The organism is Pseudomonas triclosanedens (genome assembly GCF_026686735.1).
Classification (GTDB): Bacteria; Pseudomonadota; Gammaproteobacteria; order Pseudomonadales; family Pseudomonadaceae; genus Pseudomonas; species Pseudomonas triclosanedens.
Genome location: NZ_CP113432.1, coordinates 2,108,457 through 2,162,361, shown reverse-complemented (window position 1 = coordinate 2,162,361; position 53,905 = coordinate 2,108,457). Strand labels below are relative to the sequence as shown.

The window sequence follows — 53,905 nt, the reverse complement described above, 5'->3', positions numbered from 1 at the left end:
CTGCGGATCGACGCCCTGATAACGAATACGCCGATGGCGATTCACCGCACCGCGTAAACCGGGCACTGACAGACAGCCCTCCCAGCCCTCTTCCAGCTCATCGTCCAGCGGTGTGATCAGCGGATTGAGCAGGATCGTCGGCGGCACCGCCGGAGCGTCCGGGTAGCGCTCACTGCGCTCGAAGCCGAAGATCACCAGTTGCAGGTCGACGCCGATCTGCGGCGCGGCCAGGCCGACACCGCCGACATGGCGCATGGTTTCGAACATGTCGTCGATCAGCCCGCGCAGCTCGGCGCTGCCGAACATCGACGCAGGCACCGGCGGCGCTACGCGCAGCAGGCGCTCATCGCCCATCTTGAGAATCTCGCGGATCATGGCGCTCTCCTGCCAGTGGAAGAGCCGCATCCTCGTCCAGTGCCTTGCGCGACGCAAGCGCCGCCGGCATATGCGGGCGTCGGGCAGGCCGTCGCCCCGGCCATTCGCTCCGCGCCCAGATGCTAGACTGGATGCTAGCGATCTGCCTCGAACGGCAGCGATTCATAGATCAATTTCGGCAATTCCTGCCGAAAGCGTCTTGGGGGGATTCCAGGGGGCGGGAGGTTGGTCATGAACAGACATTACTACATCAGCGACAACCTGGATGAGCTGGAACGAGTCGAGAACGAGCTTCATGAAAGCGGCATCGGCATGGAGCAGATGCACGTGCTGAGCGACCAGGACGCCGAACTGGATGAGCATCGGCTGCATGAAGTGCCATCCCTACTGAAGAAGGACGTGGTGCACTGGGGCAAGCTCGGGCTACTGTTCGGCGCCTCGCTGGCCGTGCTGGTGCTGCTGGTCGGTTATCTGAGCGGCTGGACGCAGACGGCGGCTGGCTGGATTCCGATGCTGTTCCTCGCAGCGGTACTGCTGTGCTTCAGCCTCTGGGAGGGCAGCTTCGTCGGCCTGCAACGCCCCAGCGGTGATGTCCGCCGCTTCGAGCCCAGCCTGCACGCCGGGCGCCATGTGTTCTTCGTCGATGTGAAGCCCGAGCAGGAGCCGGTACTGGACATGGTGGTGCGCCACCATCCGCGCCTGGAGATTGCCGGATTCGGCGCGGCTACGCCGGGTTGGCTGTTGTCCGTCGAGCAGGCCTGGAACCGCTTCCGCCACATGATGTGATGCGGCCGGCGGCAAGCGTCTGGCGCGGTGCTCCGGTACCGCGCGCAGGCAGCCTGTGCGCCCGCGAAAGCTATCGGGGTGGCCGTTGATGCAGGTCAGCCGGAAGCTCGGCGCAGGATTCGAGACTAGGGGCAAGCGAGCGGAACCGAAACAGGCTACGGTCTCTTCACCGCGCCGCCGCCATCGCTCGCCAGGAGATAGCAATGACCACGCCAGCCCAGGTCACCATTCATTCCAGCCAGGGCCTCGACCGGCAGCAATACGTCATCCGCCTCAGCTACCAGGTGGAAAACCCGGCCAGCCGCGATGCGCTGGTGAAATTCGAACTCGACGGCGAAATCGACGGTCAGCCGTTCCAGGATGGCTTCGACCTGCCCGGCGATATCGCGTTCAACTTCGCCAGCAGCGCCACTCGCGTGCTGCGCCGGCACGGTCTGCGCGTTTGCCAGGGACCGGTGCTGCGCTTTCGCAAGGAGCATGACCGCGTCTTCGACGACCTGCGCCGCAAACTCGGCGCCGAGCCGGGCAAGCCGGTGGACCTGCAGCGCATGAGCTCGCTGGCGCCGGCCCAGCCACGCTGTGCAGTGGCCGAGTCGATCGTGCGCCAGCGCGGTTAGCGGTCGGTCAGCTCGATGCGGTCGTCATGGATGACGATCAGTCCCTGCTTGAACAGGCCGCCGATGGCTTTCTTGAAGTTGCCCTTGCTGACGCCGAACTGGCGGCTGATCAGTTCCGGCGGGCTTTTGTCGCTGAGCGCCAGCATGCCGCCAGCCTCGCGCAGTGCGGCGAGTACCCGTTCGCCAAGCGCATCCCCGGCACCAGCGCCTACCGGTTGCAGGCTCAGGCTGATCTTGCCGTCGGCACGCAGTTCCTTGATGTAGCCCTGCTCGCGCATGCCATTGCGCAGGAACTTGAAGATTTCGTTCTTGTGAATCAGGCCCCAGTGCTTGCCGTCGATGATCGCCTTGTAGCCGAGGTCGGTGCGCTCGACCACCAGCAGGTCGACGGCCTGGCCAACGCGGTAGTTGGCCGGCGTGTTGTCCAGATAGCGGTCCAGGCGCGCAGTGGCGGTGATGCGGCGGGTGCGGTCGTCGAGGTAGACGTATACCACGCAGTAATCGCCGACCTGCAGCGGGCGCTTCTCCTCGGAGTGCGGCAGCAGCAGGTCCTTGGGCAGGCCCCAGTCGAGGAACAGACCGACGCGGTTGACCTCCACCACCTTGAGACTGGCGAAGCCGCCGACCTGCACCTTGGGCTTGAGGGTGGTGGCGATGACGCGGTCTTCGCTGTCGAGGTAGAGGAACACGTTCAGCCAGTCGCCCGCTTCGGTCGGTTCGTTCTTGGGTACATAGCGCTTGGGCAGCAGGATTTCGCCACGGTCGCCACCGTCCAGGTAGAGACCGAAATCGGTGTGCTTGACCACCTGCAATGAGTTGAACCGACCTATGACTGCCATGACGCTTACCTCGATAACGGGGCGCGCATTCTACGCGCAATGGAAGCGGATTGCCGGATAACTGTAGGCGCAACCGGTGATTGCCTGTCGAGCTGCCGACAAGCATTGCAGCGTACTCAGAGGTCCTGGGCCTGGCCGAACTGCAGCTCCGCCAGCCGCGCATACAGCGGACTGTCGACCACCAACTCGGCGTGCCGCCCCAGCGCCACCAGCCGGCCATGCTCGATCACCGCGATGCGATCGGCATTGAGCACAGTGGCCAGCCGGTGGGCGATCACCAGGGTGGTACGCCCGCTCATCAGGCCAGGCAGAGCCTGCTGGATCAGGTGCTCGCTTTCCGCATCCAGGGCGCTGGTGGCTTCGTCCAGCAGCAGGATGGGCGCATCCACCAGCAGCGCGCGGGCAATCGCCAGACGCTGCCGCTGCCCACCTGAGAGGCCCACGCCACTCTCGCCCAGATGGGTTCGATAACCCTGCGGCAGGCGCAAGATGAATTCGTGCGCGTGAGCGGCGCGGGCGGCAGCCTCCACCTCTGCATCAGTGGCGTCCGGACGGCCATAGCGGATGTTCTCCTCGACGCTGCTGAAGAACAGCGCCGGGTTCTGCGACACCAGAGCGAAGCTGCGCCGCAGGTCGGCGGGATCGAGCAGGGCGATAGGCTGACCATCAATGCGGATCAGTCCCTGCTGCGGGTCATAGAAGCGCAGCAACAGGTCGAACAGCGTCGACTTGCCGGCACCGGAAGGGCCGACCAGCGCCAGGGTCTCGCCGGCCTCCACGCGCAGGTCGATACCGTCGATGGCCCATTGCCCGGGACGCGAGGGATAGGCGAAGCGCACTCCCTCCAGCTCGATGCTGCCACCCACGCGCTCCGGCAGCTTCGCCAGGCCGCAGGCGGGAGGCTGGATGTCACTGCGCGCCTGCAACAGCTCGGCGATGCGCTCTGCCGCGCCGGCGGCGCGCTGCAACTCGCCGATCACTTCGCTGAGGGTACCGAATGCCATCCCGACGATAAGGCTGTAGAAGACGAAGGCGGCCAGCTCGCCAGCGGTGATGCGCCCGGCGATCACGTCCATGCCGCCGACCCAGAGCATCACGCCCACCGCGCCCAGCACCAGCAGGATTACCACGCTGACCAGCCAGGAGCGCTGGGTGATGCGTCGGCGCGCAGTGTCGAAAGCCTGCTCCACGGTCGCCCCGAAACGCTGGCGATCCTGGGCTTGGTGGTTGTAGGCCTGCACGGTCTTGATCTGCCCAAGGGTCTCGCCGACGTAGCTGCCGACATCGGCGACGCGGTCCTGGCTAAGCCGCGACAGGCTGCGCACGCGGCGGCCGAACAGCAGGATCGGCGCAATCACCAGCGGTAGCGAGGCAACCACGATGCTGGTCAGCTTGGCGTTGGTGACAAACATCAACCCCACCCCGCCGATCAGCATCAGCGTGTTGCGCAGCGCCATCGACAGCGAGGAGCCGATCACCGTCTGCAACAGCGTGGTGTCGGCGGTAAGGCGCGACTGGATTTCCGAAGCACGGTTGTTCTCGTAGAAGCCGGGGTGCAGTTCGATCAGGTGATCGAAAACGCGCTGGCGAATATCGGCGACGAAGCGCTCGCCGATCCATGACACCAGGTAGAAACGCACGAAGGTACCCACTGCCAGCCCCGCCACCAGCACGAAGAAAACGCCGATGGCACGGTCGAGCAGATGCACGGACTGGGTAACGAAGCCCTGGTCCACCAGCATGCGGATACCCTGGCCCAGCGACAGTGTGATGGCGGCGGTGAACAGCAACGCCACGAGCGCGCCGAGGGCACGCCAGCGGTAGGGCGCGAGGAACGAACGGGCCAGGCGCAGCGCGTTGCGCTGGCGGGATGACAACAGGGGCATGGACGACTCGGCGCTCACGGCAAGGCCCCCGAGGTTAGCACTGCGGGCCTCATGCAGGCGACGCCACGCGCGGCGTGGGACCGTTCGTGCCAATACATCCCCGAAGGACGCCCATTTCCTGTACAATGGGCGGCCATTCGCGAAGACAAGGTATGGCAGACATGACGACCAAACCCTCCACCCGCCAGAAAGCCGCCCCCAAGGCACCCGCCGCTACCGCGACCAGCGAAGCCCTCGAAGCTCAGGTGGCCGCTTTCCTGAAGTCCGGCGGTGAAATCCAGCAGATCGCCAAGGGCGTCACCGGTCAGAACTACGGCGCACCGAGCCGCCACATCAGCCTCGGCAAGAAGTAATACCCTCGCGGCAAGCCTGCCGTCCCCCGGCAGGCTGCCCGCTCCCCGCTCCAATCGATCCCCTCCGCAAAACCGAACAACATTTATTGCCTCTTCGCCTTGCACTCGGGCAGAGTCCGCCGATAGTTAGGACTGGGCCGTTCCGGCCGCCTCTGCAAGGAGCTCACGATGCTGCCCCCCCAACCGGAAAAGCTGCTGTCCCGCAATCTGCTGGATGTGCTGATCCGTGCCGGCCTTATTCTGCTGCTGGCACTCTTCTGCTTCAGGATCTTCCACCCCTTCCTCGACCTCATGCTCTGGTCGGTGATCCTCGGCATCACGCTCTACCCACTGCATCAGATGCTCAGCCGCGCCTTCGGCGAACGGCCCAACAGCGCCGCCATGCTGATCGTGCTGGTCGGGCTGGTCCTGCTGCTGGTGCCGGTGGTGGTGCTCGGGCTGTCGATCGCCGACTCGGTACGCGACGTGGTGACCGGCATCCAGAACCGCACCCTGCGGGTTCCGCTGCCGCCGGATTCAGTGGCGGCCTGGCCGGTGGTCGGCCAGTACATCTTCGCCTTCTGGAACCGCGTCGCCACTGACTTCATGGGCGTGGTGCACCAGGTCGCGCCACATCTGCAGGGCTTCGCCAAGGGACTGCTGGCACAGGCCGCCGGCGTCGGCATGTCGCTGATGCAGTTCCTCGCCGCATTCGTCATCGCCGGGGTCATCATGGCCTACGGCAAACAGGGCACGACCACGGCGCAGGACATTGCCATCCGCATCTCCGGCCCCGAACGCGGCCCGGGCCTGGCGCAATTGTGCACCGCGACCATCCGCACGGTGGCACAGGGCGTGGTGGGCGTGGCCTTCATCCAGATGCTGTGGCTGGGCATCGGCTTCATCGTCATGGGCATCCCCGGAGCAGGCCTGCTGGCCCTGGGTGTCCTGCTGCTGGGCATCACACAGTTGCCGGTGGTGCTGGTCACCATTCCGGCGATCATCTATGTGTTCGCCACCAACGACTCGCTGCTGGTCTCCATCCTGTTCACCGTGTGGACGGTGGCGGGCGGGTTGTCCGACAACGTGCTCAAGCCGCTGATGTTCGGCCGCGGGGTCAAGGTGCCGATGCCGGTGATTCTGATCGGTGCCCTGGGCGGCATGCTCAGCAACGGCATCATCGGCCTGTTCGTCGGCCCGGTGGTGCTGGCGCTCGGCTACGAACTTTTCATGTCCTGGGTGCGCGAGCGCGAAGCGCCAGCCGCCGCGCCTGACGAGCCGTCATCCCCTTGACGCCCAATGCCCGTGGCGCAGGTCACGGGCCATCTCCGCTGCCCCGGTCCGCACCTCGGCGCATGCCGCTGATCGCCGGACAGCCAGGCGGCTGCGACCTGCTCCGCGACGCCCCTCACAGCAGCGCCACCATCTCTTTCAACGTCACAGCCCAGGTGCCCTTCGGGTTGAGGTAGCGATAGCCGAAGCGCGAACCGTTGGCCTCGGTCGTCAGTATCGCGTTCCAGGCCAGGCCCCGCTGCAGGTCGTGCGCAGGGTCGAGCAGGAAGAACGCGGTATCGCTCATCCCCACTGCCAAGCCCCAATGGCGGATATCGCTGCCCTTGCGGCCATGAAAACCCAGCACCACAGGGATGTTGCCTTCCAGGTGGCGGCGCGTCAGCTCGACCATCCGCGCGCCGCTGCCACGTTCGACGCGATACTCCTTGTCGCTGATCACCCCCAGCAAGTCCAGCAGGTCTTCACCCGTGGTGCCGACGCGGATCAGCGTCTCGTGCCGGTTCAGGGCCTCCATCAGCCGGCCATAACGGGTTCGCGAATCCACCGGCGCCAGCCCTTTCGCCTGGCGGCGTCCCAACTGGTTGCGAGCGAGCATCGCCATCACCAGGCAGTAGGGGCCGCAGGCACCGTCCATGTCGCCCTGGCGCAGATGCACCTTGTCGCCGCGCCTGTTGAGCAACCCGCCAGTGCCGTATTCGTCCAGGTCCCAGTCCAGGCCATCGATCAGGGTGATACGCATCGCGTGTCCTCGTTGCTCCGTTTGAAGGTCTGACCGGCAGCGGCACGGATCATTCCGGCGGCTTACGGTTACAATGGCGATCCTTTCGCTGCCCGGTCCACCGTCATGTCCGAACCCATCCGTCTGTCCAAGCGCCTCGCCGAGCTGCTGCCATGCTCGCGCCGCGAGGCCGAGCTTTACATCGAGGGCGGCTGGGTGACAGTGGATGGCATGCCGGTGGAAGAACCGCAATTCAAGGTCGAAGCGCAACGCATCGAGCTGCTGCCCGGCGCCGTTCCCGAGCCGCTGCCGCCGATGACGCTGCTGCTGAACAAGCCGGTCGGCTGCAGCGTCGAGGAGGCCCTCGCCCTGCTGAACGCCGAGCATCGCTGGAGCGACGATCCATGCCAGCAGCGTGTGTTGCGCAAGCACTTTCGCCAACAGCGCCCTACCACGCCGCTGGAAGACGGCGCCAGTGGCCTGCTGGTGTTCACCCAGAACTATGGCGTGACCCGCAAACTGATGGATGACGCCGCGCGAGTCGAACACGAGTACGTGGTCGAAGTCAGCGGCGGGCTGGACGCCAATGCGTTGAAAAAGATGACTCAGGGCCTGCCACTCAAGGCCAGTTGGCAGAGCGAGAACCGCCTGCGTATCGCCGGCAAGCAGGTGCGCCCCGGCCTGATCGGCAAACTGTGCCGGGACGCCGGGCTGCGCGTCGACTCGATTCGCCGCATCCGCCTGGGCGGTGTGGCGATGGCCAAGCTGCCGCTCGGCCAGTGGCGCTACCTGCAACCCGGCGAGCGCTTCTGACGGTCTATCCGACCTTGGTGCAAGGCTCCCCGCATCCGGCGAGGAGCCGCTCTGGTCCGGGGCGTCCAGCCGCTATCGATGGCGTCGATAGTGAACAGCAGGCACTTTCAGTTCTCTTCGCCGGCCACGCCCGGCATCTTCGACCCATCAATCGCAGGCACAAGATTCGCCAGCCCATCTTCCGGGCCGCCGGGGCGAACCAGCAAGCCGCGAAAGTCGCCCACGGATCGAAAGAGGATTGGATCATGCAAGTCATACTCGACTTCCTGCTGCTGGTAGGCTCTCTTGCGGAACTGCTGCTCTACGTCGCCCTGGCCAGCGTGGCGCTGGCCGCCTTGCTGATGCTCAGCGCCGTGGCGGTGCTGACGCTGCGCTCTCCCGGCCAGCCGATCCGCATTCCCGAACGCCGCCGGCCGTCCCTGCGCAAGCCGCACGCCGCAGCGGCCAGCGAACCGGCATTGGCCAAAACCGCGTGAGTCAGCCCTCGGCCAAGCGCCGACACCGCCCGCGCAGCGCCGGCAGGGAGCGGGTTCAGTTGTGGCCGATGCCCTGGTCTTCCAGGTGGTCCGCCTCGAACAGCGTTTCCAGTTCATTGCGCGCTTCGCGGGCGGTCTGGATCACTGCCTTCTCGTCGTCGTAGACCCGGTACTGGGCCATCAGCACCGCTTCGTCGTGACGCTTGAAGCGGCGGATGCGGGCAGCCGCCTGCTCTTCGTTCAGCCCCAGGCCGCAGAGCAGCGTGCGGCTCATTTCCAGGCTGGAATGGAAGGTCTCGCGCACCGGCGTCGCGTCGGCGTCGAGCAGGTGATAGACGTGCTGGCGGTTGCGTGCCCGGCCAATGACCTTGATGTGCGGATACAACTTGCGCGCCAGCCGCGCGGTCTCGATGTTGGTCTGCGGATCATCGGTGGCGACTACGAAGAATTCGGCCTTCTCCACCTGCGCGGCACGGAGGATTTCCGGCCGCAGCGGGTCGCCATAGAAGATCGGAATATTGCCGTAGCTGCGCGTCAACTCAATGGTATCCACCGAGGTATCCAGCGCCACGAATGGCACACGCTGGGCACGCATGATACGGGCGACCACCTGCCCCATCCGGCCCATGCCAGCGATCACCACCCGCGGAGCGTCGTCCGGCATCTGCCGGTACTCGGCCGGCGGCTCGCGCAATGCGGTGGGCTTGGGCTTGATGCTGCGAGCCAGCATCAGCACCAGCAGCGGTGTCATCGCCATCGAAAGGGTGATACCCAGCACCAGCAGCGCATGCAGATCGGCATCCATCAGGCCCTGAGCCAGGGCCAGCTTGAACACCACGAAAGCGAATTCGCCGCCCGCCCCGAGCAGCACCCCCAGGCGAATCGCCGACACCTTGTCCAGGCCACCGGCCAGGCGGCCGATGAGGAACAGCACCGGCAATTTGATTCCCACCAGCAACAGGGTCAGGCCGATCACCCTCGCCGGCTCGCTGCGCAGCAGGCCAAGGTCGGCACTCATACCCACGCTGATGAAGAACAGGCCCAGCAGCAGGCCCTTGAACGGTTCGATCTGCGCTTCGAGCTCGTGGCGGTATTCGGAATCTGCCAGCAGCAAGCCGGCGAGGAACGCGCCAAGCCCCATCGATACGCCCGCCTCCTCCATCAGCCAGGCGGTACCCACCACTACCAGCAGCGCGGTGGCGGTCGACAGGTCGGCCTGGCCAGTGCGGGCGACCGAACGAAACACCGGGCGCAACAGGAAGCGCCCGCCGATCACCACTACGGCGATGCTGCCAACCACTTCCATGACGTGGGCGATATCGCCGCCGGGCGCGGTTGAGTCGGCACGCGCACCGAGCAGTGGGATCATGGCGATCAGCGGAATCGCCGCGATGTCCTGGAACAGCAGGATGGCGAAGGCCAGGCGGCCGTATTGGCTGTTGAGTTCCTTGCGCTCGGCGAGGATCTGCAGGCCGAAGGCGGTGGACGACAGCGCCAGGCCGCCGCCGATCACAACGGAGGTATTCACCGGCAGGTCGAACGCCAGTACCCCTAGGCTACCCAGGGCAAGGGCCGTGAGCAGTACCTGGGCCAGCCCCACGCCGAACACCTGCTTGCGCATCACCCACAGGCGCTTGGGCGAGAGTTCCAGGCCGATGATGAAGAGCAGCAGCACCACGCCCAGTTCGGACAGACTGGCGACGCTTTCCGGGTTGTCGATCAGCCCCAGCAGCGATGGGCCGATGAACACACCGGCCAGCAGGTAGCCGAGTACCGCGCCGAGCTGCATGCGCTTGGCCAGCGGCACCATGAAGACCGCCGCGAGCAGGAATACCACGGTCGACTGAAGGTAATTCGTCCCATGTTCCATGTATCAAGACTCCTTGGAAGGTTTGGGGCGAAGCGAACATCCACCCATTTCGTTCATTTCAGGCATCCAGAACCACGCCTTCGGCAAGCAGGTGCCGCTGGAATTGCCCGGCCAGAGCCTCGACCTGCAGCCACGGCCGCTCGTGACGCTCTTCGAGCGCCACATGGGCTTGCGCCCGGCAGCGCATGCCGAGCCCGCAGCGCTGATAGAACACGTTGACCACGTCGACCATCGGCTCCCGCTGGTTGTCCATCAGGATCGCGCCGTGGGCGAGCACCACGTAGCGCCCATCGCTCGGCCGGCGACGCCAGCGCTGCGCGGTGCCTACCAGCTTGCGACCGCCGAGATTGACGTTGTAGCGTCCATCGCAGAAGGCTCCCTCGACCTCACCCAGGCCCGGCTCCAGCCCCAGCGCCGCCAGCCAGTCGCAGAGCGGCTGGCAAAGGCGCTGGTAAGCGGTCTCGATACGGGTCTGCTCGTTGTCCGCCACGGGCACCGCGTAGACCAGGGCAACGTTGAGCACCGCGGGCGACTGCGGCACCGGCTCGCCGCCGGTATCGCGCAGGGCAACCGGCCAGCCGAGTTCGGCGCAGGCTCGCTCGGCTTCGGCGAAACCGTCCAGGCGGCTCAGCCGACGCGGCATCACCAATGCCTGCCGAAGCGGTTGCCAGAACAGGAGCCCGCTATCCCGGGTGGCGCAAAAAGCCTCGTCCAGCAAGGCGCGCTCGGCATCCAGGCCATCATCCACCGTCAGGCGTTGCACTCTGTTCATGACTTGTTCCTTCAGCACGCAGGGGGGCGGACTATGCCCGCAGAAGCCTTTTCCGACAATGATCCAAGATGGGAAGTTGCCGGCTATAGCAATTTCTCGAAGGTAGATTCAGACAGCACTCCCGGCTGCGTGGGTCACTTCGTTCTCGCCTGCCACGACACCAGCATCGCGGCTGTCTATTCTCCAATTGCCCGGCATTGCTCAGGAGGGGCAGAGTTCGTGTCCAGGACGCTGCAGCAGCGAGTACAGCACGCCATCGCGATCAACGACGCGCTGGCCCTGCCAATCGCCCGGGAAAACCTGCGGCGGCTATATTTCCTGGCCGCCCTCGCGGTGCCGTTCGATCTGATCCATATCCTGGTCTTCTGGCTCAACCTCCAGGGTTCCAGCCCCGAGTTCGATGGCTGGCGGGTGGATATCATCCGGGTCCACGCCACTGTCGCCGGGCTGCTGGGCGGCCTGGGCATCCTCGCCTGGCTCATCTCTCGGCCACGGCGCAACGCTCCGTTGTGGTTCATGAATCTCCTGACCCTGCTGGGCAGCGCCATCCTGCTGGGTTTCGGCATTGCGATCACCGGTGTCGACCAGCAGGTGGCCAGCAGCATCACTCCACTCCTGATGGCGTCGGTGGCCACTGCTCTGATCATTCTGTTGCGGCCTCGACATGCCATCACGCTCTACATCATCGCCCTGGCAGTGTTCGAAGGGACGATGATGCTGACCCAGGCCACGCCACAGCTACGCCTATCCAACCAGATGGGCGGCCTGACCATCTGCGGCATCGGCCTGCTGCTGTCGCTGATCCTCTGGCACGGCCATGTGCGCAACTTGCGCCAGCGGGCATTCCTTCGCCAGCAACGGAGGGAACTGGAGGAAAAGAACCGGCAACTGGAATACCTCGCCGGCCACGATCCGCTGACCGGGCTGTTCAACCGCCGGCAGTTCGACCAACTGGTAACGATGGAACTGTCCCGCGCGGCCCGCCAGGCGGCACCGGTCAGCCTGCTCATGGTGGACCTGGATCATTTCAAGTTCATCAACGACCGCTACGGGCATCCTCTGGGCGACGAGGTGATTCGCCATGCCGCCAACCTGCTGCGCAACCACACCCGCACTGGAGACAGCGTAGCGCGCCTGGGCGGCGAGGAATTCCTGCTGTTGCTGCCGGACACTGGGCAGGCCCAGGCGCGAACCATCGCCGAGAAGATCCGCATGCTGCTGGAAGACACGCCGCTGCCCCTGAAAGATGGCCTGCTTTACCTGACGGCCAGCTTCGGCATCGCCAGCCTCCAAGCCGGCATGCCGGGCACCTATGAAGCACTGTATGCCGCGGCGGACAAGGCGCTGTACCGGGCCAAGGCCAGCGGACGCAACCGCGTGGAAGCGATAGAAGTGGGGGCGCAGATGGGAACGTTCGACTGCAGCCTGCCTCGAACGCGACGCTCCATCAGCCGCAGGATGGCTGATACCGGGCCGATTACGGCGCGCTGTACTTGCGCGTCAGCCCTGGCGGCACCCCGCTGCTGTCGGTTTCGGTCCACGGCCCTTGTGGGCCGACGCTCCAGAACCAGCCGTTGTCCCAGTGGTAATAGGTCCGCTGGCGGTAATAGGTGTCTTTCTGCCCCTGCATCACATAGACGCCCAGGCTGCCATCCCAACGGCCATTGCCGCCGGGCGGCGGAGCGAATTGCGGCGGACGCCTGGAGGTGGGCTGCGGTACGCTCGGCTGCGGAGTGATCGGTGAGGAGGACGACTTAACTGGCGGCCTGGTAGTGCCGGGGTGGGTCGAGGGCGGCGTCTGGACCGGCGGTTGCTCCGGCTGCTGCGGCTGCACCACGCAACCACCCAGTACCAGCAAGGCGCTCAGCGCCAGCAGTCTGCCCTTCATCACACCACCCTCCCCTCGATTCAGCGTTGATCCGGACCGTCGATGGTCACTGCCTGTTCGCCGGCCTGGGCAGTAGACAGCGGTTTGCTGCGTCCGATCCATTCCCCAGCGGTGGCATTGCCCGCGCGCGATACGCGGGCGACCAGTTGCACCTCGGGAAACGCCGAGAGCTTGAGCTGCGGCATCATCGCATCAGCATCGCTCAGGGCGACTTCGGCAGGCAGGTCGGACACTTTCAGGCGCTTCACCGCCAGCGGCATCGGCGGTCCGCTCACGGCGCGGGCAAATACGAACACGCTGTCATCCGGCTTCACCTGGCCCTTCACGGCAGCGGTCAGGTCGACCTTCACCTTCAGGGTCACTCCGTCAGTGGCGGCTGCAACCGGCGCCTCGGGCGGAGTCTGGCCCTTCTCGAGCATGCGCTGGCGGGCACGCTCGATGCCGCCGGCGATGGCGTCGCGGGAAGGATCATCCTGCGGCAGCACTGCGACCAGGCGGCCCCAGTAGTCAATGGCGTCGGCGAACTTCTCGTCCTCGAAGGCGGCAATGCCGAGCAGCCCCAGGGTCGTGACTTCCTGCGGATCCTTCTTCAGCGCTTCATTGGCCAGGGCGCGCACCTGCGAACTCAGCGACTTGTCACCGGCAAAATACAGCGCCTGCGCCCACTGGCCGAGCACTTCCGGCTGGCGGTCGGACAGACGCGCGGCCTGCTCGAAGGCCCTGGCGGCATCGGCGGCGCGGTTCTGGGTCATGTAGGTGCGGCCGAGGAAGTACCAGCCTTCGGCGGAGTCCGGCTGTGCCTGCACGGCACGCTCCAGGCGCGAGGTCATTTCTTCCATCGAATGCGGGGCCTGGGCGAACTCGCGGGACAAGGCCACCTTGTCGCTGGCACCCCAGTGCAGGTACAGGCCGAGCGCGAGGAACGGCAGCACCAGCGCGACCAGCAGCGGCGCGGCGCGGCCCAGGCGGGAACGACGGTCTTCGCCGGTTCCGTCGGTATCGGCCAGCAGTTCGCGAGCTGCCTCGGCGCGGCCCGCTTCGAGCTGGGCATCGTCGAGGGTGCCGGCATCACGCTGGGCGGTGAGTTCGGCCAGGCGCTCCTGGTAAAGGGCGACGTTGAGGGCGGTCCGGTCTTCCTCGGCCTGGGCGCGGCGTCCACGCAGCAGAGGAATCAGGAGGAATGCCAGGGCAGCCAGCAACAGCAGGCCGGCAGCGAGCCAGAAATCGATCATTTGTCTTGGTTATCCAGCAATTGGTCGAGACGCGCCTGCTCCTCGGCGGACAGCGTGGTGGAGGTGGCCGCGGCCGGGCGCCGACGGCGCACGACGATGGTGCCGATCACGATGATGCCCAGGCCCAGCAATGCCGCCGGGCCGAACCAGAGCAGCCAGGTGCGCTCGTTGATTTCGGGCTTGTAGCGCACGAACTCGCCGTAGCGATCGACCATGTAGTCGACGATCTGCTGGTTGCTCTTGCCCTGCTGCAACTGGCTGTAGATCTGCTTGCGCAGGTCTGCAGCGATGGGCGCGTTGGAATCGGCGATGTCCTGGTTCTGGCACTTCGGGCAGCGCAGTTCGGTGGTCAGGTCGCGGAATCGCTGGCGTTCGGCCTCATCGGCGAACTCATAGGTATCGATGGCCGCACGGGCAACACCGCTCAGAGCCAGCCCCAGCGCGGCGATGGCGAGATAGCGCTTCATTTGCCCCCCGCCTCGTCAACCAGCCCCTGGTAGATCGGCGCGAGCTGTTCGCGCCAGACTTTCTCGTCAACGGCGCCGACCAGCTTGTGCCGGATGATGCCGTCCTTGTCGATGATGTAGGTCTCGGGCGCGCCATACACCCCCAGGTCGACGCCCAGGGTGCCCTGCGCGTCGGCGATGTTCAGCAGATAGGGGTTGTGCAGTTCCTTGAGCCACTTCTGCGCAGCGGCGGCGTCGTCCTTGTAGTTGACGCCGTAGATCACCACGCCCTTGGCGGCCAAGTCGGTGAGCACCGGGTGCTCGAAGCGGCAGGTCGGGCACCAGGTGCCCCAGACATTGACCAGCGCCGGGCGCCCCTTCAGATCGGCCTCGGTGTAGGTTTTGCCTGGTTCGGTGACGCTGGGCAGCGAGAACGCCGGGAACGGCTTGCCGATCAGTGCCGACGGCAGCTCGCTGGGGTCCAGCCACAGGCCACGGAAAAGGAACACCGCGACGACCAGGAAGATCGCCAATGGCAACAGCAGGATCGCACGCTTCACGCTCAGGCTCCCTGTCCAGCGAGGCCCAGGGCCTCACGTACACGCGTTTTCACTTTCACCCGGTAGCGACGATCAAGCGCCGCCAGCACGCCGCCCAGCGCCATCATCAGGCCCCCGAGCCAGATGAAGCGAACGAACGGCTTGATGTGCACCCGCACTGCCCAGGCGTTGTTTTCCAGCGGCTCGCCCAGGGCAACGTAGAGGTCGCGGGTCAGGCTGCCGTGGATGCCGGCCTCGGTCATCATCGAGTTCTGCACGCTGTACAGGCGTTTCTCGGGGTGCAACACCGCAACTTCGGAACCATTGCGGGTCACGCGCACGGTGCCCTTGTCGGAGGTGAAGTTCGGCCCTTCGAAGTGATGGGTGCCTTCGAAGCGGAACTGGTAGCCAGCCAACTCGACCATCTCGCCCGGCTCCATGCGCAGGTCACGCTGGGCGCTGAACTGACTGGTGAGCACCACGCCGATGGCGCAGATGGCTATACCGAAGTGCGCCAGTTGCATGCCCCAGTAGCTGCGATTGAGGCTGGCAGCACCAGCGATCACACCCTTGTGGCGGACCTTGTCGAAGAAGTCGCGCACGCCGGCCAGCACTACCCAGGCAGCCAGCAGGAACACCGCGAGCACTTCCCAGTGCAACTCGCCATAGAGGAAGCTGCCGGCCACACCGAGCACCAGGGTGCCGATCAGCACGGGCGTCAGCATGCCGCGCAGCCAGCGGGTCGGGGTGTCCTTCCAGCGCACCAGCACACCGACCGCCAGGGCCAGCATGAGGATCGCCATCAGCGGCACGAACAGTGCGTTGAAGTACGGCGGGCCGACCGACAGCTTGGCACCGCTGATAGCATCGAGCACCAGCGGGTAGAGGGTGCCGAGCAGGATCATCGAGGCGGTCACCACAAGGATCAGGTTGTTCAGCAGCAGCAGGGTCTCGCGGGACCACAGGGCGAAGCCGACCTGGCTCTTGACCACCGGCGCGCGTAGAGCGAACAGTGTCAGCGAGCCGCCGACCACCACCAGCAGGAAAGCCAGGATGAACACGCCGCGCTCGGGATCGGAGGCGAATGCGTGCACCGAGGTCAGCACACCGGAACGGACCAGGAAGGTGCCCAGCAGGCTCAGGGAGAAGGCCGCGATGGCCAGCAGCACGGTCCAGCTCTTGAACACCCCACGCTTTTCGGTCACCGCCAGCGAGTGGATCAGCGCAGTACCCACCAGCCAGGGCATGAAGGAGGCGTTTTCCACCGGGTCCCAGAACCACCAGCCGCCCCAGCCCAGTTCGTAGTAGGCCCACCAGGAGCCGAGCACGATGCCAATGCCGAGGAAAGTCCAGGCCACCAGGGTCCAGGGCCGCGACCAGCGCGCCCAGGCCGCGTCAAGGCGACCGCCGAGCAGCGCCGCGATGGCGAAGGCGAAGGCGACCGAGAAGCCCACATAACCCATGTAGAGCATCGGCGGGTGGAAGATCAGGCCGGGATCCTGCAACAGCGGGTTGAGATCGTTGCCGTCCGACGGCACCTGCGGCAGCAGGCGGCTGAAGGGGTTGGAGGTAATGATCAGGAACAGCAGGAAACCGGTGCTGATCATGCCCATCACGGCCAGCACGCGGGCCAGCATCACTTCCGGCAACTGGCGGGAGAACACCGAAACAGCGAAGGTCCATCCGCCGAGGATCAGTGCCCACAACAGCAGCGAACCCTCGTGGGCGCCCCATACCGCGCTGAACTTGTAGAACCACGGCAGCGCGCTGTTGGAGTTGCTGGCCACGTAGGCCACGGAGAAGTCGTCGTGGAGGAAGGCCCAGGTCAGGCAACCGAAGGAGAACGCCAGGAAGGCGAACTGCCCCCAGGCAGCCGGACGCGCCAGGCTCATCCATTGACGATCGCCGCGCCAGGCGCCGACCAGTGGGAAGAAAGACATCACCAGCGCCATGCACAGCGCCAGGATCAGCGCCAAGTGGCCGAGTTCAGGAACCATCTCAGTTGCTCCCCTGCGCAGCACCGCCACCCGCCTGGGTGGCCTCGTAATGCTCCAGCTTGCCGCTGTCCTTCAACGCTTTGGTGACTTCCGGCGGCATGTATTTCTCATCGTGCTTGGCCAGCACTTCGTCGGCGGTCAGCACGCCATTGGCGTCGATCTTGCCGAGGGCCACGATGCCCTGCCCTTCGCGGAACAGGTCCGGCAGGATGCCACGGTATTTCACCGTGACTTCCTTGGCGAAGTCGGTGACCACGAATTCGACGTCCAGGGAGTCCGCCGAGCGCTTCAGCGAGCCCTTCTCCACCATGCCGCCAGCACGGATGCGCGTATCGTGCGGAGCCTCGCCGTTGGCGATCTGGGTCGGGGTGTAGAACAGGTTGATGTTCTGCTGCAAGGCCGACAGCGCCAGGCTGACGGCGACGCCAACGCCGGCGACGATGGCGAGGACAATGTACAGGCGCTTCTTGCGGACCGGATTCACTTGTTGGCCTCCCGGCGCAGACGACGCGCCTCTTCTTGCAGGTAACGACGGCGCGCCAGCATGGGCGAGACGACATTGATCGCCAACACCGCCAGACTGATGGCGTAGGCCGACCATACATAGGGACCGTGGTGGCCCATAGCGAGGAAATCGCCGAACGACTGGAAACTCATATCGCGCGCTCCACTTCCGCCTTGACCCACGCCGTGCGGGACTCACGCTTGAGCACTTCCAGACGCATCCGCATCAGCAGCACCACGGCGAAGAAACAGTAGAAGCCAGCAACCATCAGCAGCAGCGGAATCCACATTTCCGGCGGCATCGGCGGCTTCTCGGTAAGCGTGAAGGTGGCAGGCTGGTGCAGAGTGTTCCACCAGTCCACCGAGTACTTGATGATCGGGATGTTCACTACGCCGACGATTGCCAGCACCGCACAGGCCTTGGCCGCGCTGTCGCGGTTGGTGATGGCCTGGCCGAGGGCGATGACGCCGAAGTAAAGGAACAGCAGGATCAGCATCGAGGTAAGGCGCGCATCCCAGACCCACCAGGCGCCCCAGGTCGGCTTGCCCCAGATGGCGCCGGTCACCAGCGCCACGAAGGTCATCCAGGCGCCAATCGGCGCGGCGCATTGCACGGCGACGTCGGCGATCTTCATTTTCCAGATCAGGCCGATGGCGCCGGCTACCGCCAGCATCACGTAGCAGGACTGCGCGAGAAACGCCGCCGGGACGTGGATATAGATGATGCGGAAGCTGTTGCCCTGCTGATAATCCGGCGGCGCGAAGGCCAGGCCCCAGACGATACCGACGCTCATCAGCAGCACCGCGGCAACGGCGAACCAGGGTAGCCAGCGTCCGCTGATCTCGTAGAACCACTTGGGCGACCCAAGCTTGTGAAACCAAGTCCAGTTCATCATCAGGCTCTGTAATTCAGGGCTCTAGTTTCCGCCGCCAGTCCCTTCCAGGGCCGGCGATCGTTCGTTCACTCGCCGACGCTGATCTTCAGCCCGGCGGCGATGGCAAAGGGCGTCAGCGTCAATGCTAACGCCGTCAGGCTGGCCAGCCACAACAGGTGCCCGGCGGTCGGCAAACCCTGCAGGGAAGCCTGCAAGGCACCGCTGCCCAGGATCAGCACCGGTATGTACAGCGGCAGGATCAGCAGCGCCAGCAGCAGGCCACCACGCTTGAGCCCTACCGTCAGCGCCGCGCCAACTGCACCCAGGAGGCTCAAGACCGGCGTACCCAGCAGCAAGGACAGCAACAGGTCAGGCAGGCAGCGCGCCGGCAGACCCAGCATGAGGGCGAACAACGGCGACAAAAGCACAAGCGCCAGCCCGGAAATCAGCCAGTGTGCCAGCACTTTGGCCAGTACCAGAAGTGGCAGAGGGTGCGGCGAAAGGACCCACTGTTCCAGCGAGCCATCTTCGAAATCGCTGCGGAACAGGCCATCCAGCGAGAGCAGCACCGCCAGCAGCGCCGCGACCCAGACCAACCCGGGCGAGAGGTTCTTGAGCATTTCCGACTCGGGGCCGACCGCCAGCGGGAACAGCGCGATGACGATGGCGAAGAACACCAGGGGGTTGGCCAGCTCCGCAGGACGGCGGAACAGCAGGCGGGTCTCGCGGGCGAGCAGCAGGGTGAAGACGTTGCTCATCGCGCCGCCACCTCTCTCGCGTGCTGCCCCAGGTCGAGAGCGCGGTAGCCGGCGGGCATGCGCTCCAGCGTATGGTGAGTGGTCAGCACGACCAGCCCCCCCCGCTCACAGTGCCCGGCAAGGTGCTCTTCCAACTGCGCCACGCCCTGCTTGTCGAGCGCGGTGAATGGCTCATCGAGAATCCACAGCGGCGGCGCCTCCAGGTACAGGCGCGCCAACGCCACACGGCGCTGCTGGCCGGCGGACAGGGTGTGGCAGGGAACATCCTCGAAGCCGCGCAGGCCGACGGCGGCGAGGGCCTGCCAGATGGCGTCGCGGCTGGCCGGCTGGTGCAGCGCGCAGAGCCAGGCGAGATTTTCCTCGGCGGTCAGCAGCCCCTTGATGCCGGCGGCATGGCCAATCCACAGCAGCAGGCGGGCCAGCTCGCCCCGTTGTTCATGCAATGGCCGGCCATCGAGCAGCACCTCACCGGCGGTGGGCTGCATCAGCCCGCTGAGCAGGCGCAGCAGGCTGGTCTTTCCGCTACCGTTGGGGCCGACGATCTGCAACATCTCGCCAGCGCCAAGGCGCAGGTCGAGACGCTCGAACAGCATGCGCCAGTCCCGCTCGCATGCGAGCGCCACGGTTTCGAGAAGTGGACGGGTCAAAGGCATCGGCAACCATCAGGCAGAAAACGAATCCGGCAATACCGTCCGGGCCGCCAACCACGGCCACGGGCGGCGCATTATACACAGCCGCTCCTACCGCCGACGTCAGGTTTTACGACAGGGTGTAACGTGACCTCAGGCGCTGCGGCGACTATGCGGCCCGGAGTGGTCGTCCGGGTGCTCGTCTTCTCTGCGAGCGCGACGGGTATGAATGGTGCTGATGGGGAATGCCCCCTGCTTCAGGGGAATCAGGCCGTGGGTATGGCGCGAGATGTACGCGTGCCCTGCCGGCACGTCGGCGTTGACGAAGGCCGCGGCACCGATGGATACGTTGTCGCCGATCTGCAGGCCGTCGCCAATGATGCAGGCGTTGGCGCCGACGCTGACGTTGTCACCGATCACGATGGGCCTGCTGCCGTCGTTCTTCTGGCCGATGGTGGTGTTCTGGAAAATACTGAAGTTCTTGCCGATCACAGCCTTGCGGGTAATGACGATGCCCACCAGGTGCGGGATGTAGAGACCCTCGCCGATCGGAATGGTGACCGGGATCTCTATGCCGAAGCGCTCGGCCAGCCGGTCGCCCATGCGCAGGGCGCGCTGTTGCCAGAATCGGCTGGGCTTGGAGTACAGGTATTGGGCCAGACGGAACCAGAACATGAAGCGGTAGCGCGAACGCTGCCGGTAGCGTCGGAACAGGCGAGTCCAACTGAAGCGGCGCTCCTCGCCACCCAGCATTTCGATTCTCCAGAGACGCTTCAATTCTGCAAATGTCATCACCGCACACCACCCGTCGAAGCCTGCGGTCCATGCGGCAATCAAAATGCAATATTACGTTGCAGCCTATCGCAACTCAAAACAAAGCAGCCTTCAACAATAGGCAACAATCGTTTCCAGCCGCGAATTTTCGCATTCATCGCAAGCCTGGCCATCACTTTAACGTCGGCCAGCTTAATCCAGCCTTAACAGCCTGCGGCTTGTTGCCACATTATCCGTCAGTTCCAGCCTCGAATATTTTCGATAAGCAACCGCCGGGCGGATCTAAAGTGCGGCGGCGCCCCGCCGATACAGTGAGCACCCTTCTACTTCAACCGCACCAGCAGGTTTCCGATGCCGAGCGAAATTGGCGCTTCCCGCCCGCTCCCGCCCACTCCGCCAGCGCGCAGCGCACCCAGCTCGGCTGAGCTGACGCTGAAGCTCGCACAGAGCCTGGGCGACCTGCTGCCTCCCGGAGAGAAGGCCCAGGCCGAAGTGGTAGCGGTACGCGACACCCAGGTAAGTTTCCAGCTCCTGTTGCGTCTGACGCTGGCCAGCGGCCAGCAGACCCTGATCAGCGCCGAAAGCCCGCAGTCGCTACCCCAGGGCGCCACGCTGCAACTCTCGGCATTGTCGCAGACCAACCTCGCCGCCGTGCTTCTGAACCAGGCCAGCACCGCACAAGCACCGCTGGAAAGCCTCGATCTCAACCTGTTGCCGGTCGGCACGCTGCTCCAGGGCAAGGTCGAGGCTAGCCAGTTGGTCGCCCAGGGCAAAGCGGACCAGGCGATCTACAAGGTACTGGTGAGCCTGCTCAACACGCCGCTGGCGGGCCGCCAGCTCAGCCTCGAATCTTCCCAGCCGCTGCCGCTTGGCAGCCTGCTCAGCGCGCGCGTACAGGGTGCGCAGGCGCTGCAGTTCCTGCCGTTGACCAGCCGCCTCGACCAACTCGACCTGAGCCGCCAGTTGGCCAGCCAGCAGAGCCGCCAGGGGTCGCTGGAAGGGCTGTTCAGCGCATTGCAGGGTGCGGGGCGGGGGCAAGCCGTGTCACCCGAGTTGCAACAGGCGGTCGACAAGCTGCTGGCCGCTCTCCCCGACGTTCGCCAGCTCGGCAACGCCAAGGGCGTCGCCCAGGCCATGCAGCAGAGCGGTGTATTCCTCGAGGCCCAATTGCTGCGAGGCACCGCGGGCCTGCCGCAGGACCTCAAGGCAAATCTGCTGAGACTGATCGCCCAGTTGCTGCCGGCGCAGAACGGCACCGCCGCCTCGGTACTCGGCAATCTGCCGGGTAATGCGCTGGCGGGTGCCAGCAACCTCGCCCAGGCGCTGCCGGCCTTTGTGCGCAATGCGCTCGGCGTGCTGGGGCAGACCGGCGGACGCACACCACCGCCGATCAGCTTCCCGCTGCCAAGCCGGCTGGCACACCAGTTGAAAGAGGACGGCGACCTCGAATCCCTGCTCAAGCTCGCCGCCGCTGCGGTGGCACGACTGCAGACACACCAGCTTTCCAGCCTGTCGCAGAACGAAGTGCTGCCCGACGGTACGCAGCTCAATACCTGGCAGATGGAAATCCCCATGCGTCAGCAACAGCAGTTGGTGCCGCTACAGGTCCGTATCCAGCAGGAAGAACGCCAGGCCAGCGAGCGCGAACAGGCGCGGGAGACGCTCTGGCGGGTGGAACTGGCCTTCGACCTCGACCCGCTGGGGCCAGTCCAGGCTCAGGCCACGCTGAACCAGGGCAGCATCGCCAGCCAGCTATGGGCCGAGCGCTCCAGCACCGCCAGCCTGATCGAGCGCGAACTGAGCCATCTGCGCCAGCGCCTGAACGACGCCGGGCTGACCGTGGGCGAACTTTCCTGCACCCAGGGCAAGCCGCCACAGGGCGCACGGACTGCCGTGGAGCAGCGCTGGGTGGACGAAAAGGCATGAAAACACCGAAGAAGGCCCCGCGTCAGGTCATTGCCCTCAATTACGACGGGCAGACGGCTCCGACCCTCACCGCCAAGGGTGACGATGAACTGGCCGAGGCGATCCTGGCAATCGCACGACACCATGAAGTGCCGATCTACGAAAATGCCGACCTGGTGCGCCTGCTGGCGCGACTGGAGCTGGGCGAGGCGATTCCCGAGGCGCTGTACCGCACCATCGCCGAAATCATTGCCTTTGCCTGGTATCTGAAGGGCAAGAGCCCGCCGGACGGAGCGGCGCAGCGCCCCTTGCTGCTGGAAGGGCCAGCGGAGAGCGGCGGCTGAGAGGAATCAGCGCAAGGCGCTGTCGCAATGACGGTCACCCGGCACCTGGTAATCGCGAATCTCGCGCACCGAAGCGTCGATGGGGCATTCGTCCTCGCTCTGGTAGAGCACCATGCTGCCGGTGACCTCGCGCAGTTGCGCCAGCGAGATGGGCTTGTCCAGCACCTCCAGCAACGGCACGCGATGCGTCCAGGCCCACTGGAACAACCCGCTCTTCTCCTCGGCGCTGAAGTTGCCGACCAGTACGAACTGTCGAAAGGCATTGCTCTGGCTGAGCGCTTTCAGGCTCATCAGCGCGCTGGCGCCGGGCACGAAGTCGTCGTGGATGAACAGGCTGTAGCGCTGCTTGGCGGCAAGCGCCTTGCGCACTTCATCGAGGTTCAGACACAGGCTCAGATGGTAGAACTCCAGCCTGTTAAGCAGGACGCTGTAGTTGAGCAATCGGCCCGGATGCGAGCACAGCACCATTGCCCGAGGCGAATTGGTTGCCATATCGGTGGCCCTCAAGGGTTCTCTGATGGCACCAATCTAGCGACGATTTGCCGCCATTCTTATCAGACAAGTCCGAAATATCGGTAAGGCGCGAACTACAAGCCGCAATACCGATTGGCGGGCACGTCCGCCCGGAGTCGGCCCCAGGCGTCTGGAATACGCGGCCGGCAGGACGCCGGGCCGCGGCACACCTCACTCCGGGAGCTTGCCCTGGTGCAGGCGCGCGACCAGTTCGGCCTCGGCCTGGGACAGCCCGCAGCTCTGGGTCAGGTCGGAGGCGGAAGCGCCCATCCCGACCAACCGCGCGGCCTGGCTGAAAGACAGGCTGGTGGGGTCGCGCTGCTCCATGCGGGTCAGGCGCTCGGGCAGCGGCGCGACCTGCCTGCTCAGTTCGCGCAACTCCTCGCCCATGCGGATGTTGATCTGCTGGTAGGACTCGATACGCTTGCCCTGCTCCTTCACGCGCTGTTCCAGCACAGCAAGCTGCTTGGCCAACTGCACAACCTGGCCTTCCTGGGCACGCTGCCGCCCCGCCAGCCAGACGCATACCGCCGCCAGGCCGACACAGGCCACACCCAGGACCACCAGTGCAATCAACATGTCAGATGCTCTCCAGCTCCGACCATTCTTCCTCGGTCATCATCTTGTCCAGTTCGACCAGGATCAAGAGTTCGCCGTTCTTGTTGCAGACGCCCTGAATGAACTTGGCCGACTCTTCGTTACCGACATTCGGCGCGGTCTCGATCTCGGACTGGCGCAGGTAAACCACCTCGGCAACGCTGTCGACCAGGATACCCACCACCTGCTTGTCCGCCTCGATGATGACGATGCGGGTGTTATCGGAAACCGGTGCCGGATCCAGGCCGAAGCGCTGGCGGGTATCGATCACGGTCACCACGTTGCCGCGCAGGTTGATGATGCCCAGCACATAGCTCGGAGCACCCGGCACCGGAGCGATCTCGGTGTAGCGCAGCACTTCCTGGACCTGCATCACATTGATGCCGTAGGTCTCGTTGTCCAGGCGGAAGGTGACCCACTGCAGAATCGGATCTTCGGCACCCTGCGCTGACGTTTTCTTCATATCCCCTAACCTCTTCGTCGAACCGTGCCACAGGCGGCACGGTGGCTTTCTTTAAATGGATTGGCGTTCAAAGGGTAACGCCGCCTCAGGGCTGCGGACGCCTGGTCGCACCGCTGGCGATCAGTTCGGCCAGGGCCGAGACATCGAGCAGCGCGCACATCTGTTCGATCACCGTACCCGCCAGCCACGGGCGCTGCTGGCGCTGGGAGCGCCACTTAACCTCGGCCGGATCAAGGCGCACCGAGCGGCTGACCTGGTGCACCGCCAGCCCCCACTCGTAGCCTTGTACGGAGATCACGTACTGCAAGCCTTCGCGATAGTCGTCGCGGTAGCGCTCGGGCATTACCCAGCGCGCCGTATCCAGCACCTTCAGGTTGCCGCTCTGGCCGGGCAAGATGCCGAGGAACCAGTCCGGCTGACCGAACAGCGGGGTCAGCTCATGCCCCGCCAGCGGGTAGATCGAGCCAAGGCATACCAGCGGTACCGCCAGCGTCAGGCCTGCAACGTCGAACAGCAGACACTCGAATGGCTCGGCCGCCCAGGTCGGACGGCCATCATCCAGCAAGGCCAGCGGCGCAGCCGGCAATTCGGCGCTGCCCGGCTGACGCAGCTCGATGACCTGCGCCAGTTGCGCCGGTGCCTCCGGTTCGACTGGCGGCAAGCCGATCGGCTCAGGCTCGGCCCGGGCGACGGCCGGCTCGCGGGCGAGGCTCAGGCGCGCATCGCGCACCTGCTCTTCGAGCACGGCGGCCTCGAATTCGTCCAGGCTGATGCTGTCGTGCTGCGGCTCGACCAGCGTTGGCTGCGGCTCGGCAACCGGCAGCACGACAGTCTCGACGCTCGCCAGGGCAACCGGAGCCGGCGCCTCGGGCGCGGCAACGGGCGCCGCCAGCGGCTCGTCGGCGAAATCTTCGAAGGCGTCCTGCAACAATGAGTCCAGGTAGGACTGCAGCGCAATCTGGGGACGCGTGGCGGTAGCGGAACGACTCATGGGTGATGACCGCGCAGGGTGACTATCCAGCCTATCGGCAGCTCAACGGTGAGACTTGAATACTCTCGTCGGAAATTCATGCTCGCCATCCTCACGCCACCTGCGCCGCCGGCAGTTGGGCCAGCAGATGCTTGAGCAGCGCGCGGTAGGCGATCACGCCGCGGCTGTTGGCATCGTTGCGCGACGGCACCAGGCCGTGCCGGCTGGCATCGCGCAGCTTGGTGTCGACCGGCACGAAAGCCTGCCAGAGCGTATCCGGGTAAGTGTCACGCAGTACTCGCAAGGCGCCCAGCGACGCCTGGGTACGGCGGTCGAACAGGGTCGGCACGATGGTGAACGGCAGTGCCTGCTTGCGCGAGCGGTTGACCATCTTCAGCGTGTTGACCATTCGCTCCAGGCCCTTGAGCGCGAGGTACTCGGTCTGCACCGGGATTACCAGGTGCTGGCTGGCCGCCATCGCGTTGACCATCAGCACCCCCAGCAACGGCGGGCTGTCGATGATCGCGTGGTCGAACTGGTTCCACAGTTGCGCCAGGCTGCGGGAGACCACCAGGCCCAGGCCGTTCTGCCCGGGCGACTGGCGTTCCAGAGTGGCCAGCGCGGTGCTCGAGGGCAACAGGCGGATGTTCTCGTGGCTGGTCGGCAACAGCAGTTGCTCCGGCAGCCCCTCGGGCACGTTGCCCTGGTGCAGGAACAGGTCGAACACGCTGTGCTCCAGGGTATCCGGATCGTGTCCGAAGTAACTGGTCATCGAGCCGTGCGGATCGAGGTCGACGATCAGCACGCGCTTGCCGGCGTCAGCCAGCAGGCCCGCCAGGGCGATGGAGGATGTGGTCTTGCCGACGCCACCTTTCTGGTTGGCTACCGCCCAGACTTTCATAGTGCTCGCTCCCCGCTTGCACAGGGTCGGATCAGGGTAAGCATGACATCAGTTCCCTGCTGCCGACGACGAAGAATTGACGGCGCCACTGCCGGGCGCCTCGCTGGCAACCACTGGTGCAGATTGCGTGCCAGCGCGACGCAACGCCGGGTCAGGCTGCGCCTTTGCGCTGCCCACGCCGCTCAGGCTGCGGCGCACCTCCAGGTTACGCGAAATCACCAGCACTACCCGACGATTGCGTGCGCGGCCATCCGCCGTGGCGTTGTCCGCCACCGGCTGGAATTCACCGTAGCCCACCGCCGCCAGGCGGCTGGCGTCCAGGCCGTCCTGGGCGAGCATGCGTACGATGCTCGCCGCGCGCGCGGTGGACAGCTCCCAGTTGGTCGGGTACTGCGCATTGTGGATCGGCACATTGTCGGTGAAGCCCTCGACATGCACCGGGTTGCGGTACGGCGCCAGAATCCCGGCGACCTTCTCGATGATGGCGAATGCGGCATCGTTGGGAACCGCATCCCCGCTGGGGAACAGCAGGCTGGAGTTGAGGGTGATCTCGATCCAGAACTCGTTGCCGCGCACGCTGACCTGATCGCTCTTGATCAGTTCGCCGAACGCCTCGCGCATGCTTTCGGATATCTGCTGCAGGGTATCCGGGTTGCCCTGCGCCTGGCCCTCGTCCTGCGGATCGGTCATCGACTGGTCCGGCTGCTGGGTGCGCGGGCGCTCCTCGCCGACCGGAATCGGACGGATCGAGCGGTCGGCCTGGTTGAACACACCGGTCAGGGTTTCCGAAAGAATCTTGTACTTGCCCTCATTGATCGAGGAGATCGAATACATCACCACGAAGAAGGCGAACAGCAGGGTGATGAAGTCCGCATAGGACACCAGCCAGCGCTCGTGATTCTCGTGTTCCTCATGGTGTCTGCGACGCGGCATGTCAGTGGCCTGCGCTATCGTTCGACGGAATCGGCCAGGGGCTTGCTGCCACAACGGCGCGACGAGCCCTGGTTGCGCTCTGGCAATGAGCGCCAAAGCAGCCTGGGAGCCCCAGGCACCGGAGATGGCTCGGAGAATCGATCAAGCAGGCCACTTGCCCCTCCTCAGCCGACAAAGCCTTGCAGCTTCAGCTCGATGGACCGCGGGTTCTCGCCCTCAGCAATGGACAACAGGCCTTCCATCAGCATTTCCCGGTAGCAGGACTGGCGCATCACAATGCTCTTGAGCTTGTTGCCCACCGGCAGCAGCAACAGGTTGGCCAGGCCGACACCGTAGATGGTGGCGACAAAGGCCACGGCAATGCCACTGCCCAACTGACCGGGATCGGCGAGGTTGCCCATCACGTGGATCAGGCCCATCACGGCACCGATGATGCCGATGGTCGGCGAGTAGCCGCCCATCGCTTCGAACACCTTGGCCGCCGCCAGGTCGCGGCTTTCCTGGTTGTACAGATCGACTTCGAGAATGCTGCGAATGGCTTCCGGCTCGGCGCCGTCCACCAGCAACTGGAGCCCCTTGCGCGCGTAGGGATCGCGCTCGGCGTCAGCCACGGATTCCAGGCCCAGCAGGCCCTCCTTGCGCGCGGTCATGCTCCAGCCGACAACGTGATTGATGCCACCGACCAAGTCTACCTTCGGCGGCAGAACCATCCAGCGCAGCATGGTCAGGGCGCGCTTGAGCACCGCTACCGGTGTCTGCAGCAGCGCGGCGGCCAGGGTGCCGCCGACCACGATCAGTGCCGCCGGGCCGTTAGCCAGCGCGCCGACGTGCCCGCCCTCGAGGAAGTTGCCACCGATGATGGCAACCAGCGCGAGGATCAGGCCGACCAGGCTGAGGACATCCATCAGCCACATGCCTCGGTCAGATGGCGGCCGATATCGTCCAGGCTGTACACCGCGTCGGCCAGGCCGGCCTTGGCAATAGCCATCGGCATGCCGTAGATCACGCAACTGGCCTCATCCTGCGCCCACACCTGGCTGCCACCCTGCTTGAGCATCCGCGCGCCTTCGCGACCGTCGGCGCCCATGCCGGTGAGCACCACCGCCAGAACCTTGTCGCCATAAGCCTTGGATGCCGAACCGAAGGTGACGTCCACGCACGGCTTGTAATTCAGGCGCTCGTCGCCGGGCAGGATGCGCACCGCGCCGCGCCCGTCGATCATCATCTGCTTGCCACCCGGCGCCAGCAGGGCCACGCCCGGACGTAGCAGGTCACCATCCTCGGCTTCCTTGACGGTGATCTTGCAAAGCTTGTCCAGCCGCTCGGCGAAGGCCTTGGTGAAGGCCGCCGGCATATGCTGGATCAGCACCAGCGGCGCGGGGAAGTTGGCAGGCAGCTGGGTCAGGACCCGCTGCAGCGCCACCGGCCCACCGGTCGACGTGCCGATGGCTACCAGCCGGTAGGGCTTACGCTTTGGGGCGGCGGAGGTCGCCGGCGCCGGAGCGGCCGGCGCGCTGGTGATGGGCGCATGGCGCGCAGGAGCGCTCGCGGCGCCACTGGCCGGTGTGCCGGCCGCAGGGGGCGTGGCGTAGGCAGCGTAGCGACGGTTGGCGCGGGCAATGGTATGGACTTTCTCGCACAGCAACTGGCGAACCTTGTCCGGGTTGCGCGAGATGTCCTCGAAGTTCTTCGGCAGGTAATCCACCGCGCCGGCATCCAGCGCGTCCAGAGTCACCCGTGCGCCCTCGTGGGTCAGCGAAGAGAACATCAGGACCGGCGTAGGGCAGCGCTGCATGATGGTCCGTACGGCAGTGATGCCGTCCATCAGCGGCATCTCATAGTCCATCGTGATCACGTCGGGCTTGAGCGCCAGCGCCTGGTCGATCGCCTCGCGGCCATTGGTGGCCGTGCCGACTACCTGGATTTGCGGATCGGCGGAAAGAATCTCCGAGACACGGCGGCGGAAGAATCCCGAATCGTCCACCACCAGGACTTTGACAGCCATAGACACTCCTGAGTAAAGCCTTGCCGCGCGCGGGCGTCCCCGCGCGCGAAATCAGATACGCCGCGCGTAACGCTTGAGCATGCTCGGCACGTCGAGGATCAACGCGATGCGCCCGTCCCCGGTGATGGTCGCCCCGGCCATGCCCGGCGTGCCTTGCAGCATCTTGCCGAGCGGCTTGATCACCACCTCCTCCTGGCCCACCAACTGATCGACCACGAAGCCGATGCGCTGGGTGCCGACGGAGAGAATCACCACGTGGCCTTCGCTGGACTCGTCGCACTCGGCGCCCGGCACCAGCCAGCGCTTGAGGTAGAACAGCGGCAGGGCCTTGTCGCGGACGATCACCACTTCCTGGCCGTCCACCACGTTGGTGTTGGACAGGTCGAGATGGAAGATCTCGTTGACGTTGACCAGCGGGAAGGCGAACGCCTGGTTGCCCAGCATCACCATCAGCGTCGGCATGATCGCCAGGGTCAACGGGACCTTGATGACGATCTTCGAGCCCTGGCCCTTGGTCGAGTAGATGTTGATGATGCCGTTGAGCTGGGAAATCTTGGTCTTCACCACGTCCATGCCAACCCCGCGGCCAGAGACGTCGGAAATCTCGGTCTTGGTCGAGAAGCCCGGGGCGAAGATCAGGTTGTAGCAATCGGACTCGGAGAGACGGTCGGCGGCGTCCTTGTCCAGCAGCCCCTTCTCCACGGCCTTGGCGCGCAGCACGTCCGGGTCCATGCCCTTGCCGTCGTCGGAGATCGACAGCAGGATGTGGTCGCCTTCCTGCTCGGCAGACAGCACCACGCGGCCGGAACGCGCCTTGCCCGCAGCCTCGCGCTCGTCCGGGCCTTCGATGCCGTGGTCGACCGCGTTGCGCACCAGGTGCACCAGCGGGTCGGCGAGCGCCTCGACGAGGTTCTTGTCGAGGTCGGTCTCTTCGCCGATCAGCTCCAGGTTGATCTCTTTCTTGAGGTTGCGGGCTAGGTCGCGGACCTGCCGCGGGAAGCGGCCGAAGACCTTCTTGATCGGCTGCATGCGCGTCTTCATGACCGAAGACTGCAGGTCGGCGGTGACCACGTCGAGATTGGAGACAGCCTTGGCCATCGCTTCATCGCCGCTGTTCAGGCCCAGGCGCACCAGGCGGTTACGCACCAGCACAAGCTCGCCGACCATGTTCATGATCTCGTCGAGACGCGCGGTGTCCACACGCACGGTGGTTTCCGCCTCGCTTGCCGGCTTCTCGGCAGCGGAGGCAGCAGCGGCGCGCGGCGCTTCGGCTGGCTTGGCGGCTTTCGCCGGTGCCGGTGCCGGCACGGCGGCGGGCTTGCTCTGCGGCGCAGGGCTCACGGCCGGCTTGGCGGCTGTAACGGGTTCCTCCTTCGCCCCGGTGAACTGACCCTTGCCATGCAGCTCATCGAGCAGCGCTTCGAATTCATCATCGGTGATGTTGTCGTCGCCACCGGCGGCCGGCACGGCCTCGGTTTTCCCGGCAGACGCGGCGGGCTCGGCAGCGACGGACTCTTCCTTCGCGCCGGTGAACTGGCCCTTGCCGTGCAACTGGTCGAGCAGCGCTTCGAATTCGTCGTCGGTGATATTGTCGCCGCTGGCGGCAGCCGGCGCTTCCTCGGCAGGAGCCGGCGCAGCGCTGACGGGCTCACTCGCACCGCCGAACTGCCCCTTGCCGTGCAACTGGTCGAGCAGCGCTTCGAACTCGTCGTCGGTGATCTCGTCGCCGGCGCCGCCTTCGGCAGCAGGCGCGGCGGCAGGCGCGGCAGGTGCCGGCTCGAGGGCATCCATCAGTTGCTCGAACTCGGCATCGGTGATGTCGCCGTAGGTGGCAGCAGCCTCCTGCACCGGCTCGGCGGCAGGCGCAGCGGGCGCCTCGGCCGCCGCCGGCTCGTCGCCACCCGGCTCGGCCAGGCGCGACAGCGCGGCCAGCAGCTCCCGGGATGCGGGAGTCGGATCTTCCTGGTCACGCACCTGCTGGAACATCACGTTGACGGTATCCAGCGCCTGCAGGACCACGTCCATCAGCTCGGCGTCGACCCGGCGCTCACCCTTGCGCAGGATGTCGAACACGTTTTCCGCGATGTGGCAGCACTCCACCAGCGCATTGAGCTGGAGGAAGCCCGCCCCACCCTTGACGGTATGGAACCCACGGAAAATAGCGTTGAGCAGGTCCATGTCATCGGGTCGGCTTTCAAGCTCGACCAGTTGCTCGGACAGTTGCTCGAGAATCTCGCCGGCCTCCACCAGGAAGTCCTGGAGGATCTCGTCATCGGCGTCGAAGCTCATTCGGTGCTCCCTCTACAGCGTCAAGCGACGCTCAAAAACCAAGGCTGGACAACAGGTCGTCGACATCGTCCTGACCGGATACGACGTCCTTTCTTGTATCGGCAGCAATCTGCGGACCTTCACCCTTGGAAGATCTTTCTTTTTCGACGGCATCGCTCATGCCCTTGTAGTCATGCTCGATACCCGCATAGCGATCCACCTGGCCGGCCATCCAGACCAGCTTGACCAGGTTGGTCTCCACCTCGGTGACCAGCTTGGTGACGCGCTTGATCACCTGCCCGGTGAGGTCCTGGAAATCCTGCGCCAGCAGGATGTCGTTCAGGTGCGCGGAAATCTTCCGGCTATCCTGGGCGCTGATGTAGAGGAACTGCTCGACGCGCCTGGCCAGCTCGCGGAAGGCATCCGGGCCCAGCTCGCGGCGCATGAAGCGCGACCAGTCCTCCTGCAGCGTCTTGGCTTCGCTCTCGATGTGCGAAACCACCGGGGAGCACTCTTCCACCAGGTCCATCGTGCGGTTGGCCGCTTTCTCGGTCATCTGCACCACGTAGGACAGGCGATCGGTAGCGTCGGCGATCTGCGACATTTCCTCGGCATGCCGGGAACTGGGATCGATCTGGAAGTTGACGATGGCGTTGTGCAACTCGCGGGTGAGCTTGCCGACTTCTTGATAAAGCCCGCGATCACGCGCCTGGTTGAGCTCGGAGATCAGTTGCACGGCGGTCTGTACTTCGCCGCGTTCGAGGCAATCGACCAATTCGCGCGCGTGTTTTTTCAGGGTCGACTCGAAGTCACCCTCGGATTCGTTGACGAGATCCATGACGCCCTCTCGGCTTTCGAGTCGACTAGCTGCCGACCCGCTCGAAAATCTTCTCGATCTTTTCCTTCAGCACCTGGGCGGTGAAAGGCTTGACCACATAGCCGTTGACCCCGGCCTGGGCCGCTTCGATGATCTGGTCGCGCTTGGCTTCGGCGGTGACCATCAGCACCGGCAGGTGCTTCAGGCGCTCGTCGGCGCGGACCGCACGGAGCAGGTCGATGCCGGTCATCCCGGGCATGTTCCAGTCGGTGACGAGGAAGTCGAAGTTACCGCTGTGCAGCATCGGCAGCGCAGTAGTGCCGTCGTCGGCTTCTGCGGTGTTGGTGAACCCCAGATCCCGCAGGAGGTTCTTGATGATGCGCCTCATCGTGGAGAAGTCGTCCACGATGAGAATTTTCATATTCTTGTCCAAACCGACCTCCATCGATACCAGACGCGCCCTGGCGGGCGTGCCGTCAATTCATCGAGCGCCGTGCGCTCATCCATAGAGGGCGACGTCAAAGGGACGTCACCCAGAAGAAATCTGAGACCCTGCGAATTTCCTTTCGGAAAAGGCCGACGGGAAACTACCCGAAGCTCAGTGCGCGCGCCACTCCGCCAGACGTGCCCGCAGGCGCGCGGCGCACTGACTGTGCAACTGACTGACCCGGGACTCGCTGACACCAAGCACTTCGCCGATCTCCTTGAGGTTCAGTTCCTCGTCGTAATACAGGGCCAGCACCAGCCGCTCGCGTTCGGGCAGCTTGGTGATGGCATCGGCGAGCGCCGCCTGGAAGCGTTCGTCTTCCAGGCCGTGGGAAGGCTCGTTGTCATGGTGCGAAGCGTCTTCGCTCAGACCCGCGCCGTGCTCGCCGTCCTGCAACAGATCATCGAAGCTGTACAGGCGGCTGCCCTGGGTGTCGCTGAGGATGCCGTAATAATCTTCGAGACTCATATTGAGTTCGGCAGCAACCTCCTGATCTTTAGCGTCGCGTCCGGTTCTGGCTTCCACCGTGCGGATCGCGTCGCTGACCATGCGGGTATTGCGGTGCACCGACCGCGGTGCCCAGTCGCCCTTGCGCACTTCGTCAAGCATGGCCCCGCGGATGCGTATGCCGGCGTAGGTTTCGAAGCTCGCGCCCTTGCCGGCGTCGTACTTCTTGGATGCTTCCAGCAGGCCGATCATGCCGGCCTGCATCAGGTCCTCAACCTGCACACTGGCCGGCAGGCGGCCGAGCAGGTGGTAGGCGATCCGCTTGACCAGCGGTGCGTACCGCTGGATCAGCTGGTCCTGGGAGTTCTGCGCCTGCGCCTTGCTGTACATACGCGCTCCGGAGGCCGTCATCATACGGCCGAACCCGTGGTCGGATGCTGCACCAGGCGTTCGACGAAGAACTCCAGGTGCCCTCGGGGGTTGGCTGGCAGCGGCCAGCTATCGACCTTCTGCGCCACCGCGCGGAAAGCCAGCGAGGCCTTGCTGCGCGGGAACGCCTCATACACCGAACGCTGTTTCTGCACTGCCTTGCGCACCGATTCGTCGTAGGGAATGGCGCCAACGTACTGCAGCGCCACATCGAGGAAGCGGTCGGTCACCTTGGTCAGCTTGGCGAACAGGTTGCGACCCTCCTGGGGACTGTGAGCCATGTTCGCCAGCACGCGGAAACGGGTCATGCCATAGTCGCGGTTGAGCAGCTTGATCAAAGCGTAGGCGTCGGTGATGGAGGTGGGTTCGTCGCAGACGACCAGCAGTACTTCCTGCGCCGCGCGCACGAAGCTCACCACCGAGTCACCGATGCCCGCCGCGGTGTCCACCACCAGTACGTCGATGTTTTCGCTGATGTCGCTGAACGCCTGGATCAGGCCGGCGTGCTGCATGGGCGTCAGGTGCACCATGCTCTGCGTCCCCGATGCCGCCGGGACGATGCGGATACCGCCGGGCCCCTGGAGGATCACGTCGCGCAGATCGCACTCGCCTTCGATCACGTCGGCCAGCGTACGCTTGGGCGTAAGGCCCAGCAGCACATCGACGTTGGCCAGACCCAGGTCGGCATCCAGCAGCATGACTCGGCGGCCGAGGTCGGCCAGCGCCAGCGAAAGATTCACCGACACATTGGTCTTGCCGACGCCACCCTTGCCACCGGTGACTGCGATTACCTGAACGGGATGCATGCCCATATCAATACCTTGTCTCGTCGTTCAGCCGATGCGCCCCCTGGCGCTTCGGCCCTGCCGGCCGCGGTGCTCTACCGCTTCCAGCGCTCGCGGATCGTCTCCCAGAGCATCCGCATTGCTCGGGCGGCCCTGCCGGCCACCCGCCACCCCACAACGGGGCTTTCAATTCGTTCAGCCGGCGCGACGCACCGGCTGCTGGTAAAGGCCGGCGAACATGTCGGCCATTGCGTCCTCGCTCGGCTCGTCCGGCGCCTGCAGGCTCACGGCGCGGCTGACCAGTTGGTGGCTGCGCGCCACCTGCAGATCATCCGGAATTCGCGGGCCGTCCGCCAGATAGGCTACCGGGAGACGCTGGCCTATAGCCAGCGCGAGCGCCTCGCCGAGACTGCCGGCTTCGTCCAGTTTGGTCAGGATGCACCCGGCCAGACCGCACAGGCGATAGTTCTGCCAGGCGGACTTGAGCACCTGGCTCTGGCTGGTCGCCGCCAGCACCAGATAGTTCTTCACATTCAGGCTCTGCGCCGCCAGGGCCTCCAGTTGCATGCGCAGCGCCGGATCGTTGGCAGGCAGGCCGGCAGTATCGATCAGCACCAGGCGTTTGCGAGCCAGCGGAGCCATCGCTTGGATCAGCGACTGGCCCGGATCGACCAGGGTGACCGGCACGTTGAGGATGCGGCCGAGGGTCTTGATCTGCTCCTGGGCGCCCAGGCGGAAGCTGTCCATCGATACCAGCGCCAGGCTCTGCGCCCCGTATTTCAGCACATAGCGGGCGGCCAGCTTGGCCAGGGTGGTGGTCTTGCCCATGCCGGCCGGGCCGACCAGCGCGATCACACCGCCCTGCTCCAGCAAGTCCGCATCCGGGGTCTGGATCGAACGCGCCAGGTGAGCCAGCAGCATGCGCCAGGCCTGCTTCGGATCGGCGATGGAAGAAACGCGCTCCAGCAGGTTGCGGCTCAGGTCTGCCGGCAGCCCCATGCGCTGCAGGCGGCGCCACAGGTTGGCCTGTTTCGGGCGCTGGTTCTGCAGTTGGTTCCAGGCGATGGAGCCCAGTTGCACTTCGATCAGCTCGCGCAGGCCATTGAGCTCGAAGCGCATGGCTTCCAGGGCCTGCTGGCCGACAGCGGCGGCAACCGGCGCGACCGGAGCGGCCATCGCTTCGGCCAGAGTCTGGGCGGCGCTGCGGCGCGGCGCTTCGACGCCGTACATTTGACGGTCCTTGCGCACCGCTTCGCTCATGCGGGTAGGCGCGCTCAGCTCGGCACGGGCCTCGGCGATACGCGCCTGGGTCTTGCGCAGCTCGGCCTCCAGTGCCGGGTTGGGCTTGCTGGCCGCCGCGGGCGCCTGGTAGTCCAGCGCAGCGGTCAGCTCGACGCCGCCAGCGACCCGGCGATTGCCGATAATCGCGGCGTCCGGGCCCAGCTCGTCACGGACCAGTTTCATGGCCTGACGCATATCGGCGGCGAAGAAGCGTTTTACCTGCATGGCCTGGGACCTCAATCAGTTCTGCCCAACGGTGGCGACAATCGTGACTTGTTTGTTGTCCGGAATTTCCTGGTAAGCCAGCACGTGCATGGTGGGGACCGCCATCCGCGCGAATCGGGACATCATCGCGCGAACCGGGCCGGCCACCAGCAGGATCGCCGGCTTGCCGAGCATTTCCTGGCGCTGCGCCGCCTCCACCATCGAGCGTTGCAGCTTCTCTGCCATTCCGGGCTCCAGCAACATGCCGTCTTCGGAGCCCTGTCCGGCCTTCTGCAAGCTATTGAGCAATATCTGTTCCAACCTTGGTTCCAGAGTGATGACAGGCAGCTCCGGCTCTAGTCCCACAATGGTTTGCACGATTGCGCGGGACAGCGCGACGCGAACCGCCGCCACCATCGCGGCGGGATCTTGACTCTTGGTGGCAACGTTGGCGATGGCCTCGGCGATGGTACGAATGTCACGCACCGGCACCTGCTCCTGCAGCAGCGCCTGCAGAACCTTGAGCAGCGTCGACAGCGAAATCATTCCCGGCACCAGCTCCTCGGCCAGCTTCGGCGAACTCTTGGCCAGCAGTTGCATCAGTTGCTGGACTTCCTCGTGGCCGAGCAGCTCGTGGGCATGCTTGTGCAGCACCTGGTTGAGATGCGTTGCGACCACCGTGCTGGCGTCCACCACCGTGTAGCCCAGCGACTGCGCCTGGTCGCGCTGGGACGGCTCGATCCACACCGCCTCCAGGCCGAAGGCCGGGTCCTTGCCGGCGATGCCGTTGAGGGTGCCGAAAACCTGGCCGGGGTTGATCGCCAGTTCGCGGTCCGGATAGATCTCCGCCTCGGCCACGCTCACCCCCATCAGCGTCAGGCGATAGGCATTGGGCAGCAGGTCGAGGTTGTCGCGAATATGTACAGACGGCATCAGGAAGCCCAGGTCCTGGGAGAGCTTCTTGCGCACGCCCTTGATCCGCGCCAGCAACTGGCCGCCCTGGTTGCGATCCACCAGCGGAATCAGCCTGTAACCGACCTCCAGTCCGACCATATCCACCGGCGTCACGTCATCCCAGCCCAGCTCCTTGGTTTCCTGGGCGCGCTGGGCCGGCAGCAGTTCCTGCTGGCGCTGGGTCTCCTGCTCGGCTTCCTGGGCAGCCTTGCGCTGGCGCTGCCAGATCACGTACGCGCCGCCGGCGGCCAGGGCGCCCAGGCCGACGAAGGAAACGTGCGGCATGCCAGGCACCAGGCCCATGGCGATCAGGATCGCCGCGGAGATCGCCAGCGCCTTGGGTGAGGCGAACATCTGCCGGTTCACCTGCTGGCCCATGTCCTCGGCGCTGGACACGCGGGTCACCATGATCGCCGCCGCAGTAGACAGCAGCAACGACGGCAACTGCGCCACCAGCCCGTCACCGATGGTCAGCAGCGCATAGACCTTGCCGGCATCGGCGAAGCTCATGGAGTGCTGGATCATGCCGATGGCGACACCACCGATGAGGTTGATGAACAGGATCAGCAGGCCGGCCACGGCGTCACCGCGAACGAACTTGCTGGCACCGTCCATCGAACCGTAGAAATCGGCTTCCTGGGCCACTTCGGAACGGCGCTTCTTGGCCTCGGCCTGCTCGATCAGGCCGGCGTTGAGGTCAGCGTCGATCGCCATCTGCTTGCCGGGCATCGCATCGAGGGTGAAGCGCGCGCTCACTTCGGAGATACGCCCGGCACCCTTGGTGACCACCACGAAGTTGATGATCATGAGGATCGCGAAGACCACGATACCGACCACATAGTTGCCGCCGATCACCACCTCGCCGAAGGCCTGGATCACCTTGCCGGCGGCGGCATGGCCGTCATGACCGTGGAGCAGCACCACGCGGGTCGAGGCGACGTTGAGCGCAAGGCGCAGCAGCGTCGCGACCAGAAGGATCGTCGGGAACACGGCGAAGTCCAGCGGGCGCAGTGCGTACACGCAGACCAGCAGAACAACGATGGACAGGGCGATGTTGAAGGTGAACAGCACGTCCAGCAGGAATGGCGGGATCGGCAGGGTCATCATGGCCAGCATGGCCAGCAGCAGCAGCGGCACGCCGAGATTGCCCCGGCCCAGGCCCGCCAGATTGCTGCGAACGTTGCTGATCAGTTGCGTGCGGTCCACCCTCGACTCCCCTGCCCTGCGACGGGACTCGCGCCCGCCGGATCAAACTTTTGACGCCGAAAACGGCATCCGCAGGGAGTTTTGCAGGAAGTGTTCCAACTTTTTGAAAGTGGCGAAATACGCGTTTTTGACCGCTTCCCCATACCGGATCGACGGGCGCGACTTGCGCGTTACTCGTCGCGCCGCAGATCCGGCGGAATCGGCAGGTCCGGCATCGGTCCCGGGCGCTTGCCCTTGCCGGCCTGGTACTGCTTGAGCTGGTAGACGTAAGCCAGCACCTGGGCGACGGCGAGGTAGAGGCCAGCGGGAATTTCGTGCTCCAGCTCGGTGGAGTAGTACACCGCCCGCGCCAGGGCCGGCGACTCCAACACCGTAACCTTGTGCTCGCGGGCGACCTCGCGGATCTTCAGCGCCATGAAGTCGTTGCCCTTGGCCAGAAGGCGTGGCGCGCCGGTGGCCTCGGGGTCGTACTTGAGGGCCACGGCGAAGTGCGTCGGGTTGGTGATCACCACGTCGGCCTCGGGCACCGCCTGCATCATCCGCCGCTGCGCCATCTCGCGCTGCATCTGGCGGACCTTGGCCTTGACCTCCGGCTTGCCTTCCGAATCCTTGTATTCGTCGCGCACTTCCTGCTTGGTCATCATCAGCTTCTGGCGGTTGTCCCAGAGCTGGTACGGCACGTCCACGGCGGCGATCAGGACCAGGCTGCAGGCGAGCCAGAAGGCACTCCAGCCCACCACCCTGGCGCAATGGATCAGCGCCTGCTCCATCGGCTCGTGGGCCATCGCCAGCAGGTCGTCCTGGTCGGACTTGAGCACCAGGACGGCTACCGCCAGCACGACGGTGAACTTGATCAGCGCCTTGAACAGCTCCAGCAGCGACTTGGACGAGAACATCCGCTTCAGCCCTTCCAGCGGGTTCATGCGGCTGAACTTGGGCGCCAGCGCCTCAGCGGAAAACAGCCAGCCACCCAGCGCCACCGGCCCCACCAGAGCCGCCACCAGCAGCAGGGCGAGAATCGGCCAGACGCCCTGGCCGGCGATCTGCGCGGCGGCGACCAGTTGCTGGAGCATGCTGTCGCTGTTCATCACCGTCTCGCGGGACAACTCGAAGCTGCCGCGCATCAGACGCATCAGCGCGTCCGCCAGGCTGGCGCCATAGATCAGCAGGCCGCCGGCGCCGGCAACGAGCACGGCGAGGGTGTTCAGCTCCCGCGACCGCGGGAGCTGGCCTTTCTCGCGCGCCTCCCGGCGCCGTTTCTCTGTAGGTTCCTCTGTCTTGTCCTGACCGCTCTCGCTCTCAGCCATCGCGGGCTACCTCGCTCGAATCAGTTCACGGAGCAGTTGCAGGCCTTCGCTGGCAAGGGCCTGGTACTGCGACAGAATATCGGCGCTGCCGATCCAGACGATGATGAAGCCCATCACCAGGGTCAGCGGGAAGCCGATGGAGAAGATGTTCAGTTGCGGCGCGGCGCGGGTCATGGCGCCGAATGCCAGGTTGACCACCAGCAGCGCGGTGATCGCCGGCAACGCCAGCAGCAGGCCCGCGCCGATCACCCAGCCGAGCTTACCGGCCACCGTGATCAGGTGATTGCCCGACAGCCCCTCGCCCACCGGCAGCGTGACGAAGCTCTCGGCAAGCACCTCGAACACCACCAGATGGCCGTTCATGGCCAGGAACAGCAGCGTCACCAGCATGGTGAAGAACTGCCCGAGCACCGGCACCGAGATGCCGTTGGTGGGGTCGATCATCGAGGCGAAGCCCAGGCCCATCTGCATCGAGATGATCTGCCCGGCGATGACGAAGGCATGGAACATGAGCTGCAGGGTGAAGCCGAGCATCGCACCGATGAGGATCTGCTCGCCGATCAGCAACATGGCCTTCGCGCTCAGGGCATCCACCTGCGGCATCGGCGGCAAGTTCGGCACCAGCACCACGGCGATGGCCAGCGACAGGTAGAGACGCACCCGGGTCGGCACCAGTTGCGTGCCGATGATGGGCATCACCATCAGCAGCGCGGCGATGCGGAACAGCGGGAACAGGAAGGCGCCGACCCAGCCGCCGATCTGCGCGTTGGACAGTTCCAGCATCAGCCGATCAGCGTCGGGATGTTGCTGATCAGCGTCTGGGTGTACTCCATCAGCTGACGGATCAGCCACGGCCCCAGCACGATCAGGGTGAGCAGCACCACGATCAGGCGCGGCAGGAAGCTCAGCGTCTGTTCGTTGATCTGGGTGGCGGCCTGGAACATCGCCACCACCAGGCCGATCAGCAGGCTGGGCAGGATCAGGATGGAGACGATCATCGCCGTCAGCCAGAGCGCCTCGCGAAACAGGTCTACCGCGACTTCCGGAGTCATTGCCCTACCCTCCTCAGACGGTGCCGAAACTGCCGGCAAGCGTCCCGATGATCAGCGCCCAGCCGTCCACCAGCACGAACAGCATGATCTTGAATGGCAGCGAGATGATCAACGGCGACAGCATCATCATGCCCATCGCCATCAGAACGCTGGACACCACCAGGTCGATGATCAGGAACGGGATGAAGATCATGAAGCCGATCTGGACCGCCGTCTTCAGCTCCGAGGTGACGAACGCCGGCACCAGGATGGTCAGCGGCGTGGCATCGGCGCTGGGAATGTCGGTGCGTTTGGACAGGCGCACGAACAGCTCCAGGTCCGACTGGCGGGTCTGGGCCAGCATGAACGCCTTGAGCGGCACCTCGGCGCGGCTGAGCGCCTCCTGTGCCGGAATCTGCTCGTTCAGGTACGGCTGCAGCGCGGACTCGTTGATCTTGTCGAACACCGGCGCCATGACGAACATCGTCAGGAACAGCGCCAGGCCGATCAGCACCTGGTTCGACGGCGTGCTCTGCAGGCCCAGCGCCTGGCGCAGGATGGAGAAGACGATGATGATCCGGGTGAAGCTGGTCATCAGCATGACGAACGCCGGGATGAAGCTCAGCGCGGTCATGATCAGCAGGATCTGCAGGCTGACCGAGTACTCCTGCTGCCCCTGCGGGTTGGTGGTCACGGTGATCGCCGGAATCTGCGTCGGATCGGCGGCGAAGGCCTGGGGCACGGCCAGCGCCAGCAGCCCCAGGATCAGCGGCGCGCTGCGCTTGAGCGCGCCGACCAGTGCAGAAAGGTTGATCACTGCGGGCGGCCCTTGTCCTTGTTCAGCAACTCCAGCAGGCGCTGGGCGAACTCCGGCTGCGCTGGCTGCGAATCGGCGGCCTGCACCGGCTGGCGCAGCACATGCAGCGGCGTGATGCGGCCGGGCGTCAGGCCGAGCAGGATCTGCTCTTCCCCCACCTGTACCAGCACCAGCCGGTCACGCGGGCCGAGCGCCTGGCTGGACACCAGGCGGATCGCCTGGTTACCGCGCGGGCCGACCTGCTGCACGCGGCGCACCAGCCAGGCAAGCAGGAAGATCAGGCCGACCACCAGCACCAGGCCCAGCAGCAACTGCATCAGTTGCGCGCCGGCGCTGCCGGTGATCAGGCTGGGCGTGGAACTGGCGTGGACAATGGCCGGATTCGACACCGGCGCCTTGAGCTCCTCGCCGAGCGCGAGCAACGACAGCCCCGCCAGGGGCAGCGAGCAGAGGATCGCGGACAGGCGGGCCATGTCAGCGCAACTTCTTGATGCGTTCGCTGGGGCTGATCACGTCGGTGAGGCGGATGCCGAACTTCTCGTTCACCACCACCACTTCACCATGAGCGATCAGGGTGCCGTTGACCAGCACGTCCAGCGGCTCGCCGGCCAGGCGATCGAGCTCGATCACCGAGCCCTGGTTGAGCTGCAGCAGGTTGCGGATGCTGATATCGGTGTGGCCGACTTCCATGGAAATGGTCACCGGGATATCCAGGATCACATCCAGGTTCGGCCCTTCCAGGCCGGCGATCATCGGCGCCTTGGGCGCCATGCCGAACTCTTCCATCGGCGCGCGCGGAGCGGCTGGCGCCACCGGAGTGGCTCCGCCCTGCGCCATCAGCGCATCGATGTCGTCCTGATTGGCGTCGCCCGATTCGGAAAGCGCCGCGGCCCACTCATCGGCCAGGGCCTGTTCCTCGGGAGTCACGTTTTCTTCGTCTGCCATGTTGGGTCCTCTTGGGATTCGCTCAGCGCGGGCGCTCTAGCGGATCGAGAATCTGCAATGCCAGGTTGCCCTTGTGGGAACCCAGCTTGACCTTGAAGGAAGGCACGCCGTTGGCGCGCATGATCATGTGCTCCGGCAACTCCACCGGAATCACGTCGCCCGGCTGCATGTGCAGGATGTCGCGCAGCTTCAGTTGGCGGCGAACCACGGTGGCGCCCACTGGCACGTTGACGTCGAGGACGTCCTCGCGCAGCGCGTTGATCCAGCGTTCGTCCTGGTCGTCCACATCCGACTGGAAGCCGGCGTCGAGCATCTCGCGGATCGGCTCGATCATCGAATACGGCAACGTGATGTGCAGGTCGCCGCCACCGCCATCCAGCTCGATGTGGAAGGTGGAAACCACCACCACTTCGCTGGGGCTGACGATGTTGGCCATCGCCGGGTTCACCTCGGAGTTCACGTACTCGAAGGTAATCGGCATCACCGCGTGCCAGGCTTCGGCGAGGTCGACGAACGCCTGCTCGATGACCATCCGCACCACCCGCAACTCGGTGGGGGTGAACTCGCGGCCTTCGATCTTGGCGTGGCGCCCATCGCCGCCGAAGAAGTTGTCCACCAGCTTGAACACCAGCTTGGCGTCGAGGATGAACAGCGCGGTACCGCGCAGCGGCTTCATTTTCACCAGGTTGAGGCTGGTGGGCACGTACAGCGAGTGCACGTACTCGCCGAACTTCATCACCTGCACGCCACCGACCGCGACATCCGCCGAACGGCGCAGGAGGTTGAACATGCTGATGCGGGTGTAGCGGGCGAAACGCTCGTTGATCATTTCCAGGGTCGGCATGCGCCCCCGGACGATCCGGTCCTGGCTGGTCAGGTCGTAGGACTTGATAGCTCCCGGCTCGACGTCGGACTCGGTTTCCACCAGGCCGTCGTCGACGCCGTGCAACAGCGCGTCGATCTCGTCCTGGGAAAGTAGATCCTGCATGGCCATGAGGGGTACCTACTGCAATACGAAGTTGGTGAAAAGCACTTGCTCCACGGTCAACTGACCGGTGGCCTTCTTCGCCAGTTCCTGAATGCTGGACGTCGCCTGCTGGCGAAGCATTTCCTTGCCGACCGGCGTTACCAGCGAGTCGAAATTCTGGCTGGAGAACAGCATCACCAGCTGGTTGCGCACCAGCGGCATCTGCTCGCGCAGCGCATCCATCTGCGCCTGGTCGCGGCCCATCAGGGCCACCGCCACCTGAAGGTAACGCTGGCGGCCGCTCTGATTGAAGTTGACGACGAACGCGGGGGCGAGGATTTCGTAAACCGCCTGCTTCTTGCCCGGCACGGCGGCTTCGGCATGCTCGGTTGACTCGGCAGGCTTGGCGTTCTTGCTGAGGAAGAACCAGGTGCCGCCCACCGACAGTCCCACCGCCAGCAGGAACGCCACGGCGATGATGATGATGAGCTTCAGCTTGCCCTTGCCGGGGGCCTGTCCATCGGGGAAGGGAGGCGTCTGATCTTTCTTGGCCATGCCAAATATCCGTCACTATTCCGGCGCAATGCGCTGATACCGGGGTAAGAGCAAGGGCTGTGCCAGTTTGTCCATATCTGACTGGCGCCGCCGCGGATATTACAGGCTGCATGAAGGAAGTCACTGGGCGGAAAGAGAAATTTCCGCAGACGCGGCAGGCTTGCGCCGCCGTGCAGGAAGGCAGACACGAGTTAGCCGCCCGGCAAGCATGCCTGGGGCAAGGCGCGCGACCTCGAACGGCCATGCGCCCCGCGCCCACCTGCATGATCGATCACGCGTAGTAATCCACCAGCCCCCTGCCCTGGGTCGCCGTCTGCGGGCGCAGCTCCGAGACGCCGCTGATCATCGGCTCATCGTCACCACTGTCGGCGCGACCGGCGCGCCGCGGGCTACCGCGATCATCGCCACTCTGCTGCTGCCAGCCCCGGGCGGACTGGTCCGAGACATTGACGTCCAGTTGCCCCATGCCCTGCTGGCTGAACATGTCGCGCAGGCGGTGCTGCTGGCTTTCCAGCGCTTCCCGGACACCGGCGTTGGCGCTGACGAAGTTCACCTGGGTCTGGTCGGCGTTCATGTGGATGCGAACCTCCAGGCGGCCAAGATCGGCGGGGTCCATCTGGATCTCCGCAGACTTCAGGTTCTGCGCCGACATCCACATCACCCGGTCCACCACCTGGTCGGTCCAGCCGTTCTGCTGCACCGACACCGGCTGTCCCGGCACCAGCGGGTTCACGGGGCGGCTGGTCATCGCCTGCGGCGTGTTCAACGCCTGGGTCAACGACTCCAGGCGGGCAGCGAAGGTCTCACTGCGCGGCGCATCGGGCTTGGCCTCAACCTGCAGCTCCGGCAATTGCTGACTCAGATCGACGCTGGCCTGCAACGCACTCTCGGCCAACTTGCCGTCGGTGCCCTTCGACGCAGCATCGGGGCTGAGCGCGGATAGCATCGCCGAAAGATCCGCCCTGGCATTGCCATCCACCGTCTTGTCGCCAGCCTTGGCCGCGGCGTCGCCGCCCGACTGCGTCTGCTGAATCTGCTGCGCCTGGTCCTGGGCGCCCTGCCCCAGCGCCATCGTCACGCCGGGCAACGCGTTGAGCTTCTGCAGGTCGCCGTCGCTGCTGGCAGCCGTCGGCTGGCCAACGCCACTGCTGATCACCAGTGGCGGCGCTTCGGTGGCCGGCAACTGGCCGGTCATGCCGAGTACCAGCAGCGGGTCGAGAGTGGCGCCGGGCTTGTCCTCGCCCTCGGCGCCCCTGGCATCGCCGTCGGCCGGCAAGGCCTTGCCGTCTTCGGCAACCGCTGGCTTGTCGGCGGCACTGCCGGCAGCCGCGGCCTTGTCCCGGGAATCCTTGTCGGCGGCATCCCTGGGCTTGTCGCTCTTGGGTTTCGCCGTCTTGTCGGGGCGTTCGCTGGCCGCCGGGCGCTTCTCCTGCGCATACATGTCGGCGAAGCTGGAACCCTTGTCGCTGGCGGCGTCGGCCGTGTTCTGCGCAGGCTTGGAGACCGCCGCCTTGGGCCTGGGGTCAGGCGTGGGCGTCAATAAAATATCCGGGGCGACAGCCATCGGAGTTCTCCGTTGATTTGAATATCCACAACGGAGATAGCAAGGGACGGGCCAAGTCGGGAAAGGTCAGGCGCGGCCGGGCAGCAACAGGGTGCGAACGATGGCGAACTCGTGCTCGACCCGGCCGATCAGTGTCTGCGCGCTGGCGAGGTCGCCCTGACGGGCGCACTCTTCGAGCTGCTTGCACAAACCGCTCAGCACACTGGCGCCCATGTTGCCGCAACTGCCCTTGAAGCTGTGCGCGGCATGGCGCAGGGCAATGCCGTCGGATTCGGCGAAGGCCGCGCGGATGCTGCGCAAACGCTCCTCGGAATCGCTCAGGAAGGTCTCCACCAGTAGCGGATACTCGTCTTCCATGATCGACAACAGGTTGCTCAGCACGGCGTCGTCGAGATGCGGCTCGGACATTCGGCACTCCCCGTAGGACAGCTCGCCACCCTGCGGGGGGACAAGAGCTGGCCGGATTATGCCTGAGCCGACCAGAAGAACTCCACGGACACCGACCTGCCATCCGCCGACCACTGGCAGCGGTCCGCCAACTGCTGCACCAGCGTCAGGCCACGCCCGCAGAGGCTGCCGGCGGCACCTTGCGAGGCCAGCACGGCATCGACGTCGAAGCCATCGCCACTGTCCTCCACACGTACCAGCAGCCGGCCGCCATCGCCGTGCGGCGCGAGGTCGAGATGGAAGCGCACGTAGCCGTCGCGCAGCTCCGCCAGACGCTGGCTGCGTTGCTGGTAATAGCGCGCGAAACCGCTGGCATCGCACTTGAGCGAAGAGTCCAGGCCCATCACGCCGTGCTCCAGGGCATTGGAGTACAGCTCGGCCAGCACGGTGTAGAGCTCACCACCTCTGGGCCTCAGGTCCTGTACCTCCATCAGCAGTTGCAGAAGGAACGGCAGCGGATTGAAGTGGCGCAGGTTCGGCGCGCGGAATTCGAAGCTGGCCGACCAGTCCAGCGGGTCGTTCAGGCCGCTGTCGGAAAACGCCAGCGGTGGCCGCTGCAACGACACCTCCGGCACCAACACCACCTCCAGCATGCTGAGGTCGTCCTGTGCCTCGCCACGGAAACGCGCCAGCGCCGACTGGATGCCGTCGAACAGCCGTGATGGCTCCGGCTCGCTGTCATAGACCTCGCGCAGGCGCTGTTCGCCGAACATTTCCCCAGCAGTATTGCGCGCCTCCAGCACTCCATCGGAGAAGAGGAATACGCGGTCGCCCTCTTCCATGCCGTGGACTTCGCACTGCTCCTTGAACGCCGCCGCATCGAGAATGCCCAGCGGCAGGTGGCGCGATACCAGCGGCACCACTTCGCGCGCGCCCCGGCGCAGCAGGTAGCCGTTGGGCAACCCACCGTTCCAGACTTCAACCAGGCCCCGCTGGAAGCTCAGGTTGAGCATGCAGGCACAGCAGAACACGCCGACCGGAAGGATGCGCTTGAGCTTGGCGTTCATCTCCCGAAGGATGTCCGCCATCGTGTAGCCCTTGGCGGTCATGCCATAGAACACCTCGGCCAGAGGCATCGCACCGATCGCCGCAGACAGCCCGTGGCCGGTGAAGTCGCCGAGCAGCACGTGCATGCCGCCCGAGGGCTTGAACGCCGCCAGCAGCAGGTCGCCGTTGAACAGCGCGAAAGGCGACTGCAGGTAGCGGATGTTCGCCGCGTTCAGGCAACCCGAATGCGCCACCTTGTCGAACACCGCCTTGGCCACCCGCTGCTCGTTGAGCAGGTGCTCGTTGTGCCGGGCGATCAGGTCTCGCTGCTCCAGCACCATCCGCTGGAGATGATGCAGGCGGCCCATCGCGCGGATCTTCGCTTCGAGGATGACGCGGTTGTAGGGCTTGGAGAGAAAATCGTCGCCACCCGCTTCGAGGCTCTGCACCAGCGCCTCGGTTTCGGTGAGCGAGGTGAGGAAGATGATCGGCACCAGTTCCTCGCCGGCCTGCCGGCGAATCCGCCGCGCAGCCTCGAAACCGTCCATCACCGGCATCAGCGCATCCATCAGTACCAGTTGCGGACGCTCCTGGGCGAACAGCGCCAGCGCCTCCAGGCCGTTGGCCGCGGTGAGCACCCTGTGCCCCTGGCGGCTGACGATGGTGGACAGCAATAGACGGTCGGCGGCGTTGTCGTCGGCAATCAGGACCGTGAGGTAGTCAGCCATCGAGGATGACCGCGGAGCCGGCTCAGGCGATCTCGAACAACTGTTCGAAGTTGGAGATAGCGAGGATCTTGCGAACGTCCGGGTTGCAGTTCACCAGGCTGATCTGCGCGCTTTCGCCGCCGGCGTGGTCGCGCAGCAGGAGCAGCATGCCCAGCGCCGAGCTGTCGAGGTAGGTTGCGCCCTGAAGATCCACCACGTAGCGCTTGGGCGTGATGTCGACGCGCTCGTAGGCGTCGCGGAATTCCTGATGCGCGCCGAAGTCGAAACGACCCTGGATCACGATGGTCAGGCCCTGCCCATCGTCAGTGGGAACGGAAGTGATGGCCATGTGATTCTCCTTATCGCTCGATGGGCGCGTACGAGTCAGAAGATTTAGCAGCAAGTCATGACGCCAGCAACCTTGGGCCGCGTCGGGAAACCATTCGAGCAGAGCGGTCACTGGCATTCTCGAACAGTCGCGAAATGGACCATCGGTCGCCACAGCCCCGGCAAAAGCCTTTACCCTTTCAGAGGCGCGTCACGCCGACAGGGCCAGGAGCAAGCCCGCGGCGCAACGCCAGGCAAGGGGGGAAACATGCACAGAACATTATTCATCGCGGCCTGCATCGCCGGCATGGCCATGCCCGCCGGAGCCCAGGTAATGCAGCGCCAACTGGGCGATTTCGAGCTGAAGCTGGCCAACTCGCCAACCCGCAGCATGGCCCAGGGCCTGGTACAGCCCGGGCAGGCGAACAGCGCCCAGGGCGGTCTGGATGTCACCCATGACAGCGGCTGGTATGTCGGTAGCTGGACCTCCAATCTCGAACAGGAAAAGCCGCTGGAAATCGACAGCTACGCCGGCTTCAAGCACCCGCTGGGCAACGGCAAGCTGGGCTATGAACTTGGCACGCTGCGCTACACCCGCCCCGACCAGCCGGACTTCGACAGCCAGGCGCTGTATGGCGGCCTGTCGGTATTCGGCAGCCGCCTCGGCGCCGCCTACAGCAGCCAGAATGGCCGCAGCACCACCACGCTGTTCACCGACCTGGGGCTGCAACCCGACGTGGGCTTCGATGTCACCTTCAAATACTCCAGCTACAACCTCGCCGCACCGGTAGGCGTAAGCAACGGCGGCAGCGTCAGCGAGTTCGGCGACTGGTCGGTGAACCTCAGCCGCCCCTTGCTGGGCATCGACCTGAACTTCTCCTACAGCGGCTCCAGCCTCACCGGCAGCGACTGCAGCGCCTACTCGGGGCACAACACCTATTGCGACACTGCCTTCATGCTCAAGGCATCGCGGCCGTTCTTCTGAGCCGAGGCCGTACCAGGACGCCGCTCGCCTCAGCCAATCAGCCCGGCGCCGATATTGATCGCAAGCCCGAGTATCGCGGTGTTGAACAGAAAACCGATCACCGAATGCAGCAGCACGACCCTGCGCAGGGCGCGGGAGGCGATGGCGACGTCGGATGTCTGCACCGCCACGCTGAGGGTGAAAGAGAAGTACATGAAGTCCCAGTAGTCCGGATTCCGCTCGCCCTCGGGGAAGCGCAGCACCGGCTCCCCTTCGGTGGCGTAGAACATCCGTGCGTAGTGCATGGTGAAGACCATGCCGATGAGGAACCAGGAGCCCAGTACCGTGCTGCCAGTGAAAACGTAGCGCCAGAGCTTTTCGCCATCGTCGGCATGACCGGCGGTGGCCAGCTCGACCACGATGGCCACCAGGCTGGCCAGCGCGGCGATGCTGATCAGTGTCAGCACCGCCTCGGCATTCTCATCCTCCACCTCAGCCAGCCGCCGTACTCCCTGCGGGTCAGAGCGCAGCGCCAGCCAGCCGATCAGCACCACGTACAGCCAGGCCATGCAATTCCAGCCCACCAGTGCGCGAGCCATCGGTTCCAGCCGGTAGCAGGCGAGCGCCACCAGCAGGCCGACGGCGCAGGCGGCGAGCAAGCGAGGATGCGCATGCAGCAGGGTACCGTTCAGACGCATGCCGGCGCGCCCATCCGGTCCAGTTCCGCCGCCGCCAGGTGAGCCACTGCGAGGTCGCTGTCGGCGGCCATGTCGTCGTCGAGGAACCACACGGCAGACAGCCCTGCGAAAGCCAGCACCCATTGCAGCAGGCGGCGGCGATCCAGTTGCGCGTACTCGCTGATCACATCCAACTGGCGCAGGAAGCGCCGCGGGTCGCGGGCGGTGGGAAGGTCCGGGTTGCACAGCAGGTTGGCGTAGTCGAACAGGCGCTCGCCGTAGAGTCGCTTGGGGTCGATCACCAGCCAGCCACGCGGGCCGAAATCGAGGATGTTGTCGTGGTGGATATCGCCGTGCAGCACCACCTGGTCATGCTCGCTTTCCAGCAGATGCTCGGCAACAGCCAGGCAACGCCCGAGGATACCGGCATAGCGCGGCACCGCAGGGGCGAGATCGCGGAACCACTCGCGCAGGCCGATCAGCTCCGGCAGGGGCTTGCCGCGCGGGCAGTGGAGGCGCTGCACCACATCGCAGGCAATGCGGCTGGCCTGGTCATCCTCGCCATTCAGCGCCATATGCATCAGCGAGCGCGTCCCTTCGGCGCGCTCCAGCAGGATCACGTCGCCATCGTGGGCATAGACCTGCGCCGCGCCCTCCCCGTCCCACCAGCGCATGACTCGCGAGCCAGCCTGTTCCTCCGCCTCCAGCGCAACCTTGATCATCGCCGCGCGCCCCTGCCAGCGGACCGGCAACAGGTGGCTGCTGTGGGTAATGATAGGCGCGCCGTCCGGCGTGAGTTGCCACAGGCTCAGGTAACGGGAGAAATCGGGCGCGGAGGAAGAAGCAGGCATGGAGCAGGCGTTCCGGTCGGGGGTCAGACTGGAGCCTAGCACGCACAGCGATCAGTCCGGCGCGGGCCTCAGGCGTTGGGCGAACTCATCGAGCTGACGCTGCTCGTACTTGTCAGCCGCCAACCGCGCTTCCTCTCGATAGCGCTCCACCAGCTTGCGCAGGCCCTCCAGCCGTGCGTACTTTTCCTGCCAGGCGGCGCGGGCCTTGTCGACGGCGCCCTGATGCCACTCCACCGCGCGGTTCTGCTGCTCGACGGCGGTTTCCAGTTGCGACAGGAAGCGCTGGTAGTTGATCAGCCACTGCCCGGTGACGCCCTGCTGGCCGTTACGGATCCACTGCTGCTGGTAGTCCAGGCGATAGCGTTCGAGTTCGGCGAGCTTGCGCTGCGCCTGCACCAGTTGGCCCTGTACCAGCCCCAACTGGCGCGCCGCTTCGCGCTCGGCCTTGAGCGCCATGTCCACCACCGGAGCCAGACGTTCGGCACGGCGGTTCACAGGCAGGCTCCGAACCGCAGAATGGGTGGAGCCCATCGATCCAGCGCGGCTGAGCTGCCGGTGACGGTGTGCCCGAGACAGCATGGGCATCGCTTCGCTCCGCCCACCCTACGCAAAGCATTTACTGGCTGCTTCATCAGCCGGCCTTGCCGCTGACCACCGCGTCGAGCAGCAGGCGGCTGTCGTCGAGGTTCTGGCTCTCGTCCAGGGCCTGGCGGAGGAACTGGCGCATGATCGGGAAGCGCTGGATCGCCAGGTCGGTCTCAGCGTCGCCGCCAGCCACATAGGCACCGACACTGATCAGGTCGCGGCTCTGCTGGTAGCGCGACCACAACTGCTTGAAGCGCTGGGCATCGCGCAGGTGTTCGGGAGTAGTGACCTGCGGCATCACCCGGCTGATGGACGCCTCGATGTCGATGGCCGGGTAGTGGCCTTCCTCGGCCAGCCGGCGCGACAGCACGAAGTGGCCGTCGAGCACACCACGGGCGGCGTCGGCGATCGGGTCCTGCTGGTCGTCGCCCTCGCTGAGCACGGTGTAGAAGGCGGTGATCGAGCCACCACCCTTCTCGCCGTTGCCGGCACGCTCCACCAGGCGCGGCAGTTTGGCGAACACCGACGGCGGATACCCCTTGGTTGCCGGCGGCTCGCCGATGGCCAGGGCGATCTCGCGTTGGGCCTGGGCGTAGCGGGTCAGTGAATCCATCAGCAGCAGGACGTTCTTGCCTTTGTCGCGGAAGTATTCGGCGATACGCGTGCAGTACTGCGCAGCGCGCAGGCGCATCAGCGGCGCGTCGTCCGCCGGCGAGGCAACCACCACGGAACGCTTGAGCCCCTCTTCGCCGAGAATGTGCTCGATGAACTCCTTCACCTCGCGGCCCCGCTCGCCGATCAGCCCGACCACGATGATGTCGGCCTTGGTGAAGCGGGTCATCATGCCCAGCAGTACCGACTTGCCCACGCCGGTGCCGGCGAACAGCCCCAGGCGCTGGCCTCGGCCAACGGTGAGCAGGGCGTTGATCGAACGGATGCCGACATCCATCGGCTCATGGATCGGGTCGCGGGCCAGAGGGTTGATGATCGGGCCTTCCATCGGCACCCAGTCCTCGGCACGCATGCCACCCTTGCCATCCAGCGCACGGCCGACACCATCGAGCACACGGCCAAGCATGGACATGCCCATCGGCAGGCGGCCGGAGTCGGGCAGCGGCACCACGCGGGCGCCAGGCGCGATACCGGCGAGGCTGCCCACCGGCATCAGGTAGATCTTGCTGCCGGAGAACCCCATCACCTCGGCTTCCACCTGCACCGGGTGGTACCCACCATCGTTGATCACCTGGCAACGGCTGCCGACCGATGCCTGCAGCCCCTCGGCTTCCAGGGTCAGGCCGACCATGCGCAGCAGGCGCCCTTCCACCACTGGCTGTGCCGGCAGGCTCACGGCATCGCTGTAGCCTTGCAGGCGGCGTGCGAAACTGACTCGGTCAAGGCGCATCGGCACCGCCCAGGTCGATGTGCATGTCCGGCTCCAGAGCGTGCGTCGCCTGTTCGCGCTGCTGCTCGAAGAGCTGTTTGACCGCCTGTGCCAGTCGCGTCTCGATACTCGCATCGATGCGCGAGTGCTCGGTCTCGATGCGGCAACCTCCAGGCAGCAGGCTGTCGTCCTCGACGATGCGCCAGCTTTCCTCGTGCCGGTCGCGCAGCGCCTTGACCAGTTCGAAATCCTGCGGGTTGACCTGGATGCGGATATTGCCGGCCCCCATCGGCAGCAGCTTGAGCGCCTCGCGCAGCACCTGGCGGATCTGGCTCGAATCGGTCGCCAACTCGCGCTGCACCACCTGGCGGACTACGTGGGTCACCAGATTGAGCATGCCGGCCTCAAGCATCTGGTCCTGCTCGGCAATCGGGTCCAGCAACTGGCCCATGAGGGTTTCCAGGCTCTGCAGCAGCGGTTGCAGGGCGGCGTCGGCTTCCTGGCGCGCCTTCAACTGGCCTGCATGGAAGCCGTCCTTCTCGCCCGTGGAGAAACCTTCGTTGTAAGCGTCCTGGCGGATCGCTTCGAGCTCCTCCAGCGTCAGCGGCTTGACCTCTTCCTCCGGGACCTCCTCGATCTGCGGCTCGTCCACCACCGCGTGCTCGGGTTCCGGCTCGGGCTCGGGGGCGGGCTTCACCGGGTCGAAGCTGGGCAACGACCAGCGATCGAAGCCCGTCACGTCACGGGCCCGGATCAGCTCGCTGAGTTCTTCCTCGTCTTTGGCGGGGGGCACCACTTAGATCATCTCCTCGCCGCCCTTGCCGCCGAGCACGATCTCGCCGGATTCGGCCATGCGCCTGGCAATGGTGAGGATTTCCTTCTGCGCGCCCTCCACTTCGCTGACGCGCACCGGCCCCTTGGCCTCCAGGTCGTCGCGCAGCAGTTCGGCGGCACGCTTGGACATGTTGCGGAAAATCTTCTCGCGGATCGCGTCGTCAGAGCCCTTGAGGGCCAGCACCAGCACGTCGGAAGACACCTCGCGCAACAGCGCCTGGATACCGCGGTCGTCCACATCGGCCAGGTTGTCGAAGACGAACATGAGATCCTCGATCTGCCCGGAAAGGTCTTCATCCACGTCGCGGATCGCATCCATCAACGCGCCTTCGACCGAGCTGTCCAGGTAGTTCATGATGTCCGCCGCGCGCTTCACGCCGCCCATCGTGGTGCGGGTGGAGTTGGCATTGCCGGCGAACTGCTTCTCGAGGATCAGGTTCAGTTCCTTGAGCGCGGAGGGCTGCACGGTGTTCAGCGACGACACGCGCAGCACGATGTCCAGGCGCACCTTGTGATCGAAGTGGCCGAGCACTTCGGCGGCCTGGTCCGGATCGAGGTAGGCGACCACGATGGCCTGGATCTGCGGGTGCTCGTAGCGGATCACATCGGCCACGGCGCGCGGCTCCATCCACTTCAGGCTGTCCAGGCCGCTGGTGTTGCCACCCAGCAGGATGCGGTCGATCAGGTTGTTGGCCTTGTCCTCGCCCAGGGCCTGGGTGAGCATCTTGCGGATGTAGCTGTCGGCGCCCACGCCCAGGCTGGTCTGGTCGCCGACGATCTCGACGAACTCGCCCATCACCTGCTCGACCTGCTCGCGATGCACATTGCGCATCTGCGCCATCGCCACGCCGACTTTCTGTACTTCCTTGGGGCCCATGTGCCGCAATACCTGCGCCGCGTCGGTCTCACCGAGGGACAGCAGGAGGATGGCAGCCTTGTCGACCTTGCTCAGTTTGGCGTTCGCCCGAGGTTCGCTCATGTGCGGTCACTCATCGGAATTGATCCACTCTTTCACCACCTGGGCGACACGC

The 53,905-nt window shown here is 65.3% G+C and carries 60 protein-coding genes and 1 pseudogene (2 of these 61 only partly in view); 10 read left to right on the top strand and 51 right to left on the bottom strand.

The genetic code is table 11. The features are described from left to right. A protein-coding gene (def, locus tag OU419_RS10210; RefSeq protein ID WP_254472050.1) for a peptide deformylase crosses the window boundary here: on the bottom strand, positions 1-375 show its 5' portion. Its footprint begins 165 nt before the window's first position; only the first 375 of its 540 coding nucleotides appear in the window; it begins with the start codon at positions 373-375; its stop codon lies off the left edge, out of view. Between the two features lie 231 nt (positions 376-606). Between def and OU419_RS10205 the strand changes: the two genes are divergently transcribed. Together OU419_RS10205 and OU419_RS10200 are read left to right on the top strand one after the other, a co-directional pair. Beyond that, positions 607-1,161 carry a magnesium transporter gene (locus OU419_RS10205; protein ID WP_254472049.1) on the top strand — a complete coding sequence of 185 codons (555 nt, stop codon included), beginning with the start codon at positions 607-609 and terminating at the stop codon, positions 1,159-1,161. 203 nt (positions 1,162-1,364) lie between these two features. Then, positions 1,365-1,778 (top strand): DUF5064 family protein, encoded by a 414-nt coding sequence (locus tag OU419_RS10200; protein ID WP_254472048.1) that lies wholly within the window; start codon positions 1,365-1,367, stop codon positions 1,776-1,778. Here the strand turns inward: OU419_RS10200 and OU419_RS10195 are convergent. Together OU419_RS10195 and OU419_RS10190 are read right to left on the bottom strand one after the other, a co-directional pair. Further along, positions 1,775-2,617: a CvfB family protein gene (locus tag OU419_RS10195; protein ID WP_254472047.1), complete on the bottom strand. Its 843-nt coding sequence runs from the start codon at positions 2,615-2,617 to the stop codon at positions 1,775-1,777. The two genes, OU419_RS10200 and OU419_RS10195, sit on opposite strands and share 4 nt — an antisense overlap. 116 nt (positions 2,618-2,733) lie before the next feature. Further along, the gene (locus tag OU419_RS10190) at positions 2,734-4,503 is read right to left on the bottom strand and encodes an ABC transporter transmembrane domain-containing protein (RefSeq protein ID WP_254472046.1); all 1,770 of its coding nucleotides are present in this window, start codon (positions 4,501-4,503) and stop codon (positions 2,734-2,736) included. 152 nt (positions 4,504-4,655) lie between these two features. On the opposite strand from OU419_RS10190, the gene OU419_RS10185 reads away from it, so the two are divergent. Further along, positions 4,656-4,856, top strand: coding sequence for a hypothetical protein (locus tag OU419_RS10185; protein ID WP_408004937.1), 201 nt, complete (start codon positions 4,656-4,658; stop codon positions 4,854-4,856). A gap of 168 nt (positions 4,857-5,024) precedes the next feature. Next, positions 5,025-6,128 (top strand): AI-2E family transporter, encoded by a 1,104-nt coding sequence (locus OU419_RS10180; RefSeq protein WP_254472044.1) that lies wholly within the window; start codon positions 5,025-5,027, stop codon positions 6,126-6,128. Positions 6,129-6,243: 115 nt separating this feature from the next. Here the strand turns inward: OU419_RS10180 and OU419_RS10175 are convergent, their stop codons facing one another. Further along, positions 6,244-6,867: a hypothetical protein gene (locus tag OU419_RS10175; RefSeq protein ID WP_254472043.1), complete on the bottom strand. Its 624-nt coding sequence runs from the start codon at positions 6,865-6,867 to the stop codon at positions 6,244-6,246. Between the two features lie 105 nt (positions 6,868-6,972). Between OU419_RS10175 and OU419_RS10170 the strand changes: the two genes are divergently transcribed. Together OU419_RS10170 and OU419_RS10165 are read left to right on the top strand one after the other, a co-directional pair. Further along, complete coding sequence (locus OU419_RS10170) at positions 6,973-7,659, top strand: RNA pseudouridine synthase (protein WP_254472042.1); 687 nt, start codon at positions 6,973-6,975, stop codon at positions 7,657-7,659. A 245-nt stretch (positions 7,660-7,904) separates the two neighbouring features. After that, positions 7,905-8,135 carry a hypothetical protein gene (locus tag OU419_RS10165; protein WP_254472041.1) on the top strand — a complete coding sequence of 77 codons (231 nt, stop codon included), beginning with the start codon at positions 7,905-7,907 and terminating at the stop codon, positions 8,133-8,135. Between the two features lie 55 nt (positions 8,136-8,190). On the opposite strand, the gene OU419_RS10160 is transcribed toward OU419_RS10165, so the two are convergent. Further along, the gene (locus OU419_RS10160) at positions 8,191-10,005 is read right to left on the bottom strand and encodes a monovalent cation:proton antiporter-2 (CPA2) family protein (RefSeq protein WP_254472040.1); all 1,815 of its coding nucleotides are present in this window, start codon (positions 10,003-10,005) and stop codon (positions 8,191-8,193) included. Positions 10,006-10,063: 58 nt separating this feature from the next. Next, on the bottom strand, positions 10,064-10,777 hold the full coding sequence (locus OU419_RS10155; RefSeq protein WP_254472039.1) for a lipoate--protein ligase family protein: 714 nt from the start codon (positions 10,775-10,777) through the stop codon (positions 10,064-10,066). A gap of 33 nt (positions 10,778-10,810) precedes the next feature. Between OU419_RS10155 and OU419_RS10150 the strand changes: the two are divergent. Next, a pseudogene (locus tag OU419_RS10150) lies at positions 10,811-12,103 on the top strand (GGDEF domain-containing protein); the annotation flags it as partial. A 151-nt stretch (positions 12,104-12,254) separates the two neighbouring features. Here OU419_RS10150 and OU419_RS10145 read toward each other — a convergent pair. The 11 genes from OU419_RS10145 to OU419_RS10095 form a co-directional block, all read right to left on the bottom strand. Continuing rightward, complete coding sequence (locus OU419_RS10145) at positions 12,255-12,665, bottom strand: hypothetical protein (RefSeq protein WP_254472038.1); 411 nt, start codon at positions 12,663-12,665, stop codon at positions 12,255-12,257. A gap of 20 nt (positions 12,666-12,685) precedes the next feature. Next, positions 12,686-13,897, bottom strand: a complete 1,212-nt coding sequence (gene ccmI / locus OU419_RS10140; RefSeq protein WP_254472037.1) for a c-type cytochrome biogenesis protein CcmI — start codon at positions 13,895-13,897, stop codon at positions 12,686-12,688. Next, the gene (locus tag OU419_RS10135; RefSeq protein WP_254472036.1) at positions 13,894-14,364 is read right to left on the bottom strand and encodes a cytochrome c-type biogenesis protein; all 471 of its coding nucleotides are present in this window, start codon (positions 14,362-14,364) and stop codon (positions 13,894-13,896) included. The genes ccmI and OU419_RS10135 overlap by 4 nt, the downstream gene beginning before the upstream one ends. Then, entirely contained in the window at positions 14,361-14,903 is a 543-nt protein-coding gene (gene dsbE, locus OU419_RS10130) for a thiol:disulfide interchange protein DsbE (RefSeq protein ID WP_254472035.1), read from the bottom strand. Before dsbE ends, OU419_RS10135 begins: the two co-directional genes overlap by 4 nt. 2 nt (positions 14,904-14,905) lie before the next feature. Continuing rightward, positions 14,906-16,879 carry a heme lyase CcmF/NrfE family subunit gene (locus tag OU419_RS10125; RefSeq protein ID WP_254472034.1) on the bottom strand — a complete coding sequence of 658 codons (1,974 nt, stop codon included), beginning with the start codon at positions 16,877-16,879 and terminating at the stop codon, positions 14,906-14,908. A gap of 1 nt (position 16,880) precedes the next feature. Continuing rightward, positions 16,881-17,363: a cytochrome c maturation protein CcmE gene (ccmE, locus tag OU419_RS10120; protein ID WP_254472033.1), complete on the bottom strand. Its 483-nt coding sequence runs from the start codon at positions 17,361-17,363 to the stop codon at positions 16,881-16,883. Further along, positions 17,360-17,536, bottom strand: a complete 177-nt coding sequence (ccmD, locus tag OU419_RS10115) for a heme exporter protein CcmD (protein ID WP_254472032.1) — start codon at positions 17,534-17,536, stop codon at positions 17,360-17,362. The genes ccmE and ccmD overlap by 4 nt, the downstream gene beginning before the upstream one ends. Continuing rightward, positions 17,533-18,279 carry a heme ABC transporter permease gene (locus OU419_RS10110; protein ID WP_254472031.1) on the bottom strand — a complete coding sequence of 249 codons (747 nt, stop codon included), beginning with the start codon at positions 18,277-18,279 and terminating at the stop codon, positions 17,533-17,535. Before OU419_RS10110 ends, ccmD begins: the two co-directional genes overlap by 4 nt. A 65-nt stretch (positions 18,280-18,344) precedes the next feature. Continuing rightward, entirely contained in the window at positions 18,345-19,016 is a 672-nt protein-coding gene (gene ccmB, locus OU419_RS10105) for a heme exporter protein CcmB (RefSeq protein ID WP_207888060.1), read from the bottom strand. Further along, complete coding sequence (gene ccmA, locus OU419_RS10100; protein WP_254472030.1) at positions 19,013-19,669, bottom strand: cytochrome c biogenesis heme-transporting ATPase CcmA; 657 nt, start codon at positions 19,667-19,669, stop codon at positions 19,013-19,015. Before ccmA ends, ccmB begins: the two co-directional genes overlap by 4 nt. Positions 19,670-19,798: 129 nt before the next feature. Then, on the bottom strand, positions 19,799-20,437 hold the full coding sequence (locus tag OU419_RS10095; RefSeq protein ID WP_254472029.1) for a serine acetyltransferase: 639 nt from the start codon (positions 20,435-20,437) through the stop codon (positions 19,799-19,801). Between the two features lie 333 nt (positions 20,438-20,770). On the opposite strand from OU419_RS10095, the gene fliK reads away from it, so the two are divergent. Both fliK and OU419_RS10085 read left to right on the top strand, forming a co-directional pair. Next, positions 20,771-22,345, top strand: coding sequence for a flagellar hook-length control protein FliK (fliK, locus tag OU419_RS10090; RefSeq protein ID WP_254472028.1), 1,575 nt, complete (start codon positions 20,771-20,773; stop codon positions 22,343-22,345). Next, positions 22,342-22,668 (top strand): EscU/YscU/HrcU family type III secretion system export apparatus switch protein, encoded by a 327-nt coding sequence (locus OU419_RS10085; RefSeq protein WP_254472027.1) that lies wholly within the window; start codon positions 22,342-22,344, stop codon positions 22,666-22,668. Before fliK ends, OU419_RS10085 begins: the two co-directional genes overlap by 4 nt. A 6-nt stretch (positions 22,669-22,674) precedes the next feature. Here OU419_RS10085 and OU419_RS10080 read toward each other — a convergent pair whose 3' ends face one another. The 27 genes from OU419_RS10080 to OU419_RS09950 all read right to left on the bottom strand — a co-directional run bounded on the left by OU419_RS10080 (position 22,675) and on the right by OU419_RS09950 (position 47,604). Beyond that, entirely contained in the window at positions 22,675-23,160 is a 486-nt protein-coding gene (locus OU419_RS10080; RefSeq protein ID WP_254472026.1) for a hypothetical protein, read from the bottom strand. A gap of 192 nt (positions 23,161-23,352) precedes the next feature. Beyond that, positions 23,353-23,760, bottom strand: coding sequence for a DUF2802 domain-containing protein (locus OU419_RS10075; RefSeq protein ID WP_254472025.1), 408 nt, complete (start codon positions 23,758-23,760; stop codon positions 23,353-23,355). A 1-nt stretch (position 23,761) separates the two neighbouring features. Further along, complete coding sequence (locus OU419_RS10070) at positions 23,762-24,241, bottom strand: chemotaxis protein CheW (RefSeq protein WP_015476565.1); 480 nt, start codon at positions 24,239-24,241, stop codon at positions 23,762-23,764. An 85-nt stretch (positions 24,242-24,326) separates the two neighbouring features. Then, the gene (locus OU419_RS10065; RefSeq protein ID WP_254472024.1) at positions 24,327-25,232 is read right to left on the bottom strand and encodes a CheW domain-containing protein; all 906 of its coding nucleotides are present in this window, start codon (positions 25,230-25,232) and stop codon (positions 24,327-24,329) included. A 91-nt stretch (positions 25,233-25,323) separates the two neighbouring features. Further along, positions 25,324-26,112, bottom strand: a complete 789-nt coding sequence (locus tag OU419_RS10060) for a ParA family protein (protein ID WP_254472023.1) — start codon at positions 26,110-26,112, stop codon at positions 25,324-25,326. Between the two features lie 48 nt (positions 26,113-26,160). Continuing rightward, the gene (motD, locus tag OU419_RS10055; protein ID WP_254472022.1) at positions 26,161-27,045 is read right to left on the bottom strand and encodes a flagellar motor protein MotD; all 885 of its coding nucleotides are present in this window, start codon (positions 27,043-27,045) and stop codon (positions 26,161-26,163) included. 164 nt (positions 27,046-27,209) lie between these two features. Then, positions 27,210-27,950, bottom strand: coding sequence for a flagellar motor protein (locus OU419_RS10050; protein WP_254472021.1), 741 nt, complete (start codon positions 27,948-27,950; stop codon positions 27,210-27,212). Continuing rightward, entirely contained in the window at positions 27,950-29,050 is a 1,101-nt protein-coding gene (locus OU419_RS10045; RefSeq protein WP_254472020.1) for a protein-glutamate methylesterase/protein-glutamine glutaminase, read from the bottom strand. The genes OU419_RS10050 and OU419_RS10045 overlap by 1 nt, the downstream gene beginning before the upstream one ends. A gap of 51 nt (positions 29,051-29,101) precedes the next feature. Further along, positions 29,102-31,339: a chemotaxis protein CheA gene (locus OU419_RS10040; RefSeq protein ID WP_254472019.1), complete on the bottom strand. Its 2,238-nt coding sequence runs from the start codon at positions 31,337-31,339 to the stop codon at positions 29,102-29,104. Between the two features lie 31 nt (positions 31,340-31,370). Further along, entirely contained in the window at positions 31,371-32,156 is a 786-nt protein-coding gene (locus tag OU419_RS10035) for a protein phosphatase CheZ (protein ID WP_254472018.1), read from the bottom strand. 25 nt (positions 32,157-32,181) lie between these two features. Continuing rightward, entirely contained in the window at positions 32,182-32,556 is a 375-nt protein-coding gene (locus tag OU419_RS10030; protein ID WP_085988857.1) for a chemotaxis response regulator CheY, read from the bottom strand. A gap of 177 nt (positions 32,557-32,733) precedes the next feature. Next, entirely contained in the window at positions 32,734-33,483 is a 750-nt protein-coding gene (fliA, locus tag OU419_RS10025; protein ID WP_254472017.1) for an RNA polymerase sigma factor FliA, read from the bottom strand. Then, complete coding sequence (gene fleN / locus OU419_RS10020) at positions 33,480-34,310, bottom strand: flagellar synthesis regulator FleN (RefSeq protein ID WP_254472016.1); 831 nt, start codon at positions 34,308-34,310, stop codon at positions 33,480-33,482. Before fleN ends, fliA begins: the two co-directional genes overlap by 4 nt. A gap of 168 nt (positions 34,311-34,478) precedes the next feature. After that, complete coding sequence (flhF, locus tag OU419_RS10015) at positions 34,479-35,789, bottom strand: flagellar biosynthesis protein FlhF (protein WP_254472015.1); 1,311 nt, start codon at positions 35,787-35,789, stop codon at positions 34,479-34,481. Between the two features lie 15 nt (positions 35,790-35,804). After that, entirely contained in the window at positions 35,805-37,928 is a 2,124-nt protein-coding gene (flhA, locus tag OU419_RS10010) for a flagellar biosynthesis protein FlhA (protein ID WP_254472014.1), read from the bottom strand. A 170-nt stretch (positions 37,929-38,098) separates the two neighbouring features. Beyond that, the gene (gene flhB, locus OU419_RS10005) at positions 38,099-39,235 is read right to left on the bottom strand and encodes a flagellar biosynthesis protein FlhB (protein WP_254472013.1); all 1,137 of its coding nucleotides are present in this window, start codon (positions 39,233-39,235) and stop codon (positions 38,099-38,101) included. 6 nt (positions 39,236-39,241) lie between these two features. Further along, a complete protein-coding gene (gene fliR / locus OU419_RS10000) occupies positions 39,242-40,018 on the bottom strand; it encodes a flagellar biosynthetic protein FliR (protein WP_254472012.1) in 777 nt (258 codons plus the stop codon). Then, the gene (gene fliQ / locus OU419_RS09995) at positions 40,018-40,287 is read right to left on the bottom strand and encodes a flagellar biosynthesis protein FliQ (RefSeq protein ID WP_254472011.1); all 270 of its coding nucleotides are present in this window, start codon (positions 40,285-40,287) and stop codon (positions 40,018-40,020) included. The genes fliR and fliQ overlap by 1 nt, the downstream gene beginning before the upstream one ends. 13 nt (positions 40,288-40,300) lie before the next feature. Beyond that, positions 40,301-41,083, bottom strand: coding sequence for a flagellar type III secretion system pore protein FliP (gene fliP, locus OU419_RS09990; RefSeq protein WP_408004936.1), 783 nt, complete (start codon positions 41,081-41,083; stop codon positions 40,301-40,303). Then, complete coding sequence (gene fliO, locus OU419_RS09985) at positions 41,080-41,556, bottom strand: flagellar biosynthetic protein FliO (protein ID WP_254472010.1); 477 nt, start codon at positions 41,554-41,556, stop codon at positions 41,080-41,082. Before fliO ends, fliP begins: the two co-directional genes overlap by 4 nt. A 1-nt stretch (position 41,557) precedes the next feature. Next, a complete protein-coding gene (gene fliN, locus OU419_RS09980) occupies positions 41,558-42,028 on the bottom strand; it encodes a flagellar motor switch protein FliN (RefSeq protein ID WP_254472009.1) in 471 nt (156 codons plus the stop codon). A 22-nt stretch (positions 42,029-42,050) separates the two neighbouring features. After that, entirely contained in the window at positions 42,051-43,022 is a 972-nt protein-coding gene (gene fliM, locus OU419_RS09975) for a flagellar motor switch protein FliM (RefSeq protein WP_254472008.1), read from the bottom strand. 9 nt (positions 43,023-43,031) lie between these two features. After that, positions 43,032-43,550, bottom strand: a complete 519-nt coding sequence (fliL, locus tag OU419_RS09970) for a flagellar basal body-associated protein FliL (RefSeq protein ID WP_254472007.1) — start codon at positions 43,548-43,550, stop codon at positions 43,032-43,034. Between the two features lie 271 nt (positions 43,551-43,821). Then, a complete protein-coding gene (locus OU419_RS09965; protein WP_254472006.1) occupies positions 43,822-45,114 on the bottom strand; it encodes a flagellar hook-length control protein FliK in 1,293 nt (430 codons plus the stop codon). A gap of 66 nt (positions 45,115-45,180) precedes the next feature. After that, positions 45,181-45,522, bottom strand: a complete 342-nt coding sequence (locus OU419_RS09960) for an Hpt domain-containing protein (RefSeq protein ID WP_254472005.1) — start codon at positions 45,520-45,522, stop codon at positions 45,181-45,183. 56 nt (positions 45,523-45,578) lie between these two features. Then, complete coding sequence (locus tag OU419_RS09955) at positions 45,579-47,276, bottom strand: fused response regulator/phosphatase (protein WP_254472004.1); 1,698 nt, start codon at positions 47,274-47,276, stop codon at positions 45,579-45,581. Positions 47,277-47,298: 22 nt separating this feature from the next. Further along, positions 47,299-47,604: an STAS domain-containing protein gene (locus tag OU419_RS09950; protein WP_254472003.1), complete on the bottom strand. Its 306-nt coding sequence runs from the start codon at positions 47,602-47,604 to the stop codon at positions 47,299-47,301. Positions 47,605-47,850: 246 nt separating this feature from the next. On the opposite strand from OU419_RS09950, the gene OU419_RS09945 reads away from it, so the two are divergent. Continuing rightward, positions 47,851-48,567, top strand: coding sequence for a TorF family putative porin (locus OU419_RS09945; protein ID WP_254472002.1), 717 nt, complete (start codon positions 47,851-47,853; stop codon positions 48,565-48,567). A gap of 29 nt (positions 48,568-48,596) precedes the next feature. Here the strand turns inward: OU419_RS09945 and OU419_RS09940 are convergent, their stop codons facing one another. From OU419_RS09940 to fliF, 7 genes are all read right to left on the bottom strand, one after another. Beyond that, positions 48,597-49,244, bottom strand: a complete 648-nt coding sequence (locus OU419_RS09940) for a DUF1345 domain-containing protein (RefSeq protein ID WP_254472001.1) — start codon at positions 49,242-49,244, stop codon at positions 48,597-48,599. Continuing rightward, positions 49,235-50,074 carry an aminoglycoside phosphotransferase family protein gene (locus OU419_RS09935; protein ID WP_254472000.1) on the bottom strand — a complete coding sequence of 280 codons (840 nt, stop codon included), beginning with the start codon at positions 50,072-50,074 and terminating at the stop codon, positions 49,235-49,237. The genes OU419_RS09940 and OU419_RS09935 overlap by 10 nt, the downstream gene beginning before the upstream one ends. Before the next feature lie 51 nt (positions 50,075-50,125). Then, complete coding sequence (gene fliJ, locus OU419_RS09930; RefSeq protein ID WP_254471999.1) at positions 50,126-50,569, bottom strand: flagellar export protein FliJ; 444 nt, start codon at positions 50,567-50,569, stop codon at positions 50,126-50,128. Positions 50,570-50,705: 136 nt separating this feature from the next. Further along, positions 50,706-52,061, bottom strand: coding sequence for a flagellar protein export ATPase FliI (fliI, locus tag OU419_RS09925; protein WP_254471998.1), 1,356 nt, complete (start codon positions 52,059-52,061; stop codon positions 50,706-50,708). After that, positions 52,051-52,836: a flagellar assembly protein FliH gene (gene fliH, locus OU419_RS09920; protein WP_254471997.1), complete on the bottom strand. Its 786-nt coding sequence runs from the start codon at positions 52,834-52,836 to the stop codon at positions 52,051-52,053. The genes fliI and fliH overlap by 11 nt, the downstream gene beginning before the upstream one ends. After that, positions 52,837-53,853 (bottom strand): flagellar motor switch protein FliG, encoded by a 1,017-nt coding sequence (gene fliG / locus OU419_RS09915; RefSeq protein ID WP_254471996.1) that lies wholly within the window; start codon positions 53,851-53,853, stop codon positions 52,837-52,839. A gap of 6 nt (positions 53,854-53,859) precedes the next feature. Next, positions 53,860-53,905: the 3' portion of a flagellar basal-body MS-ring/collar protein FliF gene (gene fliF / locus OU419_RS09910; protein ID WP_254471995.1), read on the bottom strand. It continues 1,733 nt past the right edge of the window; only the last 46 of its 1,779 coding nucleotides appear in the window; its start codon lies beyond the right edge, outside the window; the stop codon is at positions 53,860-53,862.

What these genes read in the sequence shown, in the direction of transcription:
- fliL (WP_254472007.1), bottom strand. Translation starts at nt 43,550, where the DNA reads ATGGCCAAGAAAGATCAGACGCCTCCCTTCCCCGATGGACAGGCCCCC.
- OU419_RS09955 (WP_254472004.1), bottom strand. Translation starts at nt 47,276, where the DNA reads ATGGCTGACTACCTCACGGTCCTGATTGCCGACGACAACGCCGCCGAC.
- OU419_RS10135 (WP_254472036.1), bottom strand. Translation starts at nt 14,364, where the DNA reads ATGAAGCGCTATCTCGCCATCGCCGCGCTGGGGCTGGCTCTGAGCGGT.
- OU419_RS10195 (WP_254472047.1), bottom strand. Translation starts at nt 2,617, where the DNA reads ATGGCAGTCATAGGTCGGTTCAACTCATTGCAGGTGGTCAAGCACACC.
- fliK (WP_254472028.1), top strand. Translation starts at nt 20,771, where the DNA reads ATGCCGAGCGAAATTGGCGCTTCCCGCCCGCTCCCGCCCACTCCGCCA.
- ccmD (WP_254472032.1), bottom strand. Translation starts at nt 17,536, where the DNA reads ATGAGTTTCCAGTCGTTCGGCGATTTCCTCGCTATGGGCCACCACGGT.
- OU419_RS10110 (WP_254472031.1), bottom strand. Translation starts at nt 18,279, where the DNA reads ATGATGAACTGGACTTGGTTTCACAAGCTTGGGTCGCCCAAGTGGTTC.
- OU419_RS10165 (WP_254472041.1), top strand. Translation starts at nt 7,905, where the DNA reads ATGCAAGTCATACTCGACTTCCTGCTGCTGGTAGGCTCTCTTGCGGAA.
- fliQ (WP_254472011.1), bottom strand. Translation starts at nt 40,287, where the DNA reads ATGACTCCGGAAGTCGCGGTAGACCTGTTTCGCGAGGCGCTCTGGCTG.
- OU419_RS10075 (WP_254472025.1), bottom strand. Translation starts at nt 23,760, where the DNA reads ATGTTGATTGCACTGGTGGTCCTGGGTGTGGCCTGTGTCGGCCTGGCG.
- OU419_RS10030 (WP_085988857.1), bottom strand. Translation starts at nt 32,556, where the DNA reads ATGAAAATTCTCATCGTGGACGACTTCTCCACGATGAGGCGCATCATC.
- fliN (WP_254472009.1), bottom strand. Translation starts at nt 42,028, where the DNA reads ATGGCAGACGAAGAAAACGTGACTCCCGAGGAACAGGCCCTGGCCGAT.
- fliM (WP_254472008.1), bottom strand. Translation starts at nt 43,022, where the DNA reads ATGGCCATGCAGGATCTACTTTCCCAGGACGAGATCGACGCGCTGTTG.
- OU419_RS10050 (WP_254472021.1), bottom strand. Translation starts at nt 27,950, where the DNA reads ATGGATGTCCTCAGCCTGGTCGGCCTGATCCTCGCGCTGGTTGCCATC.
- OU419_RS10185 (WP_408004937.1), top strand. Translation starts at nt 4,656, where the DNA reads ATGGCAGACATGACGACCAAACCCTCCACCCGCCAGAAAGCCGCCCCC.
- fliI (WP_254471998.1), bottom strand. Translation starts at nt 52,061, where the DNA reads ATGCGCCTTGACCGAGTCAGTTTCGCACGCCGCCTGCAAGGCTACAGC.
- OU419_RS09960 (WP_254472005.1), bottom strand. Translation starts at nt 45,522, where the DNA reads ATGTCCGAGCCGCATCTCGACGACGCCGTGCTGAGCAACCTGTTGTCG.
- OU419_RS10045 (WP_254472020.1), bottom strand. Translation starts at nt 29,050, where the DNA reads ATGGCTGTCAAAGTCCTGGTGGTGGACGATTCGGGATTCTTCCGCCGC.
- OU419_RS10080 (WP_254472026.1), bottom strand. Translation starts at nt 23,160, where the DNA reads ATGGCAACCAATTCGCCTCGGGCAATGGTGCTGTGCTCGCATCCGGGC.
- OU419_RS10180 (WP_254472044.1), top strand. Translation starts at nt 5,025, where the DNA reads ATGCTGCCCCCCCAACCGGAAAAGCTGCTGTCCCGCAATCTGCTGGAT.
- OU419_RS10160 (WP_254472040.1), bottom strand. Translation starts at nt 10,005, where the DNA reads ATGGAACATGGGACGAATTACCTTCAGTCGACCGTGGTATTCCTGCTC.
- ccmI (WP_254472037.1), bottom strand. Translation starts at nt 13,897, where the DNA reads ATGATCGATTTCTGGCTCGCTGCCGGCCTGCTGTTGCTGGCTGCCCTG.
- OU419_RS09940 (WP_254472001.1), bottom strand. Translation starts at nt 49,244, where the DNA reads ATGCGTCTGAACGGTACCCTGCTGCATGCGCATCCTCGCTTGCTCGCC.
- OU419_RS09945 (WP_254472002.1), top strand. Translation starts at nt 47,851, where the DNA reads ATGCACAGAACATTATTCATCGCGGCCTGCATCGCCGGCATGGCCATG.
- OU419_RS10125 (WP_254472034.1), bottom strand. Translation starts at nt 16,879, where the DNA reads ATGGTTCCTGAACTCGGCCACTTGGCGCTGATCCTGGCGCTGTGCATG.
- fliR (WP_254472012.1), bottom strand. Translation starts at nt 40,018, where the DNA reads ATGCTGGAACTGTCCAACGCGCAGATCGGCGGCTGGGTCGGCGCCTTC.
- OU419_RS10035 (WP_254472018.1), bottom strand. Translation starts at nt 32,156, where the DNA reads ATGGATCTCGTCAACGAATCCGAGGGTGACTTCGAGTCGACCCTGAAA.
- ccmA (WP_254472030.1), bottom strand. Translation starts at nt 19,669, where the DNA reads ATGCCTTTGACCCGTCCACTTCTCGAAACCGTGGCGCTCGCATGCGAG.
- flhF (WP_254472015.1), bottom strand. Translation starts at nt 35,789, where the DNA reads ATGCAGGTAAAACGCTTCTTCGCCGCCGATATGCGTCAGGCCATGAAA.
- OU419_RS10065 (WP_254472024.1), bottom strand. Translation starts at nt 25,232, where the DNA reads ATGAGTCGTTCCGCTACCGCCACGCGTCCCCAGATTGCGCTGCAGTCC.
- OU419_RS10170 (WP_254472042.1), top strand. Translation starts at nt 6,973, where the DNA reads ATGTCCGAACCCATCCGTCTGTCCAAGCGCCTCGCCGAGCTGCTGCCA.
- OU419_RS10145 (WP_254472038.1), bottom strand. Translation starts at nt 12,665, where the DNA reads ATGAAGGGCAGACTGCTGGCGCTGAGCGCCTTGCTGGTACTGGGTGGT.
- OU419_RS10095 (WP_254472029.1), bottom strand. Translation starts at nt 20,437, where the DNA reads ATGACATTTGCAGAATTGAAGCGTCTCTGGAGAATCGAAATGCTGGGT.
- fliO (WP_254472010.1), bottom strand. Translation starts at nt 41,556, where the DNA reads ATGGCCCGCCTGTCCGCGATCCTCTGCTCGCTGCCCCTGGCGGGGCTG.
- OU419_RS10085 (WP_254472027.1), top strand. Translation starts at nt 22,342, where the DNA reads ATGAAAACACCGAAGAAGGCCCCGCGTCAGGTCATTGCCCTCAATTAC.
- OU419_RS10060 (WP_254472023.1), bottom strand. Translation starts at nt 26,112, where the DNA reads ATGAAAGTCTGGGCGGTAGCCAACCAGAAAGGTGGCGTCGGCAAGACC.
- OU419_RS10070 (WP_015476565.1), bottom strand. Translation starts at nt 24,241, where the DNA reads ATGAAGAAAACGTCAGCGCAGGGTGCCGAAGATCCGATTCTGCAGTGG.
- motD (WP_254472022.1), bottom strand. Translation starts at nt 27,045, where the DNA reads ATGCCGCGTCGCAGACACCATGAGGAACACGAGAATCACGAGCGCTGG.
- OU419_RS10040 (WP_254472019.1), bottom strand. Translation starts at nt 31,339, where the DNA reads ATGAGCTTCGACGCCGATGACGAGATCCTCCAGGACTTCCTGGTGGAG.
- fliG (WP_254471996.1), bottom strand. Translation starts at nt 53,853, where the DNA reads ATGAGCGAACCTCGGGCGAACGCCAAACTGAGCAAGGTCGACAAGGCT.
- flhB (WP_254472013.1), bottom strand. Translation starts at nt 39,235, where the DNA reads ATGGCTGAGAGCGAGAGCGGTCAGGACAAGACAGAGGAACCTACAGAG.
- fliA (WP_254472017.1), bottom strand. Translation starts at nt 33,483, where the DNA reads ATGATGACGGCCTCCGGAGCGCGTATGTACAGCAAGGCGCAGGCGCAG.
- OU419_RS09965 (WP_254472006.1), bottom strand. Translation starts at nt 45,114, where the DNA reads ATGGCTGTCGCCCCGGATATTTTATTGACGCCCACGCCTGACCCCAGG.
- OU419_RS10200 (WP_254472048.1), top strand. Translation starts at nt 1,365, where the DNA reads ATGACCACGCCAGCCCAGGTCACCATTCATTCCAGCCAGGGCCTCGAC.
- fleN (WP_254472016.1), bottom strand. Translation starts at nt 34,310, where the DNA reads ATGGGCATGCATCCCGTTCAGGTAATCGCAGTCACCGGTGGCAAGGGT.
- OU419_RS10205 (WP_254472049.1), top strand. Translation starts at nt 607, where the DNA reads ATGAACAGACATTACTACATCAGCGACAACCTGGATGAGCTGGAACGA.
- OU419_RS09950 (WP_254472003.1), bottom strand. Translation starts at nt 47,604, where the DNA reads ATGGCCATCACTTCCGTTCCCACTGACGATGGGCAGGGCCTGACCATC.
- OU419_RS10175 (WP_254472043.1), bottom strand. Translation starts at nt 6,867, where the DNA reads ATGCGTATCACCCTGATCGATGGCCTGGACTGGGACCTGGACGAATAC.
- ccmB (WP_207888060.1), bottom strand. Translation starts at nt 19,016, where the DNA reads ATGAGCAACGTCTTCACCCTGCTGCTCGCCCGCGAGACCCGCCTGCTG.
- OU419_RS10190 (WP_254472046.1), bottom strand. Translation starts at nt 4,503, where the DNA reads ATGCCCCTGTTGTCATCCCGCCAGCGCAACGCGCTGCGCCTGGCCCGT.
- OU419_RS09935 (WP_254472000.1), bottom strand. Translation starts at nt 50,074, where the DNA reads ATGCCTGCTTCTTCCTCCGCGCCCGATTTCTCCCGTTACCTGAGCCTG.
- OU419_RS10155 (WP_254472039.1), bottom strand. Translation starts at nt 10,777, where the DNA reads ATGAACAGAGTGCAACGCCTGACGGTGGATGATGGCCTGGATGCCGAG.